We start from the raw sequence: 55,904 nt of genomic DNA on the forward strand, positions 1-55,904 counted from the left end.
GGCAGCGAGGTGCCGGTCGGCCCGGTCGGCGGCGGCCCGGGCGCCTTCGGCATCGAGGGTGACGACGGCGTTCACCCCGGAGTTGGTCCCGGCGTGGTGCTCCAGGAGCCGGTCGAGCAGGGACCTGCTGGACGTCCTGCCGCTGCGCAGCGCGGCCACCTGCCGGTGGGCAGGTGCCAGGTGCAGGGCGGCGGTGCCGCTCGGGGCGGCGGTGGCCGCTCGGGGCAGCCCGAGGGCACCGGCGACGGCCGCAGAGGTCGCGAGAAGGTTGCGGCGGGGCATCACGTACGGACTCCGTGGGAGGTGGCGGGCGTTGGGGCGGCGGCCGGGGTCTCCGGCCGGGCGGGGGAGAAGTACCGGGCGACACGCAGGAGGTGCTGCTGCTCCGCCCGGACGTCGCCGAGGCTGAGGGAGGCGTCGGCGTACTCGGCCGGCTCCATGACGGGCTTGTGCTGGGCGTGCAGGACCATCGCGTGCCGCAGTTGGTCGGCGGTGACTGCCGCGGCGAGCCGCGGGCCGGCCAGCCGGCGCAGGAACCGGCGCTCGCGGCTGCGGCGCGCCTCCGCTTCGGTGCGGACGGCGGGCGACAGGTAGCGGCGCAGGGCGATCTGCCCGTCGCGGATCTCGGCGCGGCGGCGGATCAGCTCGTAGTGGATGCCGCGCCGTCTGCGCAGATAGTCCTGCTGGCTCGGCGGCTGCTGGAGGACGATGCCGGGATCCACGCGCACCAGGGCCTCCCACAGCCCGCCGAGCCGGGCGTAGCTGTAGTGCTCGTCGGCGAAGGCGTAGGCCGCGCCGAGGCGGGCCGCCATGACGGGGATGAAGTAGCCGATCTGGGTGAGGGTGGCGCCGATGTCGCCGCAGGCCCAGGCGAGTTCGTTGAGGTGGTCGACGCTGAATCCGGCTTCGGCTCCGATGATGGCGCTGATCCGTTGACCGCTGTAGAGAAGGGTGATGAGGGCGCCGATGGTGACGATGCGAAGGCCCACGGCGATGGACGGGACGCTGGCGGTACGTGCGTACTTCCAGCAGGACCGCGCGAGGTAGAGCTCCGCCGCGGTGTAGGTGCCGAAGTACAGCAGCACGTAGGCCTGGTAGAAGGGGTCGTGCGCGTAGTACATCGCGAAGTCGGTCGGGCGCTGCGCGGCCGGGGTGAGCAGCGCGAAGAGGAGGAACATGCCCGCGATGACGCCGGCGCCCGCGAGGAGGAGGCGCTTCGCGCGGCGGCGGGCTTCGTCCGCCGGCTTCGACCAGTGCGCCAGGACGCCGCCTTGGAGTGCCAGGACCAGGATGACGAAGCTCTGGGCGATCGGCACGACGATGTTCGGGACGCCGAGGGCGCTGTCGATGCGCACCCACACCCAGGTGATGGACACCGCGAAGCTGAGGGCCGAGGCCAGGAACGAGCAGGCGAGGGCGACCAGGGCCCGGTCACGGCGGTCGCGGGCCACGTCCCGCAGCAGTACGAGGAACCCCGTCCCTGCGATGATCAGGCACAGGGGGTGCAGGAGGTCTTTCAACGCGGCCTTCGCAGGAGGGTGCGGGATATGGGGTCGTCGTGGGCCGAGTGGTGGGCGTGGACGTGAGCGAGCAGCAGGGAGCCGATGGTCTCGGCCTCGACCTCGTCGGGCTCGGCGTAGCGGGTGCGGCCGACGAGCATGCGGATCAAGGCGGGCGTCATGTCGGGGAGGATGCCGCCGAGGGTGCCGACCCCGGCGAGGAAGCCGCCGTCCACCGTGTGGTGTCGCCGCAGGATGTGGCCGAGCTCGTGGCCGATGATGACGTCCTGGTGGGCGAGGCTGGTGGTCGCGTCGTGGAAGACGTAGTCGGTCGTGTCCGTCGCGAGCCACAGGCCGCAGGGAGAGGCCGCGTCGAGTGACTGGGGGAGCGCCGCGGCGTCGGTGACCGGGATCAGTTCGACCGGGCGTCCGGTGTACTGCTCCACGAAGGGGACCAGCTCGCGGATGTCGCTGACGGGGGGCAGCCCCAACCCGTCGACGAAGTCGCGGAGAGCGCAGGCGCCGTCTCCGGGTGCGGTGTCGTCGGTGGCCGTCCTGCGCCTGCGGAAGAACATGACGGCTCCTTCCTCGGCCTGGTGGCGGTGAGACGTGTGCACAAGCATCAGTTGGGGGCGTTGGGGGCGTTGGGGGCGTTGGGGGCGTTGGGGGCGTCGGCGGGGTCGGCGGGGTCGGGTTCGGGAAGGCCTTCCATCGCCCGTGCGGCGTCGACCATCTTCAGCAGGGCCTCCTTGCTGGCGGGCGAGAGACCTGCGGCGCGCAGGGCGAGGTTCTTCACACCCTGCTCGTGCAACTGCTGCACGATCTGGAACTGCCCGACGATCCGCTCGGTGACCGCGTCCTCCACGAAGTATCCCGCCGGGACCTCGAAGAAACGGGCCAGGAGACGCACGACGCGGATGGTGGGGTTCTCGCCGGCCGGGCCGCGGAGCTTGCCGATGTACGCCGCGGTGATGGTTCCGTCGCCGTACGCGGAGACGGTCTCCGCGACGTGGGTGTTGGAGAACTCCCCGGTACGGGAATTGGCCTTCGAGGGGTCGCCGTCGTGCGGTCGCAGGACGGCGAACAGGTAGTTCAGCCTGTCGGCGAAGGGGGAGCCGGGGCCGGGGGCGGGCACAGGTCGCCGGTCTCCCCCGACTCCCCGCGCGTTCCGTAGGGGCATGGAGGGCTGCTCTCGGTCGGTGGCTTGCTAAACAATAGTTGACCGACCCGCCCGGTGTACACCGGGGACCCTGCCGTTAGGGCAACTATTGTTTACCCTCACCTGCGTGGCCGCGGGCCGCGCCGCACCCGGCCTTCCCCTCGTGCCGCGCCCCCGCTCCGCATCGGCGGCGAGGAACTCCACGCCGGGCGCCATGCCGACGGCACCTGGATCAGTGTCATCGGCCGCCACGAGCCCGCGGGCCGCCCCCGGGCGCCCGCCCGCGCCGCCGTCACCGAACTCCGGGCGCCGCCGCCCTCGTTCCGCTCGTCCTCGGCTGAACCGGAGCGCTCCGGGCCGGAGCGAGCCCCAGCGCCGGACCCGCCGGCCGGTGACCGTCCGCGTCACCGGCCGGTGCGCGGATTCCGTTCCCCGGCCGCACTGCCGCGGTGCTCGTGCTCGTGGTCGTGCCTCGTGCCGGGATCCGGGCGTCCGCAGCGCCGAACGGCCGCCGCCGGGGGCAAGCGTACAGGGGCAGTACGGGACGGAGGGCCGTTCGCGACCGCGCACTTCGCCGCGATCCGCGGGGGCGCCTGCCGCCGGACGGGTGACGGTCTCAGTCCGCGCCTTCGGCGTCCTCGATGCGGAACCCGACCTTCAGACCGACCTGGAAGTGCTCGATCGCGCCGTTCTCGATGTTGCCGCGCACCTGGGTGACCTCGAACCAGTCAAGACCGCGCAGTGTCCGCCCGGCCCGCGCGATGCCGTTGCGGATGGCCTGGTCGACGCCCTCGTGCGAGGTGCCGACGATCTCGGTGACCCGGTAGGTGTGGTGGGACATGAGGGCCGCTCTCCTCTCAGCCGTGTGGTCGGCTCCAGTCCACCGTGCCCCAGCCCTTGCCGCTCCGCGAGGCGTCCGGGCCCGGCCCTGCCCGGCGGGCGCGCCCCGGGCGCGGCTCGCGCCCGCCGGTGTTCCCCCGAAGCGTCCACCGGGTGCGTCCGGGAGCATGGCCGCTTCCACCACGTGCCGTGCCGGGCGGCGCCCGGCTCCGGCCCGGATGCGCGGCCCGTGCACATCGCCTGCGTACCCGTCGGTGCGGCCGCATCCGTCGGTGGCGATGCGCCGTGCCATGGCGGTCCGCGGCGGCCGCCGGGCTCACTCCGCCGATCCCCGGTGCGGCCCGGCCCGACGGCCGCTCACACGCCCGCCCGTTCGGCCGAGGCGGCACGGGCCCGGTCGTGAGGTGGCACGGGGCAGGGCGGCGGCTGCCGGTTCCAGGGCCGCTCCGTACCGGCGGCCGGTGCCGCGGGGGCTCTGCCCGCCGGCCGGCCCTGGGCCGCGGGTGATCGCCGCTCAGCCCACCGCCGAGAGGGACACCGCGAACCTGCCCTGGGCGTCGGTCCACCACTCGGTGAGCCTCATCCCCGCGGCGGCCAGCTCCGAACGCACCCCTTCCCGGCGGAACTTCGCCGACACCTCCGTGCGGATCTCCTCGCCCGCCTCGAACGGGACGACGAGATCGAGCCCGCGGATCTTCACATTCGCCCGCTCCCGTGCGCGCAGGCGCATCTCGATCCACTCCTCCCGGTCGTTCCAGACGGCCACGTGGTCGAAGTTGCCCAGGGGGAAGTCCGCCTCCAGTTCCCGGTTGACCACGGCGAGCACGTTCCTGTTGAAGTCCGCCGTGACACCGGCGGCGTCGTCGTACGCGGCCACCAGCACCCGCTCGTCCTTCACCAGGTCCGTGCCGAGCAGCAGGGCGTCCCCGGGTGCGAGCAGCGCCCGCACGGACCGCAGGAAGTCCGCGCGTTCGCCGGGCAGCAGATTGCCGACCGTTCCGCCGAGGAAGGCGACCAGCCGCGGGCCGGGGGTCTCCGGCAGGGCCAGTACCCGCGTGAAGTCCGCGATCAGCGCGTGCACATGGAGCCCGGGCCGGTCCGCGAGCAGCGCCTCCCCGGCCCCGGTCAGCGCGCTCCCGCTCACGTCCACCGGGACATAGCTGTGCAGCTCCGGCAGGGCGTCGAGCAGGAAACCGGTCTTCTCCGAGGAGCCGGAGCCGAGCTCCACCAGGGTGCGGGCGCCGGTCGCGGCGGCGATGTCCCCGGCCCGGCAGGCGAGGATCTCCCGCTCGGCACGCGTCGGGTAGTACTCGGGCAGCCGGGTGATCTCCTCGAACAGTTCGCTCCCGCGGGCGTCGTAGAACCACTTCGGCGGCAGCTCCTTGGGGCTGCGGGTCAGGCCGCGCCGCACATCGGTGCGCAGTGCGGCACTCGTGGCGTCCTCGGGCAGGGTGCGGGTCAGCTGGAACGGGCTCACGCGGGCGGCTCCTTGAGCGGGGTCGTCAGTACATCGGTGCGGGTCGCCGTGAGCAGCGCTCGGTCGGGCACCTCGCACCATCGGGGGTCGTCGTCGTACGGCTCCGACGCCACGACCGTGCCCCGGCCGGGTACGGTCAGATAGCAGAGCGTGTCGCCCCAGGCGGTCGCGGCGATCGCCACGCCGTCGGTCAGCAGCAGGTTGAGGCGGGAGCCCGGAGCGGCGCGGGCCACGTCGAGCACGGTGTCGGCGAGGGCCTGGCCCGGCTCGTCGCCTTCCCGCAGCCGGTGCAGCACCAGCGCCCACACCAGGGCGGAGTCGCAGCGGGCCTCCAGCGACAGCAGTTCCGCGGCGGGCAGCGCGGCGGCGAGCGGGGCCACGCCGGCGGGCCAGTCGCGCACGGCTCCGTTGTGGCTGAACAGCCAGGGGCCGGCGGCGAACGGGGCGGCCGCGGCCTCGCCGTCCGCGCCGGCCTCCGTGGCGTCCCGGACGGCGGCCAGCAGGGCCTCGCTGCGGACCACCCGGGCCAGGTCGGTGAAGGACGGGTCGGCCCAGACGGGCCCGGCACGCCGGTAGCGGGCGGGCACCGGATCGCCCTCGGCGTACCAGCCCACGCCGAAACCGTCCGCGTTGACCGTGCCGTGCCGCTGCCGGCGCGGCGCCCACGACTGCCGCAGCAGCCCGTGCGGCGGCCGTACCAGCAGGTCCCCCAGGGCCGACGGCCGACCGACGTAGGCGATATGACGGCACATCAGGCGTCCCGGGCGGTACGGAATCCGGAGAAGATCTGCCGGCGCACCGGCAGGTCCCAGTTGCGGAACGTGCCCCGGCAGGCCACCGGGTCCACCGCGAACGAGCCGCCCCGCAGCACCTTGTGCCCGGGACCGAAGAACACCTCCGAGTACTCGCGGTAAGGGAACGCCGCGAACCCCGGGTACGGCAGGAAGTCGCTCGACGTCCACTCCCACACGTCGCCGATCAGCTGCCGCGCCCCGCACGGTGAGGCGCCCTCCGGGTACGCACCCGCGGGCGCGGGACGGAGGTGCCGCTGCCCCAGGTTGGCCCGCTCCGGCGTCGGGTCCTCGTCGCCCCACGGGTAGCGCAGCGAGCGGCCGGACGCGGGATCGTGCCGTGCGGCCTTCTCCCACTCGGCCTCGGTGGGCAGCCGCCGCCCCGCCCAGCGCGCGTAGGCGTCCGCCTCGTACCAGCTGACGTGCAGTACCGGCTCGTCCTCGGGCACCGGCTCGGTCGTCCCGAACCGGCGGCGCAGCCACTGCCCGCCCTCGCGAGCCCAGAACAGCGGCGCGCCGATGCCGTGCCGCCGGATCCGCTCCCAGCCCTCGGGCGCCCACCAGCGCTCGTCGGTGTAGCCGCCGTCCGCGACGAACGCCTGGAAGGCACCGTTGGTGACGGGTGTGGTGTCGATGAAGAACGCGTCCACGTGGCGGTGGTGCGCGGGCCGTTCGTTGTCCAGCGCCCACGGCTCGGCGGAGGTTCCCATGGTGAACGGCCCGGCGGGCACGGGTACTTCGGCCGGCAGCCCGGCGGTGCCGCCCCCGGGCGGCTCCGGGGCGCTCAGCGCTGCCGGGCCGCGCCGCAGCTGGTGGGTGATGAGCATGGTCTCGTCGTGCTGCTGCTCGTGCTGGGCGATCATCCCGAAGGCGAAGGCGGAGTCCACGAGCGGGCTGCCGTGCAGCGGATGGGCCTCCAGGACGTCCAGTACCCGGCCGCGGATGTCGGAGGCGTACGCCCGGGACTCGCCGGGGGACAGCAGCGGCAGGGACGGGCGCTCGGCCCGCGGGTGCTCGAAGGCGTCGTACACGGAGTCGATCTCGGGCCGGATCGCCTCCCGCCCGGCGACGGCCCGCAGGAGCCACTGCTCCTCCTGGTTGCCGATGTGCGCGAGGTCCCACACGAGCGGGGACATCAGGGGCGAGTGCTGGGCGGTGAGTTCGCCGTCGTCGATGCACTCCGTCAGCAGCCCGGTACGGTTCCTGGCCGTCGTCAGCGCCTCCAGGGCGCGCTTCCTGAAGCCCTCGTCCGCGGCCACCGGGGTCTCGGTCATGAGCGGGTCTCCTTGCCGGGGAACGGGAAGTCGTCGGCCGGACAGCGGCCGGGCAGGACCTGGCGCTCGTGGAACGAGGCGACCGCGTCCCGGACGGCCTTCGACGCGCCCAGCCGGGGCAGGGCCTCCAGGGCGGCGGCGAAGCAGCCGACGGCGGCGCCGTGCAGTTCGGGGTCGGCCAGGCCGTGCCGGGCGGCGCCCACCCACAGCGGGTTGCGGGGCGCGGGCAGCGGGCCGGCGGTCTCGGCGAGCGGCTTGACCGTGCGGTAAGCGGTCTCGGCGGCCTCCGGATCGTCGAAGAGCGCCGTGGTGACGGCAAGGGGGACCATCCACCCCTCCTCTCCCGGCTGCGCGTCGATCATGCGCAGTTCGAGGTGCCCCCGAGGGCGCACCGGTGGGAAGAGGGTGGTCATGTGGTACTCGAGGTCGGTGCGGGTGGGCGGCCGGGGCCTGCCGGACCGGATCCACTCCCGGAAGGCCAGCCCTTCCGGCACCGGCCACGGGCCCTCCGCGGCACGGACGCACATCACCGGCGTGTCCAGCACATGCCCGGCCCAGGCGTCACGGGGCGGTGCGCCCTGAGGCGGTGCCAGGGCCCGTGCCGGGTCCAGCTCGGCCCACAGCGCCTGGCGGGTCGAGCGCCAGCCGGTCCTTGCGCCTGCTCCTGCGGGTGAGTTGGCGAAGGCGGCGACCAGCACGGCCCCCAGCAGGTGCGCCAGCTGCCAGCGGCGGCCGAGGCCCAGCGGGCCGGGCTCCTCGTGCCCGGCGTCCAGGCACACCTGCACGGAAGCGGTGGAGCACATCATGGACCGGCCGGCGGGGCCGGTGCGGTCGAGGCACGCCTCCATGGCGTCGTACCGGGGCTCGCGCAGCAGCCTGCGCGGCGGGTTCCAGGGTTCGTGGCCGCAGCCGGTCAGTACGAGCCCGGAGCGGGCGAGCGAGGTCCGGACCGCGGCCAGGTCGGCCGCGGTGGAGTCGATGCACTCCCTCAGCGACGCGGCGGGCGGCGAGCTGAGCTCCAGCTGCCCGCCCGGTTCGAAGGTGAGTGACGAACCGAGGGCCAGATCCCGCAGTCCGGCGAACGCCCGGCCGAGGCGGGCCTCGTCGACGGGCAGGTGCGGCAGATGCCGATCGTGCACGAGCCATTCCAGTTCCACCCCGACGGCGCGGGGCGGGCCCGTCTTGAAGCAGATACAGCGAAGCAGTTCCTCCGCCTCGTCCTCGGTCAGCGGCGGGGCAGCGCCCGCGTCGCCTGGTGCGCCCATGATCGAATCCTCCTGTCGAAGGCGTTCCGTCCACCTAAAGCCACCGCTGCGGTTCGCACAAGAGTGCCCCTGGAGTGCGGTCGCCCCCGCCGTGCAGCGGGGTGAGCGGGGCGGGCAAGAGCTTGGCGGGCGCCTCCTTGGCCATCGAGGACTCCGGGTCCGAGTGCCCGATCGCGGGGGTCGCGCAGCGGATCCGGGGGAGACCCGGGTGATCGTCGAAGCGGGTCGCCGCGGGGCACCGGGCGGCCACGCGGTGACGATCGGCGGGATCCGGCCCCGTGGCCGAAGGGGCCACGGTTCCGAACAGTCCCGGACAGTACGGGCGGGCCGGATGCAGCTGCCGGCCCGAGCCCGCGCCGGTGGTGCCCGGCGCGGACCGTCTCAGCCTATGCGGGGTCACGGGGAAGGGCAGCCCGGCCGCCGCCGGGCGGGCGACCGGCGGGGTGCCGGGTGCGGTCGAGGTCCTGACCTCGCTTCGGCCCGCGGCACCGTGTTTCGGCCCTAGGGCCTGTTCCAGGTTCGGATCATGTCGGTCGGAGGCTGCGGATCCAGATCATGGCACCGCGTAGGTGGAGTCCGGCAAGGTAGCTGGTGGCGGTCTTGTCGTAGCGGGTTGCCAGGCCCCGCCACTCCTTGATCTTGTTGATGCAGCGCTCAAGGAGCAAGCCGCAGTGCTGACATAGACGAGGACGCGACGGGGAATGTCCCTGTCATCGGGGTTGATGCCCTGTTGGCGCTGGCCGGAACGGTCCGCCTGTTGCGGGAGCGGCAGAGTGAGACTGACATGAGCAGGATCACGAGACACTAGCGCCGGCAGGGTGGGGGCGACCGGGGCCCTTTGGGTCCGGACACCCCGGGGTGGGTTGCTCTCACAGAACCCGGCGGCGCAGCGTCCATGCACCGAGCCCGAGAAGACCGGCGGACAGCGCGATGAAGACTCCAGCCTCGATTGCCTGCAGGCTCCAGAAGCGCGAGGCGGGGTGATAGTCGGAGGACTGCTTCGCCACACCCTGCCTGGCGAGGCAGCGCTGGATCGTCTCCTTGCCGTCGCAGCCGGATGGGTTGAAGGAGACCTTCTGTCCGTCCTTGCTGTAGTAGGCGGAACCGATTCGCCAGGCGTCGTCGGGGATCCAGCTACGCCCGCCCCGCTCGCTCTCCCCGGTACTCTCCGCCACGGTTCCGGTGACGCGTTCGGCCGCGAGGTAGTGCGGACGGGCAACTGTGCCGATGCTGACGAGTACGACGAGATAGAGGCCGAGGACGACCGCCATCGCGGCCAGTGTGTTGCGGAACAGCAACCCTGCGGCTGCTCCGATGGCGAAGGCAAGCACCGTGTAGGCGGCGAGTGTCAGTCCCTGGGTTTCGAAGCCGGGGGTCATCACAGGACCGCGCGTCACATGGTTGAGAGGCTTCAGGGCCCAGAAGCCGAACAGACCGAGTCCGAGCATGAGCAAGGCCAGCGGCACACCGGCCACCATCGACTTCGTCGCCCACCAGCGGCCACGGCCCACGGACTGGGTCAGCCCGAAGATGTGTGTGCCCTGTTCGATCTCGCGGGCGAAGAGCGGCGCTCCGGCGAACATGCCCAGGAGGACAGGAAGACAGAGCAGGACCATGGGGATGATCGACACGTATGCCTTGTAGGCGTCGCTGAACGCGCTCATCGCGCTCGCGGTGCAGGCGGCTTCGTCGATCCGCAGGCACCCGACGATGCCATGGTCCTGCATGTACGCATCCGCGGAGATCCGATAGTAGAGCATCACGCTGCCCACCGCGCAGACAAGGAGCGTAGCGATCAGCAGTTGGAGGCGCTGCTGGCGCCAGGCGACCCACAGCATCAGGCAGCCACCTCCGCCGACTCGGGCCCCGCAGGCGTCGTAGCCCGGGCGGACTGCTCCCGTGAGGAGCGCAGGTAGGCCATGGTGAGTTCCTCCAGAGTCGGTTCATGCGCCTCCCAGCCCTCCGGCGGCACGGCGCCCCCTCGGCGCACGACTGCGGTCGTCTGACGCTCAGTCACCCGGGACTCGATGACCGCCTCCGAGGCGAAGGGCTGCTCACCCCTGGAGCGCGGGCCGATCATCACCCTGTGCGAGGCGATCAGGTCTTCCACGTCGCCTCCCAGCCGGACCCGGCCGTCGGCCAGCAGCAGCAGGTGATCGCAGATGCCGTCGAGGTCGGCGAGTACATGCGAGGAGAGGAGCACCGTCATGCCGGTCTCGGCGACCTCCTGCATGAGGGCCTGCATAACCTCCTCCCGGGCGAGCGGGTCGAGGTCGGCCAGAGGTTCGTCGAGGACGACGATCTCCGGTCGGCGCCCCAGGGCCATGGCGAGAGCAACCCGAGTGCGCTGGCCACCAGAGAGGGTGGAGATCCGGGCTCCGGTGGGAACTCCTGCCGTGTGGACCAGGCTCCGGGCGTAGACATGGTCCCACCGCTCATTGAGCGCCTGCCCCGCACGGAGCATTTCCGCGACGCTGAACCCCGGGTAGAGGGGCTTGTCCTGGGCCAGAAACGCGAGGCGCGGATGTGTGCCGCCGCGCCCGGGGGTATCGCCCAGAACCCTGATCGTGCCGGCGGTGGGTGACAGCAACCCGGTCGCCAAGGACATCAGCGTGCTCTTACCTGCTCCGTTGGGGCCCACCAGGGCGGAAACCCTGCCGCGAGGCAGCACGAAGGTGCAGTCCTGGAGCGCCCATCCCCGCTTGTAGCGTTTACCAAGCGCTTCCGCCGACAGCGCTGCGGCGCCTTCTGCGTCGTTCAATTGATGTCGCTCCTTCGCTCACTGCTGAAGCCCCGGTCGATGGCGTCCTTGACCAGGGCTTCTACGTCTTCGCGTGCCAGTCCGGCGGATCGCGCCGCCGTCACCCATTTCTCGAGACCGGTGCGCAGCGGTGCGTCCTCGGCGGTGGCGGGGGTGGCAAGAGACCTGCTGACGAACGTCCCCAGTCCCGGGCGCGACTCGACCAGCCCTTCACGCCCCAGCTCCTGATATGCCCTGAGCACCGTGTTTGGGTTGATCGCCGTGGCCGCGACGACCTCCTTGGCCGTGGGCAGTCGGTCTCCCTGTTCCAGCAGACCGAGCCGCAGCGCGTGCTTCACCTGCTGCACGATCTGCAGGTAGGTCGCCACGCCGGAGCGGCGATCGATCCGGAACTCGATCACTCCACACCTTTCCACTAAGGGATTAGTGGAATAACTATGGGGTGGGTCGGAAGTACACGTCAAGTAGGACGGGCCCGACGCGCAGGAGCGATCAGGCCTTCCGGGCCACGGCTCCCGCTGCCCGGTCGGGCACGCGTGCGTCTTGGTAGGCCTCGGCCTGCAGTCGGTAGAGGCGGGCATACATGCCTTCGGCTGCGAGCAGGGACTCGTGGTCGCCTTGCTCGACGACGCATCCCGCGTCGAGCACGTAGATCCGGTCGGCCTCACGCACATTGGCGAAACGGTGGGCGATCAGCAGAACGGTGCGTCCCGCGAAGAGTTCCCGGATATGGCCGAAGAGGTCGGCCTCCGCCTGCGGATCGAGCGAGGCGGTGGGCTCGTCAAGCACCACGAAATCGGAGTCCCGGTAGAAGGCGCGCGCCAGAGCGAGACGCTGCCACTGCCCCAGGGAGAGGTCCGAACCCTCGCTGAACTCCTTGCTCAGCACGGTGTCGTAGCCGTCAGGCAGCCGGGAGAGGAACTCATGTGCACCGGCGCACTCGGCGGCCAAGGCGGCGCGCTCCCGGTCGGATGGCGCCTGCGGCCTGCCGTACGTGATGTTGTCCACCGCCGGCAGCTTGTACCGGACGAAATCCTGGAACACCACGGCACGGTGCCGTAGAAGTCGCAGAGCTCGATGACCGGCTTGATCAGTTGATCGATCGACGACGGGGCCAGCCCGGCCGCATCGCGGGCCCACTGGTACTCGGTGAGCACGTCGACGAAGAAGCTCTCCTCGTCCTGGGTGGATATCCGTGCCTGCTGGCGCCGTTGAAGAGTGACGACATCAGTCAAACCGGTCTCGATCGGGCCAGACCTCTCAGCCGTGGTGCTCGGCGGCGGCACGAGGGTGAGCGTGCGGCCTTTGGAATCTGACTCAGTCGTCCGTTGATTTCACCGCCCAGTGCGGCTACTCGGACGCGCCACAGCTTGCCAGACACGAAAGATCCAGCGCAGCCGCCCCGCCCGCTCAACGGGATGAACGCACCACACGGGGGAGAGGTACCGGGCGCGGGACACTTCCGGCTGGACGAACGGCAGAGGGGCGCCCTCCCGGGGAGCTGTCGGACTGCCTGCCGGAGAGCGATGACATTCGCGTCGGGCCCGGGGTCGCTTCCCGCCCGGCGGGCCCCGGTGAAGAAAGTTCGGCCGTTGCTCCCGCCTGGCGGGACGCTGGGTCGTGTCATGTGGCGTGGTGTAGGCGATCACGTACGGCAGCTGTAGATAGCTGCTGCCGGACTTTCTGATCATGGTGTGGTGTCGGCGTACGCGTGCCAGCGGCGGTGACAGAGGCGGGCGCGGTGTTGGTGGCGGCGGCGCCAGGTGGACCACCACAACAGGTGTTCTCGGTCTCGTCGGGGTGGCGGAAGCATCAATGCCCGTAGCAGGCGCAGGAGTTCGTGGCTGCTGAGGGGGACGAGGTCGGCCTCGTCGGGGTCGTTCCGGCCGGTCTGGGCCACGCGTTCGAGGGCGGCGGTGACGGCTGGGAAGGCGTAGGCGACCAGGGCGGTCACGCTCCAGCGGTGCCAGGAGTTCCAGCAGGTGACCTGGCCTTTGTCGAGGTGGCAGATCTCTTTCGCGTCCTGGAAGTCGTCCTCCACCCGCCACCTGCGACACACCAGTGACACCAGCCGCGCCAGTGACACCGGTCCGGGGGCGAAGCAGCGGTAGTAGGACACGGTGCGGGTATAGCGGTGCCGGCGGACCAGCAGGACGGACGTCCCCGTGTCGGGGTCGTGTCCATTGGGGGTGTCGTCGGCGGTGACCTCGATCATCGCCCAGTCGTCGTCGCGTACGCCCTTCTGGCCCGCGCCGGTCCGCATCCGCTGCCAGGCCCGTTTCGGCAGCCGGGCGGCGGCCTTGGCTACGCTCAGCTTCACGGGGCCGGTGGTGACCCGGTGGTTGGAGCGCACGCCCACGACGTAGCCCAGGCCCAGCTCGCGGCAGGTGGTACGCAGCTCCCGCCCTCCGTAGACCTCGTCGCCCAGGAAGAACGAGGCGGGTATGCCCTGCTGGTCGGCGGCGCGGAGCATGTCCGCCGCGAGCTGTGGCTTGGTCGCGAAGCACAGCTTGTCGGGGACGCCGGTCAGCTCGCGGCGTTCCTCGTCGGCGGCCCACTCCTGGGTGAAGTACAGGCGCCGGCCGATCAGGCAGTGGCCCCGGGTCGTGGCGAAGGTGAGGTGCACGGCGACCTGGCACAGGTCCACGCCGCCGACCGAGCCGGAGTACTGGCGGGCCGCGGCCACCGCGTCGGTCGAGGACTTCGCATCTCCTGTCTCGTCCGCGATCAGGATCCCGTCACCGTCGTCGAGCACGTCCACCGCCCAGGCAGCCGTACGCTCCAGCACCGCCTCCTCGTCCCACACAGCACGGGAGAGCAGATGGTGCAGGCGGTGCGGGCCCCGCTCACCGATCGCTTCGGCCAGGCTCCAGCAGTTGACGTCCTCGAGCTCCATCAGCATGCCCCGGACCATCCTCTCGAACGTCTGGCGGGTCTCGGAGCGGGCGAAGCAGTCGGCCGCCGAGGCCAACAGGCCCCCGAACGCGGCGTCGTGGCCTTCGTGGTCTACCGTGGCCGAAGCGGCCGTCTCGTTCTGATGTTGCGTCACACCACGTCATGATCAAGGCGGCCGTCCTCATGCCCACAGCCACCCCCCTCAAGCCGCTGAACAGCAGCAACGAGCATCGGCAGACCTATCTACAGCTGCCGTAAAAGTCTGATGGTCTTGGATCGTTGCTGGTCAGGCTAGTACTCCAGCTGTAGTTCGTGCTCTTGCTGGTCGGGGCCGGTGCGGAGACGGGTGCGGCCACCGTTGATCATCGTGACTTGTGTGGAGTAACGATGAGACGGTGGCCGCAGGTCACAGCATAGATCCCGTCCGTTGGCGGGAGGCGTTCGAGGTGGCCATGGGCCGGATCGCGGGCCGGTTCACCCGGGTCGAACCCCGGCTGCGGGCCGGGCGGCTGGTACTGGGCCTGCTGTCGGACCTGCCGCGCAAGAACTGCTGGGTGCGCCACGAGGCGCCATGTGACCGAGTGGAGGTGCGAGACCTCTGCCGCCGGGCCGTCGCAGCGGCCGGGTAGAAGCTGAGGGCAGTCCGGGCCGGGGAACGCCGGTGAGGATGGGAAGCAGCCCTGACAACGCCGGGACGGCGCGGTACTGCCAGACGCGTCGGGTTCGGCAAGCAAGGCCAGAAGGCGTACGAAGAGGAACCCGTGTAAAGCCCCGTAAGTCTTGTCACCGGGCTCAAATCTGGCGGATATGGGCCCGGGGTGCAGTGCGTGACCGCTCGCTTCCGCAGGGGCGGTCAACTCCGAAGCCGGTCTCCAACTGCCGGTGGGGAGGCCACGCTGAAGGTCTGCGGCGTAGGCGTGGTGATGCTGCCGGGGTAGTAGCGGGACGCCGACCTGGCCGATCGGCACATGGTGAACGTGGGAACCGCCTGCGGTCGCCCCTCTGCTCCGGACAGCCGGTCCGGCGAGGAGGGCAGGCCCGTTGCCGGCTGAGGGCCGCAGGTGGGGCGGAGGCCCCGTAGTAGTCCGAGCGGAGGAAAGCTTCGTGCATGGCGAAGGGGGCCAGCAAGTCGGCGGGGAGGATGCTGCAATGCCGGGAGGCCGCTGGTGAATACCGACGCGCTGGAGTTCGCGCTGCTCAAGGCCGAGCGCCGGGTACTGGAGATGCAGACCAAGCTGCACTGTTGGGCGACCGACGATCGTGATCGCCGGTTTGATGACCTGTTCAATCTCGTTGCCGATCCTGCGTTCCTGCTGGTCGCGTGGGCTCGGGTGAGGAGGAACAGGGGCGCTCGCTCGGCCGGAGTGGACGGGCAGACGGCCCGTTCCGTGGAGGACGGGCAAGGCGTCGAGGCATTCCTCGACGAGGTTCGGTCCGATCTGAGGGACCGCACCTTCCGACCGCTTCCCGTGCGCGAACGGATGATCCCAAAACCGGGGACGGCCAAGCGCCGTCGGCTGGGGATTCCCACCGTGCGGGACCGGGTGGTCCAGGCGTCCCTGAAGCTGGTACTGGAGCCGATCTTCGAGGCGGATTTCCTCCCGTGTTCCTACGGGTTCCGCCCGAAGCGCCGGGCTCACGACGCGCTCGCCGAGGCACACCACTTCGCCAAGAACTCCTATGAGTGGATGGTGGAGGGGGACATCGAGGCGTGCTTCGACTCGATCGACCACACGGCCCTGATGGGCCGGGTGCGTCGCCGAGTCGGGGACCGGCGCGTCCTTGACCTGGTGAAGGCGTTCTTGAAATCGGGCATCCTCGGCGAGGGTGGCCAGTCCAGGAACACCGATACCGGCACTCCGCAGGGTGGGATCCTCTCGCCGCTGCTGGCCAACATTGCCCTGTCGGTCCTCGATGAGTTCATCGCGGCCGGTCCGGGCGGGCCGAACTCCACGCAAGGCCAGCGGGCCCGGCGACGTCGCCAGAATCTCCCCAACTACCGGCTCTTCCGGTACGCGGACGACTTTCTGATCGCCGTGACCGGGACTCGCGAGCAGGCCGAGGACATGCGCACCCAGGTGGCGGAAGTACTCGCCCCGATGGGACTGCGTCTGTCGGTGGAGAAGACAGCGATCACCCATATCGACGAGGGGCTGGACTTCCTCGGGTGGCGCCTCCAACGTCACCGCAAACGAGGGACACAGAAGCACTACGTCTACCTCTACCCCTCCAAGAAGGCCCTCCAGGCCGTCAAGGAGAAGGTCAAGATGCTGTGCCGACAGGACACGAACCTGCCGCTGGCAGTCGTGCTGCACCAGCTCAACCCGGTGCTGCGGGGCTGGACGGCGTACTTCCGGCACGGGGTGTCGTCCGCGACCTTCCAGTACCTGTCGGCCTTCACCTGGCGCCAGGTCTTCGGGTGGCTGCGGCGAAAACACCGCCGGTCCAACTGGAAGAGTCTGCGCCGTCGTTACTGCGCGGGCCGATGGTGGCCCGCCGACAACGAGGTGGTCTTGTTCAGGTGCGCGAAGGTGCGGACCAACCGCTATTTGTATCGCGGGAACAAGATCCCCTCGCCCTGGCCGAGCGGGACCACGACGGCGACGGCCGTCTGAGAGGGCTTGTGGAGAGCCGGATGCCTGGAGAGCGGGCACGTCCGGTTCGGGAGGCGGGCCGGGGAAACCCACCGACGGCAACGTCGGCCGGGCGCCCCGGTCCGACCTCACACGATCGCGGAGTGGGCCGGGGAGGCCGCCCCGCACGGCATGCACCATCTACTGTCCCGGGCCGTCTGGGATGCCGATGGCGTCCGTGACGACGTGCGCGAATATGTCGTCGAGCACCTCCATGACGAGGCCGCGGTCCTGGTGGTCGACGAGACCGGCGACGTGAAGAAGGGCACCCGCACGGTCGGGGTCCAGCGCCAGTACACCGGAACGGCCGGACGGATCGAGAACTCCCAGGCAGCGGTCTACCCGGTCTACGCCGGGATGCGCGGGCACGCGGCGGTGGACCGGGAACTGCACATCCCGCGCTCCTGGACATGCGACCCGGACCGCTGCCGGGCCGCCGGCCTCGGCGAGGACACCGCCTTCGCGACCAAGCCGGACCTGGCCCGCACGATGATCGAACGGTTCCTGGATGCCGGACACCACGTCGGCTGGGTCACCGGCGACGAGGTCTACGGCGGCAACCCGAAACTCCGTACGGCTCTGCAGGAACGCGGCATCGGCTACGTCCTCGCGGTGGCCTGCTCAGCCGAAGTGCCCACCGGAGCAGGCAAGTTCCGCGCGGATGCCCTGGCGGCGAAGGTGCCGAAGCGGGCCTGGCAGAAGCTCTCGGCCGGGCGCGGCGCGAAGGGGCAGCGGTTCTACGACTGGGCCGTCATCGACCTCGCCGAGCCGGCCCCCGGCCGCCACCAGCTGCTGATCCGCCGCAACCGCAGCACCGGTGAACTCGCCCACTACCGCTGTCACTCCACCACGCCGGCATCCCTGGCCACCCTGGTCAGGGTCGCAGGTTCCAGATGGCGGGTGGAGGAGACCTTCCAGAGTGAGAAGGGGCTGGCCGGGCTGGATGAGCACCAGGTCCGCCGCTACCCCTCGTGGGCCCGCTGGGTCACCCTCGCGATGCCGGCCCACGCCTTCCTGGCCGTCGTCCGCGCCGACGAACACGCACACCGACCCACGCCGGACGACTTGATCCCGCTGTCCTGCAACGAGATCTGCCGCCTGTTCATCGCGCTCGTCGTCCGGCCCGTCCGCGACGCGGCCCACCGCCTTGCCTGGTCCGACTGGCGCCGCCGCCACCAGGCACGATCACGCACCAGTCACTACCGGCGGCAAGCCGCATCCCAGACATGAAGATCACGATCTACAGCTGGAGTACTAAGCGGATCGCCGACATATCCCGCAGTCTTCTATTCAATCTTGACTAGAGTGGCGGCATGGGTGAGAAGACCATTCCGATCCTGCCGTGCCAGACCGTGCAGCCCGTTCTCGACTTCTATACGACCCTTGGGTTCGAGGTGACCTTCCAGCAGAAGAGCCCCAATCCGTACCTGGCCGTCCAGCGCGGCGGCATACAGCTCCACTTCTTCGGGATGAAGCAGTACGAGCCAGCCGAGTCGTTCAGTACGTGCATCGTCCAGACCGATGACGTCGACGGGCTGCATGAGGTCTTTCGGGCCAGACTGAAGGCGACGTACGGGAGAGTGCCGAACCGCGGGCTGCCACGAATCGGGCCGCTGAAGAACACGTCACACGGCGTGCGGCAGTTCCTCATGACCGATCCGGGCGGCAACTGCATCCGCATCGGGCAGCAGACGAGCGACGACCAGCACCACCGGCCCGCCCCCAAGGAGACCTTCGCCCGGGCCCTGCACCACGCATCCCTCCTTGCGGACTCCAAGGAAGACCCGGCGGGCTCCGCGAAGATCATCGACCGGGCGCTGCGCCTTCAGGACGAGCGGCCCACGCCTGTGCAACTGCTTCGCCTTCTCGTGCTGCGTGCGGACGTCGCCGCTCGCCTCGGCGAGAATCACACCGCGACGTCCGCGCTCGCCGCGGCCACCGCAGTCCGCCTCACTCCGGAGGAACAAGAGTCCGTACACGACGACCTTGAGCGCCTCACTCAACTGCTGGGCTGATGCGCTGGTCACAGCCACTCGTTGATGGCCGCTACGAGGACGGTCGCCTCGCAGCGGACCGCGAGCTTGTCGTACCTCGTGGCCACGGCGCGGTGCCTTGTGAGGCGATTGATGCCGCACTCGACCGCATGCCTCGCCTTGCAGTCCTCGGGATCGCACTTCGGCGGACGGCCGCCGCGCGTGCCGCGCCTTGTGCGGTTTCGGGCTTGGTCGGCCTTGTCCGGGATGGTGCAGCGGATGCCACGTCGGCGCAGCTAGGCGCGGTTCTTGCGGGAGGCATACGTCTTGTCCGCGCGCACCCGCCTCGGTCGGGTGCGCGGCCTGCCCGACCGCAAGCGGGGCACCCTGATGCGGCCCAGGACGGCCTCGAACTGCGGGGAGTCCCCGCGCTGCCCGGCGGTGATCACGAGGGACATGAGCTTTTGCCCCTGCTCGACACCCAGGTGCAGCTTGGTGGTCAGGCCGCCGCGCGAGCGTCCGAGTCCGTGGTCGTCCGGCTCGACGGCGACACCGCCGGGCAGCTCCTTTTGAAGGTCCCCCTAATGACGCACCCCGGCGGCGTGCTGGTGGGCTCGCACGATCGTGGAGTCGACGTTGATGTCCCAGGTGATCAGGTCCTTCGCATCCGCCCGGGTTTGGAGGGTGGTGAAGATCTGGTGCCAGGTGCCGTCCCGCTGCCGGCGGCGGAACAGGTCGTACACACGGCCCCACGGCCCGTACTCGGCGGGCACGTCCCGCCAGGGGGCGCCGGTGCGGATCCGGAACCGTATGCCGTCAACCAGCTGCCGCCGGGTCCAGTCCGGAGTGCCGGTGCCCGGTCCCGGCAGCCCGCGCGGGAGGCGGCCCTCGTGCGGGGTGGGCGGCACGGTCCGGCAGGAGCGGGTCCGATGCGGGGAACCCGGCGGCCTCCCCCGTCCCACCGGGCCGGTTCTCAGCGGACCGCCGTCGCCGCGCGGCGGGGCCCGGGCCCCGCCCCGCCGCGCGGACATGCGCGAGGGGCCGGGCCTGGCTAGCGTCAGGGGCATGGGGACTCTCCCGAGGCGCTTTGAGATCCTGCTGGTGCCCGAGCATGTCGAGGACCGCGGCGGCGCGGCGGTCGAGGACAGCGCCGTCCGCACGGCCGTGGTCGAGGCGACCGGGGAGCGGGGTGCGTCGGGCTACCCGCGCTACGCGGGTCACGGAGTCGTCGCCGACATCGACCCCGGGACCCGCACGGTGGAGGCGCTGCTGGTGGACGGCTCGGAACTCGACTACGGGCTGACGGCGCTGGTCAGGGACTGGCAGCCCGGCTGAAGCAGCGAAAGGACCCCGCCCGCGCGGGCTGCGGTGCCGGAACGCGTCCTTCCGGTCCGCGCCGCTCCCCGCGACCGGGTCCCCGCCCCGGCGGTCGCCCCTGCCGGGCCCGTTCTACTGCGCGTCCTCGATGGACTTGCGCACCTCGTCCATGTCCAGCCCGCGCGCCTGGCCGATCACGTCCTCCAGGGCCGGCTCGGGCAGTGCGCCCGGCTGGGAGAACACCGCGACGTTCTCCCGGACGATCATCAGCGTCGGGATCGAGCGGATCTCGAACGCCGCCGCCAGCTCCGGCTGGGCCTCCGTGTCGACCTTGGCGAAGACGAGGTCCTGATGGCGCTCCGAGGCGCCTTCGTACACCGGGGCGAACTGGCGACACGGACCGCACCAGGAAGCCCAGAAGTCGATCAGGACGAAGTCGTTCTGGGAGACGACCTGATCGAAGTTTTCCTTGGTGAGCTCGACAGTGCTCATTACCTGCTACCTCTCCTGGGTGTCCGGTCGGCCCCGTCCCTCCGGCGCCCTTGCGTCGTCCGGGGACGCCCGCCAGAACATGCGCGGGGTACGGCCGTATTCCGCCTGCCCCTGTGGCCGCCGCCCACACCTGCCACCACACTGGTCCCTATGACGGCAGCCGTGGAGTACGACGTCGTGGTGCTGGGGGCCGGGCCGACCGGCGAGAACGTGGCGGACCGCACACGGGCCGCCGGACTGAGCACGGCCGTGGTGGAGGGCGAACTCGTCGGCGGAGAGTGCTCGTACTGGGCGTGCATGCCGAGCAAGGCGCTGCTGCGGCCCGTGATCGCGGGCTCCGAAGCGCGCCGGGTGCCCGGTGTCCGCCAGGCGGTGCGGGGCCCGCTCGACGCGGAGGCCGTCCTCGCCCACCGCGACGGGATGACCTCGCACTGGAAGGACGACGGCCAGGTCTCGTGGCTCGACGGGATCGGCGCCCGGCTGTACCGCGGCCGGGGCCGGCTGCACGGCCCCCGCAGGGTCGTCGTCGAGGGGCCGGAGGGCGAGCACCATGTGCTGACCGCCCGGCACGCTGTCGCCGTGTGCACCGGCAGCCGCGCCGCCCTCCCCGACCTGCCGGGCCTCGCCGGGGCCCGGGCGTGGACCAGCCGCGAGGCGACCAGCGCGCGCACCGTGCCGAGGCGGCTCGTCGTGGTGGGCGGCGGGGTCGTCGGTACCGAGATGGCGACCGCCTGGCAGGGCCTCGGGTCCCAGGTGACCCTGCTGGTGCGCGGCCGGGGGCTGCTCCCGCGGATGGAACCGTTCGTCGGCGAGCACATCGCCGCGTCGCTGGCCGGGGCCGGGGCTGCCGTGCGGACCGGTACGGGTGTGGTCGCGGTCAGCCGGCCCGACCCGGGCGGACCGGTCACCGTCGTCCTCGACGGCGGCGAGCTGATCGAGGCCGACGAGGTGCTGTTCGCCACGGGCCGGGCCCCGCGCACCGACGACATCGGGCTGGACACGGTGGGTCTGGAGCCCGGCTCCTGGCTGTCCGTCGACGACAGCTGCCGGGTGGACGGCCATGACTGGCTGTACGCCGTCGGAGACGTCAACCACCGTGCCCTCCTCACCCACCAGGGCAAGTACCAGGCCCGGATCGCCGGTGCCGCCGTCGCGGCCCGCGCCCGGCGCTGCCCGCTGCTGGAGACCGACCGCTGGGGCGCCCACGCGGCGACGGCCGACCACGACGCCGTACCGCAGGTGGTGTTCACCGACCCGGAGGCGGCCGCGGTCGGACTGTCACTGGCGCAGGCCCGCGCCGCCGGGCACCGGGTCCGCGCGGTCGACAAGGACCTCGCGGCCGTGGCCGGCGCGAGCCTGTTCGCCGACGACTACCGCGGTCGCGCCCGGATCGTCGTGGATCTCGACCGGGGGATCGTCCTCGGCGCCACCTTCGTCGGCCCGGGCGTCGGCGAACTGCTCCACTCCGCCACGATCGCGGTGGCCGGGGAGGTGCCGATCGACCGGCTGTGGCACGCGGTCCCCCCGTACCCGACGATCAGCGAGGTGTGGCTGCGGTTGCTGGAGGAGTATCGGGACGGCAGCGCAGGCAGCGACACGGGCCCGTGAGGCCGTGCCGTGCCGTGCCGTGCCGTGCCGGGGTCCGGACCGGCAGCGGCGGCAGCGGGCCTGCCGGGCCCGTGAGGCCCTCGGCCGCGGCCGCCCGGCCCTCCTCCCGTCGATCGGAGCGCCGCCCGGGGGCGGGTCCGGCGGCGTCATGCGGCTCGTCCGGAGCCGGAGGCCGACCGGGTCCGTCCCGCTGCCGGGGTGGCACGTCGCCGGTAGACCAGGTAGGGCCGGGCGAGGTATCCGATCGGGGCGCTCCACACATGGACCAGCCGGGTGAAAGGCCAGGCGGCGAAGAGCAGGAAGGCGGTGAGGGCGTGCAACTGGAAGAGGAGCGGGGCTTCGGCGATGGCCTCGGGCCGCGGCTGGAGGGTGAAAAGGCTGCGGAACCAGACGGAGACGGTGGAGCGGTAGTCGTATCCGGCGCCGAAGACGTTGTGGGCGGCGGTGGCGGTGATGCCGAGCAGGACGGTGGCGGACAGCAGGGGAAAGAGGAGTTTGTCGCTGCGGTCGGTGCCGAGGCGGATCCGGGGGGTCAGCAGGCGCCGGGCGCACAGCATGCCCAGCCCGGCGACCATGGCGACGCCGGCCACGGAGCCCGCCCAGACGGCCGTGGTGTGGTACGCGTGCTCGGAGATTCCCGCCGACTCGGTCCACGAACCGGGGATGGCAAGACCGGCGATGTGTCCGGCGATCACCAGGAAGGCGCCGATGTGGAACAGGGGGCTGCCCCAGCGCAGCCAGCGGTGCTCCAGGAGCTGGGTGGTGCGGGAGGTCCAGCCGAACTGGTCCTGCCGGTAGCGCCGGACGTGCCCGACGGCGAACACGGCCAGACAGGTGTAGGGGAGGGCCACCCACAGGAAGAGGTCCCCGCCGCTCGCGGAGGAGACCGCCAGAGGGGTGTGCACGGCGTTCATCGGGGGCCTTCCGTTCGGGTGGTGGGAGCCGGTGGCCGTCGGGTCGGCGGGGCCTGCATGGGCGGCACGAAGGCGTCCGGAGGAGCGAACTCCCCTTCCCCGTACCTTCCGTAGGGGGCGAGGCCGACTTCCTCGTTCGGCGGCCCCTCGGCGACGAGCTGCTCCACCGCCGCGCGGTCCGCCGCACTGGGCGGCGGCAGCAGGGTGAGCAGCGCGGCAAGGACGTGCCGGTAGGGGGAGCCGGCTTCGGACAGCGCCCGGTGGATCAGTTCGAGACCACGCCGGTGCCGGCGCAGCGGCGCCTCTCCGCCGCCCGGACCCGCCAGGGCGGCGAACTCCAGCACGACCGGCAGATGGTCGGGCAGTTCACCGCCGTCGGTGTCCCAGCCGGCGGCCCGGTAGCGCTGGTTCAGGGTGAGCAGGGCCATGCCCCGGCGGCGGGTGTCGCCGTGCAGGTAGTAGGTGAGGTAGAGGCTGCTCTTGCGGCGCAGGTCGAACATCTCGACGTAGTGCCGTTCGAGTGCCTCGGGGCGCTGGGAGGTGAACCAGCCGGTGAACCGGGCCAGTCGCTCCGCCGCGGGCGTGGCGGGCATGGCCCCCACGGCGGCGGCCAACTCCGCGCGTGCCGAGGTCAGTTCGGAGTCCGGATACTGGAGGAGCAGCGAGAGGAGCCGCAGCGTCAGCGCCCGGTCCGCCTTCTCCGCGGGGGTGAGCCGGGCCGGGCGGCGTACGGCTGCCCGGACGCGGGTGCGGATGAGGGCGGGAATCGACGGGGGTCCTTCCAGGCGTTCGGCACCGGGGGAGTGCGGCGGGTTCACGGACGTCCTCCGGCAGTGGTGTCGCGACGCAGGGTGGGGATGCCGAGCATGACCCGGCGGGGCTCGGCCTCGCCGGATGCCCCGACGGGGCAGCGGCCCTCCAGGGCGGTCAGTGCGGCGGCGTCCTCCTTGTGGGCGGCGGGGACGACATAGCGGTCGGCGTACTTGGCGACGGCGAGCAGCCGGTGCAGGTCCTCCGCCTCGCGCGTGGTGAGGCCGACGGCCTTGAGCACCGCGTCGTCTCCGGTCCCGCCGAGGGTCCGTTCCCGCATGTACGAGCGGAGCGCGGTGAGTTTCATCAGCACGCCGGCGACGGCGTCCGCGTCCCCCGCCGTGAACAGCTCCGCCAGATACTCCAGCGGGATGCGCAGCCGGGTGACGGCGGCGAAGACGTGGTCGGGGTCGTCCTGGTCGCCGCCGGCCGCGTCGACGGCGTCCAGCACGGGCGACAGGGGCGGTACATACCAGACCATCGGCAGGGTGCGGTACTCCGGGTGGAGCGGCAGCGCCACCCGGTAGCGGGAGACCAGGTCGTGCACGGGGGAGCGGCGGGCGGCGTCGAGCCAGTCCTCGGGTATGCCCGACTCCCTTGCCGCAGCCAGGACTTCGGGGTCGCGGGGGTCCAGGAAGACGCCGCGCTGGGCGTCGAGGAGGTCCTTCTCGCCGGGGGTGGCCGCGGCCGCGCCCACGCGATCGGCGTCGTACAGCAGCAGGCCGAGGTACCGAAGGCGTCCGACGCAGGTCTCGGAGCAGACGGTGGGCTGGCCGGCCTCGATGCGGGGGAAGCAGAAGGTGCACTTCTCGGCCTTGCCGGTGGCGTGGTTGACGTACACCTTCTTGTACGGGCATGCGGTGACGCACATGCGCCAGCCGCGGCAGCGGTCCTGGTCGACCAGGACGATGCCGTCCTCGACCCGCTTGTACATCGCACCGGACGGGCAGGCAGAGACGCAGGCGGGGTTGAGGCAGTGCTCGCACAGGCGGGGCAGGTGGAAGAGGAAGGTCTGCTCGAACTCGAACCTGACCTTCCGGGCCCACTCTCCGGTGAGGTTGGGGTCGCCTCCGGCGTGCTCGGGTGCGCCGCCGAGGCCGTCCTCCCAGTTGGCGCCCCAGGTGATGGCGGTGGGCTTGCCGGTGAGGACGGAGCGGGGACGCGCGACGGGGATGTCCCTGCCGGCGGGGGCGCCCACGAGGTTGTCGTAGTCGTAGGTGACCGGCTCGTAGTAGTCCTCGATGGACGGCAGGTCGGGGTTGGAGAACAGGGACAGCAGGCGCGTGACGCGGCCACCCGAGCGCAGGACGAGGCGCCCGCGTTTGTCGAGCATCCAGCCGCCCTTCCACCGCTCCTGGTCCTCGTAGCGGCGCGGGTAGCCCACGCCGGGTTTGGTCTCGACGTTGTTGAACCAGGCGTACTCGACACCGGTGCGGTTGGTCCACGTCTGCTTGCAGGTGACCGAGCAGGTATGGCAGCCGATGCACTTGTCGAGGTTCATCACCATCGCGACCTGGGCCATGACACGCATCTCAGTACTCCACATCCTGGCTGCGGCGGCGGATGACGGTGACCTCGTCGCGCTGGTTGCCGGTCGGGCCGTAGTAGTTGAAGGCGTAGGTGAACTGGGCGTAGCCGCCCGCGAGATGGGTGGGCTTGAGCAGCAGCCTGGTGAGGGAGTTGTGGATGCCGCCGCGCCTGCCGCTGACCTCGGTCCTGGGGACGTTCACGTTGCGGTCCTGGGCGTGGTACATGTACACCGTGCCCTCGGGCATGCGGTGGGTGACCACCGCACGGGCGGTGACGACGCCGTTGCGGTTGTACGCCTCGATCCACTCGTTGTCCTTGACGCCGATCCTCCCGGCGTCGGCGGTGGACATCCAGATCGTGGGTCCGCCGCGGGACAGGTCGAGCATGTACTTGTTGTCCTGGTAGTTGGAGTGGATGGACCACTTCGAGTGCGGGGTCAGATAGCGGACGGCGACCTCGGCCCGGCCGGGGTCGCCCAGGCGCTCGTCACCGTAGTGCCGGGAGGTGTTCAACGGGGGCCGGTAGACGGGCAGCTGCTCACCGAGTTCGGCCATCCAGTCGTGCTGGACGAAGAAGTGCTGGCGGCCGGTCAGGGTGTGCCAGGGCTTCCTGTGCTCGGTGTTGATGACGAACGGGGAGTAGCGCCGTCCGCCGGTCTCCGAGCCCGACCACTCGTACGACGTCATCACGGAGCGGGGCTGGGTGCGGGTGTCGGCGAACGTGATCCGCTCGGCCTCGCGCTCGGAGGCCAGCTCGACCAGCCCCCGGCTGCCGGTCCTCCGCTGGAGCTCCCGGAAGCCCTCGGTGGCCAGACGCCCGTTGGTGGTGCCGGACAGCGCGAGGATCGCCTCGCACAGGTGGGACGCGGTGGCGAGCGAGGGCCGCCCGGCGGCCACACCGTCCCGGACGGTGCCGTTGCGGCGACGGAGGTCGTCGATCTCCTGGTCCGGATGGACGGTGATGCCCTTGGTGGTGGTGCCCAGCGTGTCCAGCAGCGGACCGACGGCCCGCATCTTCTGCCCGATCACGGCGTAGTCCCGTTCGACGACGGCCAGCTTCGGCATGGTGCGTCCGGGGACCGGTTCGCACTCGCCCGCCTTCCAGTCCCGTACGACCCCGCCGGGCTGGGCGAGTTCGTCCGGGGTGTCGTGCAGAAGCGGCACCGCGAGGACGTCGGTGCGGGTGCCGAGGTGCTCGGCGGCCAGCTCGCTGAACCGGTCGGCGATGGCCAGGAAGGCGTCGTAGTCGGTGCGGGCCTGCCAGGGCGGGGCGATGGCCGGGGTGAAGGCGTGTACGAAGGGGTGCATGTCCGTGCTGGACAGGTCGTCCTTCTCGTACCAGGTCGCGGCCGGAAGCACGACGTCGGCCAGCAGGCCGGTGGAGGTCATCCGGAAGTCCATGCAGACCAGCAGGTCCAGTTTGCCCTCGGGAGCCTCCTTCCGCCACACCACGTCCTTCGGCCGGTGCTCGGGCGGGGTCTCCTCGGAGCGGACCGCCGCGTCGGTGCCCAGCAGATGGCGCAGGAAGTACTCGTTGCCCTTGCCGGAGGAGCCCAGGAGGTTCGCCCGCCACACGGTCAGTACACGGGGGAAGTTGGCCGGGTCGTCGGGGTCCTCGGCGGCGAACCGCAGCCGCCCCGACTTCAGCGAGTCGACGATGTGCTCGGCCACCGGCCGGCCCGCACGCGCCGCCTCGTCCGCCAGATCGAGCGGGTTGCGGTTGAAGCCGGGATGGCCCGGCGTCCAGCCCAGCCGGACGGCCTGCGCCAGGCAGTCGGCGAACCCCTTGCCGCCGAACCGCCCCTTGCCGAGCGGTGAGGCCAGCTCCTCGGGCCCGAACGCCTCGTAGCGCCACTGGTCGGAGTTCAGATACCAGTACGAGGTGCCGGCCATGTGCCGGGTGGGCCGCTGCCAGTCGAAGGCGAACGACAGGTGCTGCTGCCCGGTGACCGGGCGGACCTTCTCCTGCCCGACGTAGTGCGCCCAGCCGCCCCCGTTGACGCCCTGGCAGCCGGTCATCGTCAGCAGCGCCAGGAACGCGCGGTAGATGGTGTCGGAGTGGAACCAGTGATTCGTGCCGGCGCCCAGCGCGATCATCGACCGGCCGTTGGTGCGCTCGGCGTTTCGGGCGAACTCCCGGGCGATACGGGTCGCCTGACCGGCCGGGACAGAGGTGATCTCCTCCTGCCAGGCCGGTGTGCAGGGCTCGGACGCGTCCTCGTACGACGACGGCCAGCTGCCGGGAAGACCGGGCCGCCGCACCCCGTACTGCGCGAGCATGAGGTCGAAGACGGTGGTGACGAGCCGTCCGCCGATCCGGCGCACGGGCACGCCGCGCATCAGGACCGAGCCGCCCTCCGTGGCGCCCTCGTCGAACCGGGGCAGCGCGATCTCGACGGTGGCCTCCGCCCGCTCCAGCAGGCTCAACTCGGGTACGACACCGCCCAGATCGAGGTTCCAGCGGCCTCGCCCGGCCTCCCCCCACCGGAAGCCGAGCGAGCCGCCGGGGACCACCGGCTCGCCGGTGGCCCGGTCCAGGAGGACGGTCTTGAACGCCGCGTTCTCCTCGGCCTCCGTGCTCTCGGCGTTCTCCGTGCTCTCGGTGTCCTGCCTGCTCTGCGTGCTCTGCGTGTTCTGCGAGGTCCCCGCGGCCTTCTCGTGGGCGCCCAGGTCGGCCGCGGTCAGGAACCCGTCGGGGACGAGACCGCGGTCGTGCTCGCGCAGGGTCACCAGGAACGGCGCGTCGGTGAATGTGCGCAGGTAGTCCTGGAAGTACGGCACTTCGCGGTCGACCAGGAACTCCCGCAGAATCACGTGTCCCATCGCCATGGCCAGCGCGCCGTCCGTGCCCGGGTGCGGCGCCAGCCACTCGTCGGCGTGCTTGACGTTGTCGGCGTAGTCGGGGCTGACCGCGACGACCTTGGTGCCGTTGTAGCGGGCCTCGGTCAGGAAGTGCGCGTCCGGTGTACGGGTGACGGGGATGTTGGAGCCCCACATGATCAGATAGCCGGCGTTCCACCAGTCCGCGGCTTCCGGGACGTCGGTCTGGTCGCCGAAGACCTGCGGCGAGGCGATCGGCAGGTCGGCGTACCAGTCGTAGAACGACAGCAGGGTGCCGCCGATCAGCGAGTGGAACCGGGCACCGGCCGCGAACGACGCCATCGACATCGCCGGAATCGGGGAGAAGCCGGCGACACGATCGGGGCCGTACGCCTTGACGGTGTGCACCTGGGCGGCGGCGATCAGCTCGCTGACCTCGTCCCAGTCCGCGCGCACCAGACCGCCCTTGCCGCGGGCCCGCTTGTAGGCGCGGGCCTTCGCCGGGTCTGACGTGATCTCGGCCCACGCGGCCACCGGGTCGCCGAGCCGCTTGCGGGCCTCGCGCCACAACGTCAGCAGCGCGCCGCGCACATAGGGGTAGCGGACCCTGCCCGGCGAGTAGGTGTACCAGGAGAACGAGGCGCCGCGGGGGCAGCCGCGCGGTTCGTACTCGGGGCAGTCCGCGCCGATCGACGGGTAGTCGGTGGCCTGGTGCTCCCAGGTGATGATGCCGTCCTTGACGTACACCATCCACGAGCAGGAACCGGTGCAGTTGACACCGTGGGTGGAGCGCACCACCTTGTCGTGCGCCCAGCGGTCCCGGTAGAAGCCCTCCCACCTGCCGTCGACCGTGCCGAACACCGCGCGTCCGTCGGCCGACACCTCGCGGCGGGTGAGCAGCCTGCGGGCCGCCAGCGGCCAGCCGCCGCCGTCGTGCCACGCGCGCCGCCGTGCGTTCTGATCGTTCTCCATGGCCAGGACGCTAAGCGGCGCACGGCGTCCGGCACCTGGGGCCTGCGGTCCCCGGAAGACGGCCTACCCGGCCCATGATTCCGGTGGCAGCAGGGACCAACGGACCCGGTACCGGGGCCGGTCGGCCCGGGAGGCGGGTGTGCCGGGCCTTGCATGCTGGCCGTGATCGATCCGCAGGCGTTCATCCGCCTGTACGACCGCATCGCGTGCCTGCTGTGGCGGTCCTCCCCCGTCTCGTCCGCCGCAGGCGCAGCGGGTACGGCGCGTGTCGTCCGGTTCGGTCGTGCGTCCGGCCGCTCACGGCGGCCGGACGCAGCACCCTCACGCGGCTGTGTTCGACCGCCCGGGTCAACCGGGTCAACCGGGGCAACCGGGGCAACCGGGGCCCCTCGGGTGCCGGGCACAGGGACTGACGGCCCATGCCGCCTGCGAGCCCCGATACGGACAGTGGTCGCGGGACGCCGGCCTGGCGGGCAAGGGGCCCGCCGTGCGCGGGCGATCCCGGTGGCGCCGTACCAGCATGCACACGAAAGGGACGGACAACATGGCCCAGTCGTTCAAGTCGGAGGGTGACAGCTCACCGTCGGGTGCTCCGGTGGCCCGCCAAGCGTGGCTGATGCTGTCTCTGGCCACCGCAGGTTTCGCCGTGAACTTCTGGGCGTGGGCGCTGCTGAGCCCCCTGGGCCCGCGGTTCAAGGACAGCCTCGACCTGTCGTCGTTCGAGCAGTCGCTGCTGGTGGCGGTGCCGGTCGTGGTCGGTTCCCTGGGCCGCATTCCGGTGGGGGCCCTGACGGACCGGTTCGGTGGGCAGGTGATGCTGCCGATCGTGTCCGCGACCACCATCGTGCCGGTGCTCTACCTCGGCGTGGCCGGCCACTCCTCGCTTCCCGCCCTGCTGGTCGGCGGCTTCTTCCTCGGCATCGGCGGCACCGCCTTCGCAGTCGGCGTACCCTTCGTCAACGCCTGGTTTCCCCCTGAGCGGCGTGGTCTCGCCATCGGCGTCTTCGGCGCCGGAATGGGCGGCACCGCACTCAGCGCCCTGACCACCGTGCGGCTGGTCGACGCGCACAGCATGGCCACCCCGTTCCTCATCACCGCCGCGGTGCTCGCCGCGTACGCCGCGGCCGCCGCGCTGCTGCTGCGCGACGCCCCCGGACGCACCGTGCCCACCGAGCCGCTGGCCCGCCGACTGGCCGCGACCGCGCGGCTGGGTATCACCTGGCAGGCGTCCGCGCTGTACGCGGTCGCGTTCGGCGGCTACGTGGCGTTCTCCGTCTACCTGCCCACCTACCTCAAGACCGGCTACGGGCTCACCCAGGCCGACGCGGCGAACCGGATGGCCGGATTCGTGGTCCTCGCGGTGGCGATGCGCCCGGTCGGCGGCTGGCTGTCCGACCGGCTGGGCCCGGTCCGGGTCCTCGCCGGCTCGCTGGCCGTGGTCGTCGCCGGAGCGGTCGTGCAGTCGTTCACCCCGCCCCTGGCCGCAGTCGGCACCCTCGCCTTCCTCGCCATGGCCGCGGCGCTCGGCGCGGGCAGCGGAGCGGCATTCGCCCTGGTGGCCCTGCTGACCCCGGCTGCCCAGGTCGGCTCGGTCACCGGCGTGGTCGGCGCCGCGGGCGGCCTGGGCGGCTTTCTGCCGCCGCTGGTGATGGGCTCGCTGTACGGCGAGTACGGGACCTACGCGGCCGGCCTCGCCCTGCTCGCCGTCGTCGCCGCCGCGGCCCTGGCCTACACCCTCACCGGTGTCCGCTCCGCCGTCCGGGACGACGACCGGACGTCCCCGCCCATGCACCCGAACGGGATGTCCGGTTCCGGCTCCCTTCAGGCCTAGTGCCGCGTCAGGCAGGGTCTGCCCGCCGGCGGCGGCGCGGAGCGGCGTCCGGTGCGGTGCGTCGCACGGCGCCCGATCGGCCTCGCAGCGGGCCTACTCGGTTGATTCGGCAACGCGGCGAGTCGCCGTGCCGGGCGTCGCGACGCGGCGGACGTCGCCTGACGCGGCACAAGCCGCGCAGTTCGCGGTGACGATCGAGACCGGACTCTACGAAACTCGGGGCACCTCACTGACAGCCCGCTCGGAAGGATCGAAGACCATGAACACGGCGGATGGGAACGCAGTGGACGGGAACGCGGCGGACGGAAACGCTTCGTCCGCAAGCGCGGCGGACGGGAACGCGGCCGGCGCGGGAGCCCGCGGCGGGCCGCTGGTCGTCGGCGTCGACGGTTCCGAGCCGAGCCTGCGCGCCGCGGACTGGGCGGCCGACGAGGCCGCCCTGCGGGGTGTGCCGCTGAGGGTGGTGTACGCCTGCCTCTGGGACCGGTACGAGGGCGCCGCGCTCGCCCTGGACATCGGCAGGCCGACCGAACCGCCCCTGCCGCGGGACGTGGTGGACGCCGCCGCCGCACGCGCCAGCGCCCGGCACCCCGACCTGCGGGTCACGACCGACGTGGTGTTCGAGGAGCCGGGGTCCGCCCTGATCCGCGCGGCCCGGAGCGCCTCCGCGCTGGTCGTGGGCAGCCGCGGCCGCAGCGGTGTCGCCGGGACGGTGCTCGGCTCGGTCAGTCTGACCGTCGCCGCCCACGCCGACTGCCCGGTGATCGTGCTGCGCGGCAGCCACGGCAGCCACGGCAACCACGGCAGCCACGGCAACCAGGCGCCGCCGCCGCTCCACGGGCGGGTCGCCGTGGGCGTCGGCGGGGACGCACAGGAATCCTCGGCGGTGCGCTTCGCCGCCGAGGAGGCACGGCGCCGCGGCGTGCCGCTGGAGGCCGTACGGGCATGGCGCCGCCCCGCGCACGAGCCCTGCGGCCATCCCCTGGCGGTCGGCATGCCGACCCGCCGGTGCGACGGGTGCGACGGGTGCGACGGGTGCGACCGGTACGAGGAGCGGGCCGTCCAGGTGCTCGAAGCGGCGCTGAGGGGCCTCCCCGCGGACGTCGAGGTGCGTCGGCGCACCGTCGAGGGACACGCCCGCCGGGCGCTGGTGGACGCCTCGCACCGCGCCGACCTCCTGGTCGTCGGAGCGAGACGCCGCGAGGGGCACCTCGGGCTCCAGCTCGGCCGCACCGCCCACACGGTGCTGCACCACTCCGCCTGCCCCGTCGCGATCGTGCCGCACCAGGCGCACGAGGCGTGATGACCGGCCCTCAGAGGCTCGCCGCGTGATCGGGGACATAGGTCCGCAGATCACGCGGCGGGCGCTCGTAGCCGGTTGACGGGGGCCGCTCCGGAAGTTCCAGCACCGGGGGCGGCACCTCGTGGTAGGGCACGGTGGCGAGCAGGTGGGCGATCATGTTCAGCCGGGCCCGGCGCTTGTCGTCGCTCTCGACCACGTACCAGGGCGCCTCGGCGATGTCGGTGTGCACCAGCATCTCGTCCTTGGCCCGCGAGTACGCCTCCCAGCGGGTGATCGACTCCAGGTCCATCGGCGACAGCTTCCAGCGCCGCACCGGATCCTCCAGCCGGCGCCGGAACCGCTCCTGCTGCTCGGCGTCGCTCACGGAGAACCAGTACTTGCGCAGCAGGATCCCGTCCTCCAGCAGCATCCGCTCGAAGACCGGGCACTGGCGAAGGAAGAGCTGGTGCTCCTTCCCGGTGCAGAAGCCCATCACGTGCTCGACGCCCGCCCGGTTGTACCAGGAGCGGTCGAACAGCACGATCTCCCCGGCGGCCGGGAGGTGTTCGACGTACCGCTGGAAGTACCACTGGGTGCGCTCGCGCTCGGTGGGCTTGGGCAGTGCCGCGATCCGGGCGACGCGCGGGTTGAGGTGCTCGGTGACCCGCTTGATGGTGCCGCCCTTCCCGGCCGCGTCCCGCCCCTCGAAGACCACGACCAGCCGGGCTCCCTCGGAGCGCACCCACTCCTGCAGCCTCACCAGCTCCGTCTGCAGGCGGAGCAGCTCCCGCTCGTACGTATCGCGCGGCACCTTCGCCGCCTTCTTGCCGGCCATTTCCGCCTCCCTCGCCCGCCGACCCGTGTCGACGACTTCAACGTAGTCGCCGGCCCCCGGTCGAGAGGGCACCGCCCGGCTCCGGCCCGACGTCCGTCGCGGCAGCAGCTCGTCCTCCACGTCACCGATGCCGGCCGCCGCTGCCGCAGGGGGCGTACAGGTCCAGCAGCCGGGTGCGGGTCGAACGCAGCCGGTGGGCGAGGACGCCGCCCACCCACTGGGCGACGCTCGCGCCGAGGGCCGGGTCGTCCCGGCACATCGAGCGGATCGCGACGGCGTCGAACTCGTACGCGCGCACAGGGCTGGTCGCCTCGGCGCCCAGATGCCAGGAGTGGGGGGCGTACAACCAGGACCAGCCGACGAGTTCGTTGTGCCCGAGGGTCTCGATGACGGCGGCACGCGGGCCGGGCACACGCATGTCCAGGTCGACCGAGCCGGTGCGGATGACCCAGAACCGGTCGGCGCGGCCGCCCTCCTCGAAGAGGCGGGTGCCCTCGGGGAAGGACACCTCCCGAGCGGAGTGCATCAGGCGCTGCCTGTGCTCGGCGGGCAGTGCCCGCAGCATTCCGGCCGTGGCGGGAGCGTTCATAGGGGTGCCTCCAGTCAGGGGCGTACGGACCTGCCACCTCCAGGATGGTCCCGCCCCCGGTGCCGTGACATGGGCCACCCGGCCCCATGACCGGGCCGCCCGGTACCGCTTCCGGGTCCTGCGGCACCCTGCGGCCCGTCGTACCGGCCGGAGGAACTCTTCGATGCGCAGGGCGGTCCCCGCGAGCAGGTGCTGTCCTTGCGTCCCGGACGGCTCCCGGCGCCTGGGCGCCACCTCCCACGCCAACGGCGGCCTGCTGCTCCCCGAACTGCCGCTGCCCCCGCCGGAGATACGGCGCCGGTGCAACCGGACCGCGGCCGGATCACGACCGGACCGCAACCGGCGGGGAAGCGGCTGAGAACCGGCGCGCAACCGGATCGCCCGTGCGCCGGGCCGGTGGCCCCCCGGGCGGATGCCGGCGCGGGCGTGGCCGCCGGGCGCTCCGGAATCGGCGTGCGGGGTGCGGGGTGCGGGGTGCGCCGGGGGTCACCGCTCGGGGAGCAGATCATGGGCGGTTCGGCGGGAGGGGCGCTTCCCGGACGGGCGGGTGTCGTCGACGCGGTACGTGAGGCCGCTCAACACGCCCACCACGCCGTCCACCCGCCAGCTCAGCCGGACGGCCACCGGGATGTCGCTGCGGCGCTCCACGCGTCCCTCCAACGTGGCCGTCCCGTTGCGGACCGAGACGACGGCGCTGCGGGGCGGCAGGCACAGGGCGCTGGTCAGGACCTCGTCGACGATCTCCCGGCGGATCTCCTCGTCGGTCCGCAGGAAGACCCGCAGCAGATCACGGCGAGTGGCGATGCCGATCAGACGGTCCTCCTCGTCCACCACAGGCAACCGTCCGATGCGGTGGCGCTCCATCACCCGCGCGGCCTCCGGGACGTGTTGCTCCGGGTGCACGGTGATCGCCGGTGTGGACATCAGCTGCCCGGCGGTCACGGCGCGGGCCCCGGCAGCGGCGGCGCGGGCCCGTCGGGCCCGCGCCGGCTGCCGGCAGACCAGGTCGGTCCCGGAGAGCACGCCGAGGACCTTGTCATCGGCGTCCACCACCGGCAGACCGCTGATCCGGTGCCGGGCCAGCAGCCCTGCCGCGTCCTTGAACGGCGTCTCCCGGTACGCCCGGATGACCTCGGGGGTCATCACCTCGCCGACCCTGGAAGTCCTCACGGCGGTTCCCTTCTCCGCTGGTCTGTGGAAGGGGCCACCCGTCGTGGCCCGCGTACGGCAGCTCTCGGGCCGCACGAGGCCCCCCGGATGTGCTCCGGCGTGGGCACGCGGCCGGAAAGCCCATCGGGCGGGACGGCAGGCCCGGCCAGTGCCGGCACCGCCCCGGGCGGCCGGCCCTCGACCCTGGCTCAGCCTCCCGCACACCCGGCCGGGCGGGGCAGGGCCGACCGGCCCCGGGCTCCTCGGCGAACTTCCCTCCCCTCGCCCGGACCTGTCCGGTGACAAGACCGCCATATGCGGGACGCAGCGGCCCGCCGGCAGGGCCGGACGGTGCGCCGCCGCTGCGGGAGTGCCGGTCGGCCCTGCCGGCGGCGCCGTAAGACCCATGCAGACGAGGGGCCGCCGGAGGATTCTGGCGGGTGAGAGCAGGGGTGTACCGGATGCGGGAGGCACGGTGAGCGGTGTGGTGGTAGTCGGGGTGGACGGGTCGGCGCCGAGCCTCGCCGCAGTCGGGGCCGCGGCACGGGAAGCGCGCTTGCGCGGGGCGGGGCTGCGGGTGGTGCACGCGTTCATCTGGCCCGCGATGCACGTGCCCCTGGGCCCGTCGCCGATGGGGCCGGCCGAGGGCGGACTCCGGAACATGGCCGACCGGTATGTGGCCGAGGCCGTCGAGCGTGCGCGCGCCGCGGAACCGGAGGTCGAGGTCAGCCATGCCGTGGTGACGGGTGAGCCGCTGACGGTCCTGGAGACGCAGTCGCGATCGGCCGAGCTGGTGGTGGTCGGGTCCCGAGGCATGGGCGGGTTCGTCGGGCTGCTGGTCGGGTCGACGGCCGTACATCTTGCGGCATACGGCCGGTGCCCGGTGCTGGTCGTGCGTGAGCAGCCGAGTGCGGAGGGCCCCGTCGTGCTGGGCGTCGACGGCTCCACGGCGGGCCGGGCGGCGGTGGACTTCGCGTTCGCGGAGGCGGAGCTGCGGAAGGCGCCGCTGGTGGCGCTGCACGCCTGGACCACGTGGAACGCGCTGATGCCCGCGCCGAAGGACCCGTCGATGCCCTATGCGAACCCGCCGAGCGCCGTCGCCGCCGGAGAGGAGCGCCTGCTGTCCGAAGCGCTCGCCGGCTACCAGGAGCGGTATCCGGGTGTGGTGGTGGAACACAGGACGGTGCACGGCGCGACACGGACGGCGCTGATCGAGGCGAGCCGGTCCGCCCAGCTGGTGGTGACCGGTGCCCGGGGCCGGGGTGGCTTCACCGGGCTGCTGCTCGGCTCGGTCAGCCAGGCACTGCTGCACCACGCCCACTGCTCCGTCGCCATCGTGCGCGGCAGCGAGTGACCGTGCCCGTGCGGCGGTACACCGGCCGGGGGAGCGCACCACGCCCGCGCAGCGGTCCGTGCACGCGCCCGTGCAGCGGTCCGTGCGGGCGCCCGCGCAGCCGGACGCCCGGGCGTCCTCGCCCGTGGAGCCGCTCGGCCCCGATCCGGCAGGACCGCTCGGGCTCCCGCGACGGCCCCCCTTCCGCGACGGCCCCCTCCCGCGTGGGCCCTTCCGCGCGAGCGCGGGCGGGAGCCGGGAGAAGGCCGGGCGCGGAGGCGGCCGGCCACGGCGGAGTCACAGGCCGGACCGACCGCACATCGCGGCACCACCTGCCGGGCGCCTCCGCGCCCGGTGGGCGGCCGGTCTCGGTTACCTGCGGGAACGTGGGCGCCGGAGCGAAAGGGGCCGGTCGGCCCTGGCCGTTCGGCCCCGGAACCAGGCACGATCCGTGACAGGCGAGAACCGGCCCCGCAGACACGGGGGTTTCCGGTTCCCGAGACCGACGACACAGGACTGGAGCCGTCGATGGCGGACAGCGAGCACCCCGGTGGCGAGGACCCGATCCGCGTCTTCCTCATGGACGACCACGAGGTGGTGCGGCGCGGTGTGCGGGACCTGCTGGACGACGAGCCGGACATCACCGTGGTCGGTGAGGCGGGCACGGCGGAGCAGGCCCTCGTGCGGGTTCCCGCGCTGCGCCCGCAGGTGGCCGTGCTCGACGTGCGCCTGCCCGACGGCGACGGTGTGACCGTCTGCCGCGAGCTGCGCTCACGCATGCCGGAACTGTCCTGTCTGATGCTGACCTCGTTCGACGACGAGGAAGCCCTGCTCGACTCGATCATGGCCGGTGCCTCCGGATATGTGCTGAAGCAGATCCAGGGCCCGGGTCTGGTCTCGGCCGTCCGTACCGTGGCCGCCGGCCAGTCCCTGCTCGACCCGAGCGCCACCGCCAGGCTGATGACCCGGCTGCGTCAGGGCCGGGAGCCCGAGCCCGAGCCCGACGCCCTGCCGGGGCTGACCGAGCGGGAGCGGGAGATCCTGGCTCTGATCGGCGAGGGACTCACCAACCGCCAGATCGGCCGTCGGCTCTACCTCGCCGAGAAGACGGTCAAGAACCACATCTCCCGCCTGCTGGCCAAGCTCGGCGTGGAGCGGCGCGTCCAGGCCGCGGTCATCGCCACCCAGGCGCAGGAAAGGCTGAAGCACGACATCCACTGATCCGTACCCGAGATCCCGGGTAGGAGATCCCTGGTGCGGAGATCTCAGGAGTCCCGATCGCGGGCTGAGATCCCGGCGAAGGGGGACCGTCGGCGCCGCGGCGGCACCGCACCTACCTCTGATCTTGCGAGAGTGCCCCGGCCTTCAGGCCGGGGGTGAATCGCATCTGAAGATTGCTCTGACCTCAGCTGTGGGTACGGGTCCGCGCTGTTCACCCGCACCCACGGCTGGCCGCGCTCAGTCCGGCCGCTTCTGCTGCGCGATGTAGTCCTTGACCACCTGGAGCGGTGCACCGTCGCACGAGCCCGCGAAGTGCGAGGGTGACCAGAACCGGCCGTGCATGATCGCCTGGTTGACCCGGCCGGTGAACTCCGCGCGCAGACGGCGGGACGAGACGCCCTTGAGGCTGTTGACCAGGCTGGCGAGCGCGACCTTCGGGGGGTGGTGCACGAGGAGGTGGACGTGGTCGCTCTCGCCGTTGAACTCCTTCAGCTCCGCGCCGAAGTCCTCGCAGACCTTGCGCATGACCTCTTCGCAGCGCGTCAGCATCTCGTCGTTCATGACTCCACCCCGGTATTTCGTGACGAATACCAAGTGTGCGTGCACGTGGTAGACGACTGTTCGACCCCTGCGGATATCGGGGTTCGGTTTCCATCGTGGTGACATAGGCCAACGGTAGAGTGATCGTTGTGCAGCTCAGGTACAGCTTCCGCGTGTACCCCAGCGCCGGTCAGCGCACGGCGTTGGCGAGGGCGTTCGGGTGTGCTCGGGTCGTCTTCAACGACGCGTTGCGCGTCCGCGAGGAGGCCCGCGCAGCGGGGCTGCCGTTCGTCACCCCGGCGGAGCTGTCCAAGCGCCTCACCGCCGTCAAGAAGACCCCGGAGCGGGCCTGGCTCGGCCGGGTTTCGGCGGTGGTCCTCCAGCAGTCCCTGCGGGACCTGGACACCGCGTACCGGAACTTCTTCGACGGGCTGAAGGGCAAGCGCCCGCGCATGGGAGCCCCGCGCTTCAAATCGAGGCGGGACAACCGGCAGTCGATCCGCTTCACCGCGAACGCGGCCTGGCACATCACGCCGGGCGGGAAGCTGCGCCTGCCGAAGATCGGCGACCTCACGGTCAGGTGGTCCCGCGCGCTGCCGTCCACCCCGACCACCGTGACCGTGGTCAAGGACGCGGCCGGCCGGTACTTCGCGAGCTTCGTCGTCGAGACGGACGCCTGCGAGGTCCTTCCGGAGACGATGCCCGAGGTGGGCATCGACCTCGGCCTCGGGCACTTCGCCGTTCTCTCCGACGGCCGGAAGATCGGCAGCCCCCGCTTCCTGCGCCGGGCCGAGAAGCGCCTGAAGAACGCCCAACGCGCCCTCTCGCGCAAGGAGAAGGGCAGCAGCAACCGGAACAAGGCCCGGCTTGAGGTCGCCCGCGCTCACGCGCAGGTGGCCGACGCACGCCGCGAGTTCCACCACCAGCTCTCGACGAAGATCATCCGCGAGAACCAAGCGGTTGCCGTCGAGGACCTGGCGGTGAAGGGACTCGCCCGTACACGCCTGGCCAAGTCCGTGCACGACGCCGGATGGTCGGCGTTCGTGTCCATGCTGGAGTACAAAGCCGCCCGGTACGGCCGCACCTTCGTGAAGATCGGCCGCTTCGAGCCGACCTCCCAGGTGTGCTCCGCGTGCGGCGTCAAGGACGGCCCCAAGCCCCTCGGTGTCCGCGAGTGGACATGCGGGGCGTGCGGGACCGTGCTGGACCGGGATGTGAACGCGGCGGTCAACGTCGCCAAGGCCGCCGCACTGGCGGTGTCAGCCAGTGGAGCGCAGGTAAGACGGGCACCCGTGCCCGCACCGCGCAGCGAAGCAGGAACCCACCCGAAGCGACCCACACAGCCCGTGTGGGAGCAGGCGGGAATCCCGGGCCTTTAGGCCCGGGAGGATGTCAACCCGATGAGTTCCGCGACTGCGCGGTCGGACGGCAGTACCGGCCGTCCGAGCGCGCGCCGGCGCTTCCGGGCAGCCGCAAAGAGGCCCTGCCCGGCAGGTCCGCCGAACCCGCGCCCGGGCCATCTCACCGCGCGCCGGGTGTTCCCTTGAGTTCGCGTCCGGTGACCATCTCCGAGTCGATGCGCACGAACACGCCGTCCCGCAACGGCATCCAGGACCTGGGGCCGGTCTGTGTCAGCCGCTCGTGCTCGGCGGGATCGGTCACCACGGTGGCCAGCCCGGTGACGACCACACTCCAGCCGGACCGGGTCGCCGCGTCGAACTCGTCGGCCTCGAAGGCGATTACGGTGCCGTCGACGGCCCGTACGAGATCCGAGGCAGACGAGGTGCACGTCAGCACGGACGCGTCGGTGTCCAGGTGGAAGTTGACGGGGAGGACCGCGGGCAGTGCCTGCCGGGTGTACACCACACGGCCCACCGGCACCCTCGCCAGCAGCCGCAGGCACTCCTGGCGGTCGAGTACGCGAAAGCCGTCTGTCTGGAACATCGGTCCATGGTCCTCCCGGGGGCCGTGAGGGGGGTAGGGCCGGTCGGCCCTACCCCCCTCACGAACGACGGTGCGCCTTCGGGCCGTCCGGACCACTCGCGCCCGGTTGCGGTGGAGGTCACTCGAAACGTGACGGTCGCCGCCGTGGAGGTCGCCAGCCCGTACCTCAGGGACGGGACGCGCCGCTTCGAGGAGAAGCTGCGGCGCAGGCCCAAGGACATCCCGGCCGCCGAGGTGGTGCAGGACTGCCCCGAGCGGCTGACTGCGTCTGGTCTCCGGCCGGTGACCACCGCCGCCAACGGCCGCGCCCAAGTGGATCTCTTCCTGTGTGCCGATCAGGGTGACACCGACGTTCAGGCCGCTCTGGAGCGGATCAACACGCGGATGGCCGAGACATACGGCATCGCCGCGCACTACTCCGCCGGCCTGCCCGCAGCAGACGTTGCCGGCGAAGCCATGCGCCAGGCCCTGGCGGCAGCCGCGCCCGGCTACATCGCTGCCGCCCTCGAACGCCTCGCGTTCGAAGACGAGTTCGCCCTGACCCCCGGCCTCACCGTCGGCACCTGCATCGCCTTCGCCGCCGCCTGACCGTTCCCGCCCCGGTGCACCTCACCCTTGGGATCGAGGCCCGGGGTGCCCGGCCTCCCGTCTACGATCCCGCCGCGATGGACGAGATGAAGCAGCCCGAGCGAGGGGCACGCGCCTCGCTCGGGCAACGGGGTCAGGCCGGTGTCCGCGCGGGTAGCGGTACCGTCCATTCCGCGATGGTGCCGGTGGGCCGGTTCGCGGTGACGGCGAAGCTGCCGCCGAGGCCGGTGGCGCGCCGGAGGAGGTTGTCCAGGCCGCTGCGGCGGGTGACAGCCGGGTCGATGCCCCGGCCGTTGTCGGCGACGAGCAGCCGGAGCCGTGAGCCGTCCGTCTCTGCGGTCACCTCGACGGCGGTTGCGCGGGCATGCCGGGCGGTGTTCGAGAGGGTCTCCCGCAGCACCGCCAGCAACTGCTCGGCATGGCCGTCGGGGACGTCGGTGTCCAGCAGGCCGGTCATGCGCAGGGCGGGGGCGAAGCCGAGCACGGTGGCGGCGCGGTCTGCCTCGGCCAGCAGTCTTCCGCGCAGTCCGCCGCGGCCGTCGGCACGGTCACGCTCGCGCAGTGCGTAGATCGTGCCGCGCACGGTCTTGATGGTGTCGTCGAGGTCGTCGACGACCCGCTGCACCCGCTCGGCGACCTCCGGCCGGTCGGCCACACGGCCCAGTACCGAGTTCAGCGTCAGCCCGGAGGCGAACAGCCGCTGGATGGCCAGGTCGTGCAGGTCGCGGGCGATGCGGTCCCGATCGCTCAGGACCATGAGCTGCTCGGCCTCGCGCCGGTGCTCGGCGATCTCCAGGGCGAGTGCGGCCTGGTCGGCGAAGCCGCTGATCATGGCCATGGTGGCCTCGGTGAACTCCGTGCCGCCCGTCAGGTTGGCGACCTGCAGGACGCCGCGCACCTGCTCGGCCCCGCCCAGGGGGAGCAGGAATCCCGGGCCCAGGCCGATGCGTGACGCGGAGCCGCCGCCGCCCTGGGGCTCCTGTGACAGGGCACTGCTCATGAACCGCCGGTTGGAGTGGTAGACCTGCGCGGCCAGTGTGGCGGCAGGCAGCACGAGCCCGTGCACATGCCCGGCGCCCTCGCCCTCAGCGGCCTCGATCACCAGCTCGTCGCCGTCGTCGAGCGGTACCGCCAGCGTCACCAGGTCAGCGCCGGACAGCGCGCTGACCGTGGCGGCGATCTGGTGCAGGACCTGTTCCGTGCCGGTGCCCGACAGCAGGTTGCGGGTCAGCTCACTGCTCGCCGCCAGCCACAGCTCGCGGCGCCGGGTGTCCTCGTACAGGCGGGCGTTGTCGATCGCGACGCCGGCCGCGGCGGCCAGGGTGCGCAGCACCGCCTCGTCGTCGTCGTCGAACTCCGCCCCGCCGTGCTTGTCGGTCAGGTACAGGTTGCCGAAGACCTGATCACGCACGCGCACCGGCGCACCCAGGAACGTCGTCATCGGCGGGTGCCCCTCGGGGAAGCCGACGGAGCCGGGATGGCGGCCCAGATCGGCCAGGCGCAGCGGCTCCGGCTCCTCGGTCAGCAGTCCCAGGATGCCCCGGCCCTCGGGGTAGTGGCCGATCGCCTCGATCGTGTCCTCGTCCAGGCCGACCGTGATGAACCGCCGGATCCTCCCCTTCTCGCCCAGCACGCCCAGGGCCCCGTACCGGGCGTCCACCAGGGTCACGGCGGACTCGGTGATGCGGCGCAGCACGACATCGAGATCCAGGTCGGTGCCGATGGAGAGGACCGCGTCCAGCAGCGTACGCACCCGGTCCCGCGTCGCGCGGACCTGCTCCACCTGCGCCTGCAGGCCCTCCAGCAGTTCATCCAGCCGCAACTGGGGTGCCGCGGGGACGCCCTTCCGCCCCAGCGCCGGACTCTCACCCATCCCTAGCCCCCTCCGCACACGCCGCCACCCCATCATGCCCGAACGGCCCTGCCGCCCCGCGGGCGCATCCGCCGGCGCTGCCGCCGCGGCGGCCGGGATCCCGCCGCCGCGTCCCATGTGCCGGGGTGCGCGGTCCCGACGGGGGACTGCGCGGGCGCTGCCATCGGCGGGCGCTGCCATCGGCGGGTGCGGCCATCGGCGGGTGCGGCTATCGGCGGGTGCGGCTATCGGCGGGTGCGGACCAGCAGATGGAGGAAGTACGGCGTGCCGATCACCGCGGTCATCAGTCCGGCGCCGAGCTGCGCCGGGGCGATCACGGTACGGCCCAGCAGGTCCGCGACGCACACCAGCGCGGCCCCGAGGAGTACCGCCACCGGTACCACCCGGACGTGCCGCCGGCCCACCAGCGCCCTCGCCGCGTGCGGGGCCACGAGCCCCACGAAGCCGATCGTGCCGGCGGCGGCGACGGCGGTGGCCGCGAGCAGCACGCTCAGCACGAGGAATCCCAGCCGCCCCCGCGCCAGATCGAGCCCCAGCAGCCTGGGGGTGTCCTCGTCCAGCGACACCAGGTCCAGTTCGGTGCGCCGGACCACCGCGGCGAGCCCGGCCACGGCCAGCACGATCGCGAGCGGGACCACGTCGGTCAGGTTCCGCCCGTATGTCGACCCCGACAGCCAGGTGAGTGCCTTCGTCGCGTTGAACGGGTCGGTGAGGACGATCAGGAGACCGATGACCGCGGCACTGCCGGTGGCGACACCGAAGCCGACGAGGACCAGCCGGTTCTGCCGGAAGCCGTCCCGCGCCGCCAGTCCGAAGACGATGAGGGAACTGGCCGCGGCGCCGGCGAACGCCGCCCCGGCCACACTCCACGGTCCGGCCGAGGCCACCGTCGTCACCAGGAGCACGGCACCGAGCGCCGCACCGCCGGAGACGCCCAGGATGGCCGGTTCGGCCAGCGGATTGCGGGTCACCGCCTGCACCAGCGTCCCGGCCAGGGCGAGCGCGGCGCCCGCGCACAGGGCCGCGAGGACCCGGGGCACGCGGGTGTCCAGGACGAATCCGACCGTGCGACCGGCCCTGCCCTGGGCCCAGTTCAGCACGTCGCCGAGCAGCAGCTTGCTGTCTCCCAGCAGCACGGCGGTGATCGTCACACCGACGAGCACCGCCACCAGCACGGCCGTGGTGGTCAGGAAGACGGCCCGGCTCCGGATGCGCAGCCGGTCGGCGGCAGCGGCGGTACCCGCACCGCCCGCAGCATCCCTGACCCGGGCGGCCATCACGACCAGGAACAGGGCGCCGACGAGGCTGGTGGCCACGCCCGTCGGCACGGCGACCGCCACGTCGGCGGGCACCACGGCGCGCAGCAGCACGTCCGAGCCGAGGACCAGCACCGCACCGGCCAGACCGGCGACGGGTATGCCCGCACGCGCCCGGGAGTACGCCCGGAACCGGCGCGCGAGCGGCCGTACCAGGGCCGGGGCGCACAGCCCCACGAACCCGATCGGCCCGGCGAGGGTGACGGCCGCAGCCGAGAGCAGCGCCGCGAGCGCGACCACCGTGACCCGGGTCGCCCGGACGGGGACGCCGAGCCCGCGCGCCGCGTCCTCGCCGAGCGCCAGGGCGTCCAGCCTGCGCCCCACGAGCAGCAGCCCGACGAGGCCGATCACGGCGAGCGGCGCCATCTGCAGCACGCCGTCGAAGCCGTTCTGCGCGATGCTGCCCTGGTTCCAGCGGTAGAGCCCCTCCGTCTGCTGCGGGAAGAGCAGCAGCAGGCTCTCGGTGACGGCGGTCAGCCCGAGCATCAGGGCGCTGCCGGCGAGCACCAGCCGTACGGTGCCGGTGCCCAGGCCCGACAGCCCGAGCACCACGGCCGCCGCCGCGAGACCGCCGGCGAACGCCACCCCGGAGGAGGCGAGGAGCGGCAGCGAGACGCCGGTGACGGTGGCCAGTCCCAGGGCAAGATAGGAGCCGGCGTTCACCGCCAGGGTGTCGGGGGAGGCGAGCACATTGCGGCTGACCGCCTGGAGGGCGGCGCCCGCCATGCCGAGCACGGCCCCGACGAGCAGCCCCGCGGCCATACGGGGGAGCCGGGAGGCGATGACGACGGACGCGTCGCCCGGTTCGGCGCGCCCGGTGAGCGCCTTCCAGACCTCGGGCGCGCCGACGGCGGCCGTGCCCTGGGTGATGTCGACGACCGCGAGGGCCGCGAGAAGGAGGACCAGCGCGGCCGTCACCGCGGCCGCGCCCGTCCGGGAGGGGGCGGCCGGAGGAAGGGTGGCGGGCGGGGAAGCGGTGACGGCCATCGGTGCTACTTCGTCAGCGCCTGGACCGTGGCGTCGACGTACTTGCCCATCGACTCGGGGCCGCCGAACATCCAGATGCCGTCGGGCAGCCGGTGGACGTCGCCCTTCTTCACGAACGGCAGCGACGTCCACACCGAGTCCTTCGCGAGTACGCCGTTGAACGGCGTGCTGGCCGTGTCGCCGTCGCTGCCGATGTAGGCGAACTGCACGTCGCCGAGCTTGGTGAGGCCCTCGACATCGGTCGCGGCGAGCCCGTAGGCCGGGTCGCCCTCGACGGTCCAGGCGTTCTTCAGGCCGATCCTCTCGTTGACGGCGCCGATCAGCGAGCGGCTCGTGTACGGGCGGATCGAGACCTGGTTGGAGACGACATAGCCGTCGGCGAAGGCGTACGCGGTGCCGGCGTGACCGGCGTCGGCGAGGGCCTTCCTGCCCTCGGCGAGCTTCGCCTCGAAGTCCTTCTTGAGCTTCCCGGCCTGCTCCGTGGTGCCGGTGGCCTCGGCGATCAGGTCGAGGTTCCCGGTCATCTGCCCGATGGGGTCCGCCGCGTCGGCCGCGCGCACCTCCAGCACGGGTGCGATCTTGCGCAGCTGCTTCACCGCGGCCGGCGGCAGATCGGTGGTGGCGACGATCAGGTCGGGCGACAGGGACGCGATCGTGTCCATGCTGGGCTCGCCACGGGTGCCGATGTCCTTGGGCTCGTTCTTCAGCGGAACGGCGGTGTCCCAGTTCTTGTAGCCCTTGACGTCCGCGACGCCGACGGGGTCGACGCCCAGTGACACCAGGCTCTCGACGACGTTCCACTCCGTGCCGACGACCTTCTCGGCGGGGCCGTCGAGCTTCACCTCCGCGCCGGTCGCGTCGGTCAGGGTGATCGGCTCAGCGGCCTTCTTCGCGTCGTCGTCGGCGGCGGGCTCGGTGGTCCCGCAGGCGGTCAGGGCGAGGGCCGCCGCGGTCGCGACCGCGGCGGCGGGGATCATGCGTCTCATGGGGTGGTACTGAGCCTTTCGGTTCGCGAGTGGTGCCGCCCGATCGCGCGGGTGCGCAGCCGGCCGGTCAGGGGATCGGTGTCGACCTCGATGCGGATGCCGTAGGCACCGGTCAGCCGCCGCGCCGTGAGGACTTCCCCCGGGAGGCCGTCGGCGACGACCCGGCCCTCGTGGAGCAGCACGATCCGGTCGGCGACGGCCGCGGCCTGGTCGAGGTCGTGCAGGACGGCGCCGACGGCGATCCCGTGGACGTCGGCGAGGTCGCGGACGAGATCGAGGAGTTCGACCTGGTAGCGCAGATCGAGGTAGGTGGTCGGTTCGTCGAGCAGCACCACCCCGGTCTCCTGGGCGAGGCAGCAGGCGAGCCAGACCCGCTGCAGCTGTCCTCCGGACAGATGCTCCGCCCCCCGGTGGGCGAGCTCCGCGACGCCGGTCACGGCGAGCGCGCGGTCCACCGCGGCCCGCCCGCCCGGGTCCGACGTGCCCCAGCGGCTCCGGTACGGGTACCGGCCGAACTCGACGACATCGCGCACGGTGAGCCCACCGGGTGTGGGGCGCCCCTGTGTCAGCAGGGCGACATGGCGGGAGAACTGCCGCGGAGTCAGGGCGAGTCCGTCCGTGGCGGAGTCGATGACGATGTCCGCGCTCCTGGGCCGCTGGAGCCGCGCCAGGGTGCGCAGCAGCGTCGACTTCCCGCTGCCGTTCGGCCCGACCAGCACGGTCACTTCGCCGGGCCGCAGCGTCAGGGACGCGTTGTGCACGACATCGACACGTTCGTAGGCCACGGTGACACCCGTGGCCGACAGCTCATGACCGCGGGGCCCCGGGGCCGTGTTCTCCTCACCGACTCTCACGGTGCAAGGTTAGCCTAGCCTTATGACCGCCCCGGCGGCTGCCCCCGGCCAGGGGGCCGGCCTCTTCGACGCCGTCCAGGCCGAGGCGCTTGGCCAGGCGGCGCAACGGCTGGTTGACGGTGCGGTAGCGGGCGGTCAGCTCGGCGGCGGTGGTCTCGGCCTCGGGCCGGGCGAGTTCGCCGACGGTGCGCGCGGCCTGGTGCATTGCGGTGATGTCGACCAGGTCGAAAGCACCGCGGATGTCCTTCTGGTCGGGGTCGGCTGCGGCGTGGGCGAGGGTGATCCACGCCTCGCGCAGCATCAGGGCTGAGGAATCCAGGTCGCCCAGGGTGCGCATGCGCTGCTTGGCGGCCAGGTTCGCGGAGGTGCGGGCCAGGTCGGACATCAGCATGTCGAAGACCTCGATCGCCTCGTCCGCGGACCGGTTGCGCATCGCGGCGGCCGAACGCCACCAGGGTGGCCATCCGCCGCGGCTCGGCGAGGTCGGCGACCGCGCGGGCGCGCACCGAGGAGGCGTAGCGGGACAGCGCGTGCAGGCGGCCGGCGGGGATGGCGGACAGGTCCCAGCTGTGGGCGCCGAGCTTGTTCAGCTCGATGAACCGGTCGATGGCCTTGCCCGCACCGGGGCCGGTGATGTCGCGCGGGGAGCGGCGCAGCCGGTCCAGCATGATCAGCAGGGGGGGAGCCCGGGTCAGCACGGGGCTGACGGCGGTCAGCGGCCTCCGGAGCGGGCGGTGTTGCCCAGGCGGGTGGTGAAGCCGCCCATGGGGTCGCGGGTGAGCAGCAGCGGTTCCCCGGCGCTCAGCGAGGCAGAGGCGGGCACCGATGGTGATCGGCGGCCCACCCCTGCAGAGCTGCGGCGGCTTCTAGCGTGTTTCGCGCACGTGGTCGGCAAGGTTGGTCACCTTGTCGTACTTCTCGCCCTCGACCACCATCGCGTCGGACGTCTCGTCCTCGCTCACGATGGGGTTGGTCACCTCCTGGCCTTCCTGGACGAAGAGCCCCTGGGATGAGACGACACGGTAGTAGGGCTTGTCCCCCTCGATGGCCTTGACCTCATCGGGAGAAGGAGTCCTGCCGGCCTGCTTGAGCTCCCCCAGATGGCGCTCGCCCTCCTCCGCCTTGGAACGGAGGAACCAGACCGACTCGCCCTCAGGCAGACTCGCCTTCATCTGCTCCACCGCCGCAGTCGGGTCCTCGCCGCCCCCGATGAACTCGACCGTGAGCTGCTGTTGAGACGTCTCGCCGAGCGCGCCGTCCAGGATCTCGACCGGCCGTACGACCACGCCGATCATGTACAGGCGGTCACTTCCTTCGCCTTTGATGACCCTGGTCGTCCGGATGTCGACGACTTCGGCCGTCACCACGGCGGAGGCGGCCTCGGCGGCGGCCTCGAGCGAGTCGTACTGCTCGGCCTCTCGCATGCCCGTGCCGAACCGGAGAGGCTCGAAGAACGCGGAGGCCGACTGCTGCCCGTTGCTGCCTGGTGTGTTGTCCTGGCCGAAGAGTTGCGGACCTGCGAGCAGTGCGACGGCCGTGGCCGCTGCTACGGCACCGGCGGCGATCAGTGCGATCCGGGCAGGACGTCGACGCGTGGGAGGTGTCATGTGCGTCTCCTCTTCTGGGGTGGTGCTGAGGATGTTGGCCAGGATTTGGCGTGCTTCGTCGGTGTTGTGCCATCCGTCGTACGCGGGCGGGCGGGCGCTGCGTAGGACGTGGTGGATGTCGCGGTTCTTCACGGCTCTACCTCCTGGACGGGATGCGAGGCGCAGTCCTCGGCAGCGGCAGGTCCCATCTGGCGGTGAAGTCTGCGGCGGGCTCGGTGAAGCCGGACGGCGTAGGCCCCGGGGGAGCAGCCCAGCACCTTGGCGGCCTCGGAGCCGCTCAGGTCGTACCAGGCCGACACGGTCAGGACTTCCTGGTCCGCCTCGGACAAGTGACGCATCGCGGCGATGACGGATTGCCGGTCCGCTGCGGACGCGGACTCGTCGCCCGTGTCCCGTTCCGACGTCATGACAATGAGGCGTTCGGTCAGAGCGGTCTGACGGCTGTGTCTGCGGAGCTCGTTGGCGATGATCTTCCTTGCGGTGCCGAGCAACCATGGCAAGGCGGGGTCCCGGATCTCTTCGATGCGGCGCCACGCCGCAAGGAACGTCTCCGATACGACGTCCCGCGCGGCTTCCGGATCCAGCCTGTGTGCGGCGAAGGCGTAGACACGGTCGGCGTGTGCGGTGAACAGCCCTTCGAGCCGGCGCTGCGTGCTTCTGCTGTCACCTGCGTCTGCCACCCCGCTCCCTCCTCCTCTTCATCGCCGGTCGGCTGGAAAGGTGGGGACGCTGGTTCGCGTCCCCACCTTGTTGTTGTCCGTCAAGGCCGCCTGCATTACAGGCATGGCGTGATGCTCAGTGATAGGCGTTGACGTGGGCGTCGTCGTGGGTGCTGGTAAGGCTGCTGATGCTCGAGGGATGCTTGTTGCTCATGCAGGACCCGTCGGTCTCCCGGTGGCGCAGGCCCACGGTGTGGCCGATTTCGTGGCATGCCATGGACTTACGATCGTGGGCATTGCCGTAGAAGCTCGAGTAGCTGCCGTTCAGGCGGAGCTTTTGACGATCGCAGCGCTTGTAGGGGTGGCTGCCGCTGGTTGACGAGCCGGACAGACATTCGACCCAGCCGACTGCTCCGTTGGAGCCGTAGTTGTAGTCCGTGACGAGGACATCGAGGGTGGAGTGGCTCTTCTTCGTGGTGGTGAGGTCGGTGTAGTACTCGTAGTCGTTCATGGCCTCCTGGAACGAGGCTGCGATACCGGATATCTGGTTCCCGAAGGTTCCTTCCGGGTACCAGCTGTGGTCCGCGTTGTCCCCGAGGTTGACGCAGTTGCGCGGAGTGCCGCCGCACGACGTCGAGCCGAAGTTGCTGGCGTGAGCACTGGGTGCCATCAGGGCGTGGGCCACCGTGAAGGTGACAGCACTCGTCACGATGGCTCCTGCGCGCTGGAGTCTTTTCCGCCCCTTGCCGGCTCTACTGCCCGCCGCCAGATCCACTCCACTTGATGCCAACATGACACCTCCGTTGGTTGCGTCTGCTGCGTGATCAAATGCCAAACTAGATGTGTTTCTTGCGTGTGTGGCGAGTGTTTGTAAAGTGATCATCTGTATTCCGCTTCCGCTCGAGATCGAGGGCCGCGCAGGGTGTCCACGGACAGCGGGCCGTCGGGTGGTGCTCTCGCCGCAAGATCAACGGCGAGCAGGTCCGCAGGATGGGAGCCGAGCCCCGCGGCTCCGCGGCTTCCCGATATAGGGCTCTCCTGCCTGATGTGTGGGTCCTTCTGTGGTGGGTTGGCGGTCGGGGAGGGTGGGTTTGTCTCCGGCGAGGGTGAGCATGGCGAGGGCGGTGATGGCTTCGGCGGTGTGGAAGCCGAAGCCTCGGCTGTTGATCAGGCGGGTCTTGGTGTTGGTGGACTCGATCAGTCCGTTGGACATGCCGGTGGTCAGGGCGGCGCGGATGGGCGTTGTAGTGCCGGCGGATGCGGCGCTGGAGGTCGGCGAAGGTGTCGATGCGGCAGCGGCGGGGCCAGCCGATCCAGCGGTCCAGGGCTTTCAGGGCGGCCCTGGGCCGGGTGCGGGCGAGGGTGAACACGGCGCGCAGGGCTTCCTTCAGGCGCCAGGCGAGGTGCAGGCGGGGGTCGGTGGCGGCGATCCAGGCGAGCTTGGCCGCCTGGCGGTCGGTGAGGTCGGCCTCGTTCTTCCACAGCGCGGAGCGGGAGTCCTTCAGGGCGCGCGCCCGTTCGGCGTCGCCCGCCTCCCGGCGGGCGCGGTTCCAGGACGCGCGGCGTTCGGCATCCAGGGCTTCGGTGGCCCGGGCGATGACGTGGAAGGGGTCCATCACCCGCAGCGCGTGCGGGGCGCGCTCGGCCAGGACCTCGGCGATCCAGGCGGCGCCGTCGGCGCTGACCTGGGTCAGCCGGCCGGCGCGTTCGGCGCCGAGAGCGTCGAAGAGGCGGTGCAGCACGCTCTTGCCGTGGCCGTCGGCCATCCACACCGCCTTCCCGCTGTCGTGGCAGACGACGGCGGTCAGGTACTTCTGTCCTTTGCGGTGGCTGATCTCGTCGATCCCGATGCGGCGCAGCCCGCCCAGCCGGTCGGTGTGCCGGTCGCGGTCGGCGACGTACCGCTCGACGATGTTGCCGACCGTGCGCCAGGAGGTACGCATCAGCTGGGCAGCCCGCGGTCTTGGAGCATTCGGCGGCCAGCCAGGCGGTCTGCTGGTCGAAGGCGTGGGTGTGTCCGGCGCCGTGGCGGGCCCAGGGCACCGCGGCGGCTGTCACCCCGTGCTCGCGGCAGGCCACCCGCGGCGCCTCGGCCTCCAGGAACACCCGGATCACGCCGTGGTCCAGGTCCCGCCACCGGCGGCGCCCCCGTCCCGCGTCGTACCAGGGCGCCGGGCGCCGGCAGCTCCCGCACCGCTGCCGGCGGCGGGCATCGGGCCGTACCGACACGACCACACACTGTTCGCTCTCATCGATCCGCACGCCCTCGACCACGGTGTTCTCCGCCGTCAGGGTCCGCTTCCATATCCTGAAGAGGGACACGCCGTTTTCCTGCTTGATCCAACTTGAGTCTAGACACCTCAAGGATCACAGGAAGCGGCGTGTTTCACGTATCAGAGCAGGTCAGGGCACCCACACATCTGGCAGGAGAGCTCTAAATGGGGAGGCGCAAATGCGGAGCGGCTCCGATTGGATCGGTGCACATATTTGCCCCACTATGCACGGCTGGGGTCATTGGATCGTCCCGGGGGCGTAATCGACCGATTCAGCCCCCGCTCGCCATTCGACGGGCAGTCATGTGATCACCTCACGGCGGCACGCTGGCGGGGTGTCAAATCATGTGACGCCAAACTGCACTCTCTGCCTGGTTCCTGTTCGACCCCCGGCCACCGCCGACCGCCCCCGGCGGCCGCCCTGCCCCCCGCCGATCGCCCCCCGGCGGCCGCGCCCGGCCGGCCCGGAACCGCCCGGCAGGTACGCCCACGGCCCGTACCGGCAGCGACCGGCGCCCGTGGGGCCGCGCGCCGACTCGCCGACTCGCCGGGAAGCCGGTTCGGGCCCGGTCCGATCCCGTCACGGCATGCTTCTCCTGCAACCCCCTCTTTTGAGAGAGCGACAACGTGGCCATGCACAAGTCGTCCGAGGCACTCGGCGCGGACTCCTACGAAGACGAACTCCCCGTCCGGCGCAGGCGGCCCGGCAACGTGGTCGTGAAGTGGCTCACCACCACCGACCACAAGACGATCGGCACGCTCTACATGTCGACGGCGTTCGTCTTCTTCTGCATCGGCGGGCTCATGGCGCTGTACATGCGCGCCGAGCTGGCCCGTCCGGGCACGCAGATCATGTCGAACGAGCAGTACAACCAGGCGTTCACGATGCACGGCACCGTGATGCTCCTGATCTTCGCGACACCGCTGTTCGCCGGTTTCGCCAACTGGATCATGCCGCTGCAGATCGGCGCTCCCGATGTGGCGTTCCCGCGGCTGAACATGTTCGCCTACTGGCTGTACCTCTTCGGCTCGCTCATCGCGATGGGCGGCTTCCTCACCCCCAACGGTGCCCCGGACTTCGGCTGGTTCGCCTACTCCCCGCTGTCGAGCGCCGTGCACAGTCCGAACATCGGCGCCGATCTGTGGATCACGGGTCTGGCCTTCTCCGGCTTCGGCACGATCCTCGGCTCGGTCAACTTCATCACCACCATCATCTGCATGCGCGCCCCCGGCATGACGATGTTCCGCATGCCCGTCTTCTGCTGGACGGTGCTGCTGACCGGTGTGCTGGTCCTGCTGGCCTTCCCGGTGCTGGCTGCGGCCCTGTTCGGGCTGGTGGCCGACCGCAGGTTCGGCAGCCACATCTTCGACCCGGCCAACGGAGGCGCCCTGCTGTGGCAGCACCTCTTCTGGTTCTTCGGCCATCCTGAGGTCTACATCATCGCGCTGCCGTTCTTCGGCATCATCTCGGAGGTCATCCCGGTCTTCAGCCGCAAGCCGATCTTCGGCTACATCGGCCTGGTGGCGGCGACGATCGCGATCGCCGGCCTGTCCGTGACGGTGTGGGCCCACCACATGTACGTCACCGGGGCGGTGCTGCTGCCGTTCTTCTCCTTCATGACCTTCCTCATCGCCATCCCCACCGGTGTGAAGATCTTCAACTGGATCGGCACCATGTGGCAGGGCTCGCTGTCCTTCGAGACCCCGATGCTCTGGGCGATGGGCTTCCTGGTCACCTTCACCTTCGGTGGTCTGACCGGTGTCATCCTGGCCTCGCCCCCGATGGACTTCCACGTCTCCGACTCCTACTTCGTCGTCGCACACTTCCACTACGTCGTCTTCGGCACCGTGGTCTTCGCCATGTTCGCCGGATTCCACTTCTGGTGGCCGAAGTTCACCGGCAAGATGCTCGACGAGCGCCTCGGCAAGATCACCTTCTGGACGCTGTTCATCGGCTTCCAGGCCACCTTCCTGGTCCAGCACTGGCTGGGCGCCGAGGGCATGCCCCGCCGCTACGCCGACTACCTGGCCGCCGACGGCTTCACCGCGCTGAACACCGTCTCCACGATCGGCTCGTTCCTGCTCGGCCTGTCGATCCTCCCCTTCCTCTACAACGTGTGGAAGACCGCCAAGTACGGCGAGAAGATCGAGGTCGACGACCCGTGGGGCTACGGCCGCTCGCTGGAGTGGGCGACGTCCTGCCCGCCACCGCGCCACAACTTCTCCACCCTGCCGCGGATCCGCTCCGAATCCCCGGCCTTCGATCTGCACCACCCGGACGTCGCATCGAGCGACCAGGCGAGCCTGACCGGCCACCGGGACGTGTTCGAGCCCGGCAGGGGGGCCGCTCCACCGCTGGGCGACGACGGAGGCAGCCGGTGACCCGTTCAAAGGGCGGAGCCGGCGACGGCGTCGACACGGCGGCCGGCCTCGCCCGGCTGGAGGGCTATCTGATGGCCAACGCCCATGTCCACGCGGCCCGTACGGCGGCCGAGGCACTCGCGGACCGGATGCCCTGGCTCACGGCCGGCGAACGCACCGAACTCGTACGCCTCGCCACGGCCGACCGTATCCAGGTATCCCGGGAGCAGTTCGAGGCGGTGGCCGTCCGCGCCCGCGAACTGGAGGCCCAGTACGCGGCCCGCTACGGGGAGCTGCGGCGCCGCGTCGTGTGCCGGGGAGTCGCCTGCGCGGCCGTCTGCCTCACCTTCTGCACGACGACCGTGGTGCTCGCAGCCCACCGGTGAGCGCCACCGTGCCCGGGAACCGTGCCCGTGCCCGGGAACCGGGACCGTCCGCCGGTCGCGGTCGCGGTCGCCGGAGGTTCCCGGGAGCCGACCGACGGCGCAGCACCTGGCGGGTGGCGGTCCGCGAACCGACGCGGGGGGGCCACCACCGGTCCGCAGCGGAGCGCGTCAGACGGCAGATCCGCCCGCTCCCGGGCTCCCCCACCGATCCGGCTCCGCCGGATCGGTCCCCCGCCAGGAGGCCCCTCCTCCATCACCTTCGGCCTGCGCTCCGGCCCCCACGCCGGCGTGGGGGGCGACGTGCGCACCGGTGCCGTCGGGTCCGTGGCGGAACGCCGACGCGACAGCGTCCATGCAGTCCCCGCAGTACTCGTCGCGGTCGTCGGCCGCCTCCGGCTGCCACGCCGCCGTGCCCCCGGCCATCCGGGCGCACAGGACGTCGCCGTTGCGGTCGAGGGCGTGCCACAGGAGTGTGGTGCCGCCCGCCGCCTCCACCCGTTCAGCGCACATGCTGTACATCGGCCACCTCCGCCGGACTCCGCTGGGCCCGCGGTTCCATGAGAGTCCCGGTTCGTTCCCGCTGCCACGCAAACGCCATCGAACGGGTGAAACGTACGGCCCGGCTGGTGCGGAGCCCCCGGTGGAGAGGCAGCTCATCCGGCCGGCGGCTGATGCGGCCCGCCGGGGCCGGTGGGCACCGGCACCAAGGGCAGAGCCCGTGCGGAACGGCGGCCACCGGTGGACCGGGCGGCCGCGGGTGGACCGGGCGGCCGCGGTGCCGCGACGCCCCACCCCGCCCGATCAGAGGCTCTCCGCGCGACGGGCGTTTCAGCCGCCGATCGTCGGTGACCCGTCTGGACGGACGAACAACCGAGGACGGAGGAGGCGTTCCACGTGGAGTACGAGAACTGGCGTCATGACGCGGCGTGCCGCGACGAGGACCCCGATCTCTTCTTCCCGATCGGCAACAGCGGACCGGCCCTTCTGCAGGTGGCCGAGGCCAAGGCCGTCTGCCGCCGGTGCCCCGTCCGGGAGCAGTGCCTCGAGTGGGCCGTGGTCCACGGCCAGGGCTCCGGTGTGTGGGGCGGGCTCGGCGAGGACGAACGGCGCGCGCTGAAGCGCCGGACGGCGCGCCACGGCCGGCGTGCATGGCCCGGCTCCGTCCCGTAGCCCCGCACGGCGCCCGGCCCCGTCCGCCGCGGACGGCGCCGGCGTGAGGAGGTGCTGCCGGCCGGGGAGCGCTCCGTCAGCCGGTCCTGGGGGACCGTCCCCGCAGGGTGAGCGTCATGTGGGTGGCCAGGCCCAGGACCAGCCCCCAGCAGGACGAGCCGATGCCGCCGAGGGTGACGCCCGACGCCGTCGTCAGGAAGGCCACCACGGCCGCGTCCCGGCCCGGCTCGTCTGCGACGGCCTGGGCGAGGCTCGTGGAGAACGTGCCGAGGAGCGCCACCCCGGCGATGACGGCGACCAGGTCGGTCGGCAACGCGGTGAACAGCCCGACGAGAGTGGCTCCGCAGATCCCGGTGAGGAGGTAGAAGAAGCCGCAGGCCATGCCCGCGACATAGCGGCGCCGGGCATCGGGGTGGGCCTCCTCGCCGGTGCAGATCGCGGCGGTGATGGCCGCAAGGTTGATCCCGTGTCCGCCGAACGGCGCGAGCGCTGCCGTGGTGAGCCCGGTGCCACCTGCCGTCCGGCAGGCCGAACAGCGCGTCAAGGCTTGATCACGTTCTGGGGGGGCGTCGGGCTTGTCGGTGATGCCCAGGAGCGGGAGTGCCCGTCCGGGTCGGTCGCCGATCGCGCGGGTGAGTGCCGTGCCGTCGACGGCGGTCACGCGTCGCTGAACGGTCGTGGCCGGCGCGGAGGCCGGCATCCCCCGCGGATTCGGCGCGGGAATCGGCGGGCGACCGGCGGAAGATGCCGGTCGGCGGGCCAACACCCCGACCAGTCAACCGCGTTGCCGGGGCGAGCCGCGATTTATGCGCGTCCTGCTGCGTTGACACAAAGCTGCCGTCACCGCTGCATCAAGCTGACAGACATCCGTCTCTTGAAAGGGTCACCGCCCTGGCAGGGTCGCACCTGGCGCACACCCCCCCACTGGTAGGCCACAACAGGGAGTCCCCATGAACCTGATGTCATGTGCGAAGAGACCGCTGCGCACCGCCCTGGCCGGTGCCGCCGCCGGACTCGCGACCGTCGCACTGACGACGGCAGCGGGCGCCGCCGCCGTGCCCGCCCCGTATGCCATGCCCGCCTCGTATGCA

The 55,904-nt window shown here is 71.7% G+C and carries 52 protein-coding genes and 3 pseudogenes (2 of these 55 cut by a window edge); 18 read left to right on the top strand and 37 right to left on the bottom strand.

Translation table 11 applies throughout. The annotated features are described in order from the left end of the window. The 4 genes in view from SCWH03_RS20160 to SCWH03_RS20175 are tightly spaced (at most 47 nt apart) and all read right to left on the bottom strand, a layout consistent with a single transcriptional unit that may run on beyond the window. Positions 1-282, bottom strand: the start of a protein-coding gene (locus SCWH03_RS20160; RefSeq protein WP_173265691.1) for an amidase family protein. The gene continues 1,272 nt to the left of window position 1, outside the view; only the first 282 of its 1,554 coding nucleotides appear in the window; its start codon is at positions 280-282; its stop codon lies off the left edge, out of view. Then, positions 282-1,520: an MAB_1171c family putative transporter gene (locus SCWH03_RS20165; protein ID WP_173265692.1), complete on the bottom strand. Its 1,239-nt coding sequence runs from the start codon at positions 1,518-1,520 to the stop codon at positions 282-284. Before SCWH03_RS20165 ends, SCWH03_RS20160 begins: the two co-directional genes overlap by 1 nt. Beyond that, positions 1,517-2,074, bottom strand: coding sequence for a M48 family metalloprotease (locus SCWH03_RS20170; protein ID WP_173265693.1), 558 nt, complete (start codon positions 2,072-2,074; stop codon positions 1,517-1,519). The genes SCWH03_RS20165 and SCWH03_RS20170 overlap by 4 nt, the downstream gene beginning before the upstream one ends. Before the next feature lie 47 nt (positions 2,075-2,121). Further along, a complete protein-coding gene (locus SCWH03_RS20175; protein ID WP_216854772.1) occupies positions 2,122-2,634 on the bottom strand; it encodes a hypothetical protein in 513 nt (170 codons plus the stop codon). Between the two features lie 99 nt (positions 2,635-2,733). On the opposite strand from SCWH03_RS20175, the gene SCWH03_RS29250 reads away from it, so the two are divergent. Continuing rightward, a complete protein-coding gene (locus SCWH03_RS29250; protein WP_254076891.1) occupies positions 2,734-3,375 on the top strand; it encodes a tyrosinase family oxidase copper chaperone in 642 nt (213 codons plus the stop codon). On the opposite strand, the gene SCWH03_RS20185 is transcribed toward SCWH03_RS29250, so the two are convergent. From SCWH03_RS20185 to SCWH03_RS20235, 11 genes are all read right to left on the bottom strand, one after another. Then, on the bottom strand, positions 3,275-3,499 hold the full coding sequence (locus SCWH03_RS20185) for a dodecin (RefSeq protein ID WP_173265694.1): 225 nt from the start codon (positions 3,497-3,499) through the stop codon (positions 3,275-3,277). The two genes, SCWH03_RS29250 and SCWH03_RS20185, sit on opposite strands and share 101 nt — an antisense overlap. A 513-nt stretch (positions 3,500-4,012) precedes the next feature. Further along, entirely contained in the window at positions 4,013-4,975 is a 963-nt protein-coding gene (gene egtD / locus SCWH03_RS20190; protein WP_173265695.1) for an L-histidine N(alpha)-methyltransferase, read from the bottom strand. Beyond that, complete coding sequence (egtC, locus tag SCWH03_RS20195; RefSeq protein WP_173265696.1) at positions 4,972-5,727, bottom strand: ergothioneine biosynthesis protein EgtC; 756 nt, start codon at positions 5,725-5,727, stop codon at positions 4,972-4,974. The genes egtD and egtC overlap by 4 nt, the downstream gene beginning before the upstream one ends. Continuing rightward, entirely contained in the window at positions 5,727-7,040 is a 1,314-nt protein-coding gene (gene egtB, locus SCWH03_RS20200; RefSeq protein WP_173265697.1) for an ergothioneine biosynthesis protein EgtB, read from the bottom strand. The genes egtC and egtB overlap by 1 nt, the downstream gene beginning before the upstream one ends. Beyond that, positions 7,037-8,305 carry an ergothioneine biosynthesis glutamate--cysteine ligase EgtA gene (egtA, locus tag SCWH03_RS20205; protein WP_173265698.1) on the bottom strand — a complete coding sequence of 423 codons (1,269 nt, stop codon included), beginning with the start codon at positions 8,303-8,305 and terminating at the stop codon, positions 7,037-7,039. The genes egtB and egtA overlap by 4 nt, the downstream gene beginning before the upstream one ends. A gap of 524 nt (positions 8,306-8,829) precedes the next feature. Continuing rightward, complete coding sequence (locus SCWH03_RS20210; protein ID WP_371872730.1) at positions 8,830-8,970, bottom strand: hypothetical protein; 141 nt, start codon at positions 8,968-8,970, stop codon at positions 8,830-8,832. 204 nt (positions 8,971-9,174) lie between these two features. Next, on the bottom strand, positions 9,175-10,143 hold the full coding sequence (locus SCWH03_RS20215) for an ABC-2 membrane transporter-related protein (RefSeq protein WP_173265699.1): 969 nt from the start codon (positions 10,141-10,143) through the stop codon (positions 9,175-9,177). Beyond that, the gene (locus SCWH03_RS20220) at positions 10,143-11,066 is read right to left on the bottom strand and encodes an ABC transporter ATP-binding protein (RefSeq protein WP_173265700.1); all 924 of its coding nucleotides are present in this window, start codon (positions 11,064-11,066) and stop codon (positions 10,143-10,145) included. The genes SCWH03_RS20215 and SCWH03_RS20220 overlap by 1 nt, the downstream gene beginning before the upstream one ends. Beyond that, on the bottom strand, positions 11,063-11,482 hold the full coding sequence (locus SCWH03_RS20225) for a GntR family transcriptional regulator (protein ID WP_254076892.1): 420 nt from the start codon (positions 11,480-11,482) through the stop codon (positions 11,063-11,065). The genes SCWH03_RS20220 and SCWH03_RS20225 overlap by 4 nt, the downstream gene beginning before the upstream one ends. Before the next feature lie 76 nt (positions 11,483-11,558). Beyond that, on the bottom strand, positions 11,559-12,113 hold the full coding sequence (locus SCWH03_RS20230; protein WP_216854774.1) for an ATP-binding cassette domain-containing protein: 555 nt from the start codon (positions 12,111-12,113) through the stop codon (positions 11,559-11,561). Between the two features lie 640 nt (positions 12,114-12,753). After that, positions 12,754-14,115 carry an IS701 family transposase gene (locus SCWH03_RS20235; RefSeq protein ID WP_173265702.1) on the bottom strand — a complete coding sequence of 454 codons (1,362 nt, stop codon included), beginning with the start codon at positions 14,113-14,115 and terminating at the stop codon, positions 12,754-12,756. A 220-nt stretch (positions 14,116-14,335) separates the two neighbouring features. On the opposite strand from SCWH03_RS20235, the gene SCWH03_RS30080 reads away from it, so the two are divergent. From SCWH03_RS30080 to SCWH03_RS20255, 4 genes are all read left to right on the top strand, one after another. Further along, positions 14,336-14,590, top strand: a complete 255-nt coding sequence (locus SCWH03_RS30080; RefSeq protein ID WP_173265655.1) for a hypothetical protein — start codon at positions 14,336-14,338, stop codon at positions 14,588-14,590. Between the two features lie 537 nt (positions 14,591-15,127). After that, complete coding sequence (gene ltrA, locus SCWH03_RS20245; RefSeq protein ID WP_173265703.1) at positions 15,128-16,576, top strand: group II intron reverse transcriptase/maturase; 1,449 nt, start codon at positions 15,128-15,130, stop codon at positions 16,574-16,576. Positions 16,577-16,582: 6 nt separating this feature from the next. Next, positions 16,583-17,824, top strand: coding sequence for an IS701 family transposase (locus tag SCWH03_RS20250; RefSeq protein WP_173265704.1), 1,242 nt, complete (start codon positions 16,583-16,585; stop codon positions 17,822-17,824). Positions 17,825-17,907: 83 nt separating this feature from the next. Further along, a complete protein-coding gene (locus tag SCWH03_RS20255) occupies positions 17,908-18,609 on the top strand; it encodes a bleomycin resistance protein (protein ID WP_173265705.1) in 702 nt (233 codons plus the stop codon). 8 nt (positions 18,610-18,617) lie between these two features. On the opposite strand, the pseudogene SCWH03_RS29945 reads toward SCWH03_RS20255, so the two are convergent. Beyond that, a pseudogene (locus SCWH03_RS29945) lies at positions 18,618-19,436 on the bottom strand (IS5 family transposase). A gap of 196 nt (positions 19,437-19,632) precedes the next feature. On the opposite strand from SCWH03_RS29945, the gene SCWH03_RS20265 reads away from it, so the two are divergent. Then, positions 19,633-19,902 (top strand): hypothetical protein, encoded by a 270-nt coding sequence (locus SCWH03_RS20265; RefSeq protein WP_173265706.1) that lies wholly within the window; start codon positions 19,633-19,635, stop codon positions 19,900-19,902. Positions 19,903-20,016: 114 nt separating this feature from the next. Here SCWH03_RS20265 and trxA read toward each other — a convergent pair whose 3' ends face one another. Next, positions 20,017-20,376 carry a thioredoxin gene (gene trxA, locus SCWH03_RS20270; RefSeq protein WP_173265707.1) on the bottom strand — a complete coding sequence of 120 codons (360 nt, stop codon included), beginning with the start codon at positions 20,374-20,376 and terminating at the stop codon, positions 20,017-20,019. A gap of 150 nt (positions 20,377-20,526) precedes the next feature. On the opposite strand from trxA, the gene SCWH03_RS20275 reads away from it, so the two are divergent. Further along, on the top strand, positions 20,527-21,984 hold the full coding sequence (locus SCWH03_RS20275; protein WP_173265708.1) for a dihydrolipoyl dehydrogenase family protein: 1,458 nt from the start codon (positions 20,527-20,529) through the stop codon (positions 21,982-21,984). A 146-nt stretch (positions 21,985-22,130) separates the two neighbouring features. Here SCWH03_RS20275 and narI read toward each other — a convergent pair whose 3' ends face one another. Genes narI through SCWH03_RS20295 form a run of 4 tightly spaced genes read right to left on the bottom strand, consistent with a single transcriptional unit; the run spans position 22,131 to position 29,029 of the window. Continuing rightward, on the bottom strand, positions 22,131-22,898 hold the full coding sequence (narI, locus tag SCWH03_RS20280) for a respiratory nitrate reductase subunit gamma (RefSeq protein ID WP_173265709.1): 768 nt from the start codon (positions 22,896-22,898) through the stop codon (positions 22,131-22,133). After that, a complete protein-coding gene (gene narJ, locus SCWH03_RS20285; protein WP_173265710.1) occupies positions 22,895-23,716 on the bottom strand; it encodes a nitrate reductase molybdenum cofactor assembly chaperone in 822 nt (273 codons plus the stop codon). Before narJ ends, narI begins: the two co-directional genes overlap by 4 nt. After that, positions 23,713-25,239, bottom strand: coding sequence for a nitrate reductase subunit beta (narH, locus tag SCWH03_RS20290; protein ID WP_173265711.1), 1,527 nt, complete (start codon positions 25,237-25,239; stop codon positions 23,713-23,715). Before narH ends, narJ begins: the two co-directional genes overlap by 4 nt. A gap of 1 nt (position 25,240) precedes the next feature. Beyond that, a complete protein-coding gene (locus tag SCWH03_RS20295; RefSeq protein ID WP_173265712.1) occupies positions 25,241-29,029 on the bottom strand; it encodes a nitrate reductase subunit alpha in 3,789 nt (1,262 codons plus the stop codon). Between the two features lie 616 nt (positions 29,030-29,645). On the opposite strand from SCWH03_RS20295, the gene SCWH03_RS20300 reads away from it, so the two are divergent. Both SCWH03_RS20300 and SCWH03_RS20305 read left to right on the top strand, forming a co-directional pair. Beyond that, positions 29,646-30,860 (top strand): MFS transporter, encoded by a 1,215-nt coding sequence (locus SCWH03_RS20300; RefSeq protein ID WP_254076903.1) that lies wholly within the window; start codon positions 29,646-29,648, stop codon positions 30,858-30,860. A gap of 259 nt (positions 30,861-31,119) precedes the next feature. After that, a complete protein-coding gene (locus tag SCWH03_RS20305) occupies positions 31,120-32,163 on the top strand; it encodes a universal stress protein (RefSeq protein ID WP_173265713.1) in 1,044 nt (347 codons plus the stop codon). Positions 32,164-32,173: 10 nt separating this feature from the next. Here SCWH03_RS20305 and ppk2 read toward each other — a convergent pair whose 3' ends face one another. Both ppk2 and SCWH03_RS20315 read right to left on the bottom strand, forming a co-directional pair. Then, a complete protein-coding gene (ppk2, locus tag SCWH03_RS20310) occupies positions 32,174-32,977 on the bottom strand; it encodes a polyphosphate kinase 2 (protein ID WP_173265714.1) in 804 nt (267 codons plus the stop codon). A gap of 121 nt (positions 32,978-33,098) precedes the next feature. Continuing rightward, on the bottom strand, positions 33,099-33,566 hold the full coding sequence (locus SCWH03_RS20315; protein ID WP_173265715.1) for a Crp/Fnr family transcriptional regulator: 468 nt from the start codon (positions 33,564-33,566) through the stop codon (positions 33,099-33,101). Between the two features lie 138 nt (positions 33,567-33,704). Here SCWH03_RS20315 and SCWH03_RS30100 point away from each other — a divergent pair. Next, positions 33,705-33,855, top strand: a pseudogene (locus SCWH03_RS30100) (phosphoketolase family protein); the annotation flags it as partial. 197 nt (positions 33,856-34,052) lie between these two features. Here SCWH03_RS30100 and SCWH03_RS20320 read toward each other — a convergent pair. Continuing rightward, a complete protein-coding gene (locus SCWH03_RS20320) occupies positions 34,053-34,736 on the bottom strand; it encodes a CBS domain-containing protein (protein WP_254076893.1) in 684 nt (227 codons plus the stop codon). Between the two features lie 454 nt (positions 34,737-35,190). Here SCWH03_RS20320 and SCWH03_RS20325 point away from each other — a divergent pair, with 454 nt between their 5' ends. After that, on the top strand, positions 35,191-36,069 hold the full coding sequence (locus SCWH03_RS20325) for a universal stress protein (protein ID WP_173265716.1): 879 nt from the start codon (positions 35,191-35,193) through the stop codon (positions 36,067-36,069). Between the two features lie 507 nt (positions 36,070-36,576). Then, positions 36,577-37,269 carry a response regulator gene (locus tag SCWH03_RS20330; RefSeq protein WP_173265717.1) on the top strand — a complete coding sequence of 231 codons (693 nt, stop codon included), beginning with the start codon at positions 36,577-36,579 and terminating at the stop codon, positions 37,267-37,269. Between the two features lie 237 nt (positions 37,270-37,506). Here the strand turns inward: SCWH03_RS20330 and tnpA are convergent, their stop codons facing one another. Further along, positions 37,507-37,935: an IS200/IS605 family transposase gene (tnpA, locus tag SCWH03_RS20335; RefSeq protein ID WP_173265718.1), complete on the bottom strand. Its 429-nt coding sequence runs from the start codon at positions 37,933-37,935 to the stop codon at positions 37,507-37,509. A gap of 23 nt (positions 37,936-37,958) precedes the next feature. On the opposite strand from tnpA, the gene SCWH03_RS20340 reads away from it, so the two are divergent. After that, positions 37,959-39,188 carry an RNA-guided endonuclease InsQ/TnpB family protein gene (locus tag SCWH03_RS20340; protein WP_173265719.1) on the top strand — a complete coding sequence of 410 codons (1,230 nt, stop codon included), beginning with the start codon at positions 37,959-37,961 and terminating at the stop codon, positions 39,186-39,188. A gap of 142 nt (positions 39,189-39,330) precedes the next feature. Here the strand turns inward: SCWH03_RS20340 and SCWH03_RS20345 are convergent, their stop codons facing one another. Then, positions 39,331-39,753: a pyridoxamine 5'-phosphate oxidase family protein gene (locus tag SCWH03_RS20345; RefSeq protein WP_173265720.1), complete on the bottom strand. Its 423-nt coding sequence runs from the start codon at positions 39,751-39,753 to the stop codon at positions 39,331-39,333. Positions 39,754-39,882: 129 nt separating this feature from the next. Between SCWH03_RS20345 and SCWH03_RS20350 the strand changes: the two genes are divergently transcribed. Then, a complete protein-coding gene (locus SCWH03_RS20350; RefSeq protein WP_173265721.1) occupies positions 39,883-40,341 on the top strand; it encodes a hypothetical protein in 459 nt (152 codons plus the stop codon). A gap of 133 nt (positions 40,342-40,474) precedes the next feature. Here the strand turns inward: SCWH03_RS20350 and SCWH03_RS20355 are convergent, their stop codons facing one another. From SCWH03_RS20355 to SCWH03_RS20395, 9 genes and pseudogenes are all read right to left on the bottom strand, one after another. After that, positions 40,475-42,214, bottom strand: a complete 1,740-nt coding sequence (locus SCWH03_RS20355; RefSeq protein WP_254076894.1) for a sensor histidine kinase — start codon at positions 42,212-42,214, stop codon at positions 40,475-40,477. 224 nt (positions 42,215-42,438) lie between these two features. Continuing rightward, positions 42,439-44,517 (bottom strand): iron ABC transporter permease, encoded by a 2,079-nt coding sequence (locus SCWH03_RS20360; protein WP_173265722.1) that lies wholly within the window; start codon positions 44,515-44,517, stop codon positions 42,439-42,441. A gap of 5 nt (positions 44,518-44,522) precedes the next feature. Beyond that, entirely contained in the window at positions 44,523-45,503 is a 981-nt protein-coding gene (locus SCWH03_RS20365; protein ID WP_173265723.1) for an iron-siderophore ABC transporter substrate-binding protein, read from the bottom strand. Further along, positions 45,500-46,357 carry an ABC transporter ATP-binding protein gene (locus tag SCWH03_RS20370; RefSeq protein WP_173265724.1) on the bottom strand — a complete coding sequence of 286 codons (858 nt, stop codon included), beginning with the start codon at positions 46,355-46,357 and terminating at the stop codon, positions 45,500-45,502. Before SCWH03_RS20370 ends, SCWH03_RS20365 begins: the two co-directional genes overlap by 4 nt. Next, a complete protein-coding gene (locus tag SCWH03_RS20375; protein ID WP_173265656.1) occupies positions 46,344-46,790 on the bottom strand; it encodes a hypothetical protein in 447 nt (148 codons plus the stop codon). Before SCWH03_RS20375 ends, SCWH03_RS20370 begins: the two co-directional genes overlap by 14 nt. Positions 46,791-47,223: 433 nt before the next feature. Next, entirely contained in the window at positions 47,224-48,096 is an 873-nt protein-coding gene (locus SCWH03_RS20380; protein WP_173265725.1) for a hypothetical protein, read from the bottom strand. After that, positions 48,093-48,644: an RNA polymerase sigma factor gene (locus tag SCWH03_RS20385; RefSeq protein ID WP_173265726.1), complete on the bottom strand. Its 552-nt coding sequence runs from the start codon at positions 48,642-48,644 to the stop codon at positions 48,093-48,095. The genes SCWH03_RS20380 and SCWH03_RS20385 overlap by 4 nt, the downstream gene beginning before the upstream one ends. Positions 48,645-48,759: 115 nt before the next feature. Further along, the gene (locus SCWH03_RS20390) at positions 48,760-49,332 is read right to left on the bottom strand and encodes a hypothetical protein (RefSeq protein WP_173265727.1); all 573 of its coding nucleotides are present in this window, start codon (positions 49,330-49,332) and stop codon (positions 48,760-48,762) included. Positions 49,333-49,692: 360 nt separating this feature from the next. Further along, positions 49,693-50,945, bottom strand: a pseudogene (locus SCWH03_RS20395) (ISL3 family transposase); the annotation flags it as partial. A 584-nt stretch (positions 50,946-51,529) separates the two neighbouring features. Between SCWH03_RS20395 and ctaD the strand changes: the two are divergent. Continuing rightward, entirely contained in the window at positions 51,530-53,278 is a 1,749-nt protein-coding gene (gene ctaD, locus SCWH03_RS20400) for an aa3-type cytochrome oxidase subunit I (protein WP_173265728.1), read from the top strand. Then, entirely contained in the window at positions 53,275-53,643 is a 369-nt protein-coding gene (locus tag SCWH03_RS20405) for a hypothetical protein (protein WP_173265729.1), read from the top strand. Before ctaD ends, SCWH03_RS20405 begins: the two co-directional genes overlap by 4 nt. Positions 53,644-53,811: 168 nt before the next feature. On the opposite strand, the gene SCWH03_RS20410 is transcribed toward SCWH03_RS20405, so the two are convergent. Beyond that, positions 53,812-54,162 carry a hypothetical protein gene (locus SCWH03_RS20410; protein ID WP_173265730.1) on the bottom strand — a complete coding sequence of 117 codons (351 nt, stop codon included), beginning with the start codon at positions 54,160-54,162 and terminating at the stop codon, positions 53,812-53,814. Between the two features lie 375 nt (positions 54,163-54,537). Here SCWH03_RS20410 and SCWH03_RS20415 point away from each other — a divergent pair, with 375 nt between their 5' ends. Continuing rightward, on the top strand, positions 54,538-54,813 hold the full coding sequence (locus tag SCWH03_RS20415) for a WhiB family transcriptional regulator (protein ID WP_173265731.1): 276 nt from the start codon (positions 54,538-54,540) through the stop codon (positions 54,811-54,813). A 76-nt stretch (positions 54,814-54,889) separates the two neighbouring features. On the opposite strand, the gene SCWH03_RS20420 is transcribed toward SCWH03_RS20415, so the two are convergent. Further along, complete coding sequence (locus SCWH03_RS20420) at positions 54,890-55,474, bottom strand: benzoate/H(+) symporter BenE family transporter (protein WP_371872732.1); 585 nt, start codon at positions 55,472-55,474, stop codon at positions 54,890-54,892. Positions 55,475-55,763: 289 nt separating this feature from the next. Here SCWH03_RS20420 and SCWH03_RS20425 point away from each other — a divergent pair, with 289 nt between their 5' ends. Beyond that, a protein-coding gene (locus SCWH03_RS20425; protein ID WP_173265732.1) for a hypothetical protein crosses the window boundary here: on the top strand, positions 55,764-55,904 show its start. 177 nt of this gene lie beyond the right edge of the window; the window shows 141 of its 318 coding nt (coding positions 1-141); its start codon is at positions 55,764-55,766; its stop codon lies beyond the right edge, outside the window.

The sequence above is a fragment of the Streptomyces pacificus genome (assembly GCF_011766325.1).
GTDB lineage: Bacteria > Actinomycetota > Actinomycetes > Streptomycetales > Streptomycetaceae > Streptomyces > Streptomyces pacificus.

What these genes read in the sequence shown, in the direction of transcription:
- SCWH03_RS20170 (WP_173265693.1), bottom strand. Translation starts at nt 2,074, where the DNA reads ATGTTCTTCCGCAGGCGCAGGACGGCCACCGACGACACCGCACCCGGA.
- SCWH03_RS20185 (WP_173265694.1), bottom strand. Translation starts at nt 3,499, where the DNA reads ATGTCCCACCACACCTACCGGGTCACCGAGATCGTCGGCACCTCGCAC.
- egtC (WP_173265696.1), bottom strand. Translation starts at nt 5,727, where the DNA reads ATGTGCCGTCATATCGCCTACGTCGGTCGGCCGTCGGCCCTGGGGGAC.
- egtB (WP_173265697.1), bottom strand. Translation starts at nt 7,040, where the DNA reads ATGACCGAGACCCCGGTGGCCGCGGACGAGGGCTTCAGGAAGCGCGCC.
- egtA (WP_173265698.1), bottom strand. Translation starts at nt 8,305, where the DNA reads ATGGGCGCACCAGGCGACGCGGGCGCTGCCCCGCCGCTGACCGAGGAC.
- SCWH03_RS20215 (WP_173265699.1), bottom strand. Translation starts at nt 10,143, where the DNA reads ATGCTGTGGGTCGCCTGGCGCCAGCAGCGCCTCCAACTGCTGATCGCT.
- SCWH03_RS20255 (WP_173265705.1), top strand. Translation starts at nt 17,908, where the DNA reads ATGGGTGAGAAGACCATTCCGATCCTGCCGTGCCAGACCGTGCAGCCC.
- SCWH03_RS20265 (WP_173265706.1), top strand. Translation starts at nt 19,633, where the DNA reads ATGGGGACTCTCCCGAGGCGCTTTGAGATCCTGCTGGTGCCCGAGCAT.
- trxA (WP_173265707.1), bottom strand. Translation starts at nt 20,376, where the DNA reads ATGAGCACTGTCGAGCTCACCAAGGAAAACTTCGATCAGGTCGTCTCC.
- SCWH03_RS20275 (WP_173265708.1), top strand. Translation starts at nt 20,527, where the DNA reads ATGACGGCAGCCGTGGAGTACGACGTCGTGGTGCTGGGGGCCGGGCCG.
- narI (WP_173265709.1), bottom strand. Translation starts at nt 22,898, where the DNA reads ATGAACGCCGTGCACACCCCTCTGGCGGTCTCCTCCGCGAGCGGCGGG.
- narH (WP_173265711.1), bottom strand. Translation starts at nt 25,239, where the DNA reads ATGCGTGTCATGGCCCAGGTCGCGATGGTGATGAACCTCGACAAGTGC.
- SCWH03_RS20295 (WP_173265712.1), bottom strand. Translation starts at nt 29,029, where the DNA reads ATGGAGAACGATCAGAACGCACGGCGGCGCGCGTGGCACGACGGCGGC.
- SCWH03_RS20300 (WP_254076903.1), top strand. Translation starts at nt 29,646, where the DNA reads ATGCTGTCTCTGGCCACCGCAGGTTTCGCCGTGAACTTCTGGGCGTGG.
- SCWH03_RS20305 (WP_173265713.1), top strand. Translation starts at nt 31,120, where the DNA reads ATGAACACGGCGGATGGGAACGCAGTGGACGGGAACGCGGCGGACGGA.
- ppk2 (WP_173265714.1), bottom strand. Translation starts at nt 32,977, where the DNA reads ATGGCCGGCAAGAAGGCGGCGAAGGTGCCGCGCGATACGTACGAGCGG.
- SCWH03_RS20315 (WP_173265715.1), bottom strand. Translation starts at nt 33,566, where the DNA reads ATGAACGCTCCCGCCACGGCCGGAATGCTGCGGGCACTGCCCGCCGAG.
- SCWH03_RS20330 (WP_173265717.1), top strand. Translation starts at nt 36,577, where the DNA reads ATGGCGGACAGCGAGCACCCCGGTGGCGAGGACCCGATCCGCGTCTTC.
- tnpA (WP_173265718.1), bottom strand. Translation starts at nt 37,935, where the DNA reads ATGTCACCACGATGGAAACCGAACCCCGATATCCGCAGGGGTCGAACA.
- SCWH03_RS20345 (WP_173265720.1), bottom strand. Translation starts at nt 39,753, where the DNA reads ATGTTCCAGACAGACGGCTTTCGCGTACTCGACCGCCAGGAGTGCCTG.
- SCWH03_RS20355 (WP_254076894.1), bottom strand. Translation starts at nt 42,214, where the DNA reads ATGGGTGAGAGTCCGGCGCTGGGGCGGAAGGGCGTCCCCGCGGCACCC.
- SCWH03_RS20360 (WP_173265722.1), bottom strand. Translation starts at nt 44,517, where the DNA reads ATGGCCGTCACCGCTTCCCCGCCCGCCACCCTTCCTCCGGCCGCCCCC.
- SCWH03_RS20365 (WP_173265723.1), bottom strand. Translation starts at nt 45,503, where the DNA reads ATGAGACGCATGATCCCCGCCGCCGCGGTCGCGACCGCGGCGGCCCTC.
- SCWH03_RS20375 (WP_173265656.1), bottom strand. Translation starts at nt 46,790, where the DNA reads ATGCGCAACCGGTCCGCGGACGAGGCGATCGAGGTCTTCGACATGCTG.
- ctaD (WP_173265728.1), top strand. Translation starts at nt 51,530, where the DNA reads ATGCACAAGTCGTCCGAGGCACTCGGCGCGGACTCCTACGAAGACGAA.
- SCWH03_RS20410 (WP_173265730.1), bottom strand. Translation starts at nt 54,162, where the DNA reads ATGTACAGCATGTGCGCTGAACGGGTGGAGGCGGCGGGCGGCACCACA.